Below are 57671 nucleotides of genomic sequence, written 5' to 3' on the forward strand. Positions count from 1 at the left end.
ACGAGCTTCCAGCAGCTGACCCGGATCACGGTCCCGGCGATCCGACCGACCATCATCTTCACCGTCATCATCTCCACGATCGGCGGCATGCAGGTGCTCGCCGAACCGCTGCTGTTCGGCGGGGCGTCGGTGACCGGCGGATCGGACCGGCAGTTCCAGACGCTGTCGCTGTACCTGTACGAGGTCGGCTTCTCCCGCTTCGACTTCGGCTACGCCTCCACGGCGGCCTGGGTGATGTTCTTCATCATCGTCATCGTCGCCGCGGTGAACTACTTCCTGACCAGCCGTGTGCGGAGTTCGCGATGACCACCACCCTGAGCCGCCACTCGACCGAACCGACCGCGGTGCCGCCGCCGGAGGCGCCGCGCCGCCGCCGGGTGTCTTTCGCCGAGCGCCGCCCCGGCAAGCTCACCTACCTGTCGTTGCTGGCCCTGGCGTTCTTCTCGGCGTTCCCGATGTACTGGATGCTGGTGGTCGGTTCGCACGACAACGGCGTCCTGGGTCAGGTGCCACCGCCGCTCGGTCTCGGCGGCAACCTGATGGCCAACATCGAGCGCGCGTTCGGCACCGTGCCTTTCTTCAAGGCGCTGGCCAACTCGTTCATGGTCTCCGGCGCGATCACGCTCAGCGTGGTGCTGTTCTCGACCCTGGCCGGGTTCGCGTTCGCCAAGCTGACCTTCAAGGGCCGCAACGCCCTGCTGTTGATGATCATCGCCACCATGATGATCCCGAACCAGCTGGGCGTCATCCCGCTGTACATGCTGATGGCGAAGATCGAATGGACCGGCCAGATCTACGCGGTCATCGTGCCCGCGATGGTCAACGCGTTCGGCGTGTTCTTCATGACGCAGTACCTGTCCGAGGCGGTGCCGACCGAGCTGCTGGAGGCGGCGCGCGCCGACGGCTGCACCACGCTGCGCATCTTCTGGCACGTGGTGCTCCCGGCGGCCAAGCCCGCCGCGGCGGTGCTGGGCATGCTCACCTTCATGACGGCCTGGAACGACTTCTTCTGGCCCCTGGTCGTGCTCACCCCCGAGGACCCGACCGTGCAAACTGCCCTGTCGACCCTCGCCAGCGGGTACGTGGCGGACTTCTCGCTGACGCTGACGGGCGCGTTCATCGCGACGATCCCGCTGCTGGTGGTGTTCATCGCGCTGGGTCGCCAGATCATCGGCGGCATCATGCAGGGCGCCGTCAAGGGCTGAAACGCAGCTTGTATCGAGGGGTTGACACAAGTTCTAGGCTTTGTGTCAACCCCTCGATACAAGGAGTTCGTCATGCCGCTTCGCCTGGTGGGTATCGCCCTCGGCGCGGTCGTGGCCTGGCAGGTCGCCGACCGGCTGCCGCTCGGCCGCGGTTACGCCCTGGCCGGGCCCGCCTTCGCGGCGGTGCTGCTGCTGACCGCACTGGTCGCGGAACGCCTCGCACCCCGGCCCGCCCCGACCGGAGCCCGATCGGCGTCGCTGACCGTCCGCCGCATCCGCGACTACCTGCCGATCTACCCCAGCTGGGTGGCGGGCGTCGGCACCGTACTGCTGATCGCGCTGCTCTCGGTGACCGCAGCGGTCGGCGTCGCCGACGACCAGGGGCGAGCCGGGCGCGCCATCACCCGCCGCTGCGGCGACATGATCATGACCGGCACCCCCTGGCCAGGCAGCTACTACGCCACGCCGATCCTCGTGGCCACCGGCATCTGCCTGGCGCTGGCCCTGGTCGCGCTCCGAGCGGTCACCAGGCGGCCCCGCTTCGCCGGAGACGACACCGCCCGCCGCCGCGCCGCCGAAGTCGCCATCAGCGGGTACGGCATAGCCGTGCTCACGCCGCTGGCCGGATGTGCCATGGCCGCCGTGAGCGGCGTCTTCATCGTCCGATGCGGAGTGCACCGGATGAATCTGCCCGAGACTGTGGCAGCCGTCGCGGCGGTCACCGTGGTCGTCTTCTGGGTGTACCTCGTCTCGGTACTGCTGTTCGGCCGTAAGGTGCGGGGATGACCGAGCTGCCCGAGATCGCGGTCGACCCGGGGCTGCACGTGCCGCCGTACGAGCAGATCCGCCAGCAGCTCGCCGACCTGATCACCGGCGGTGTGCTGGCCACCGGGCATCGCCTGCCGCCCATCCGGCAACTCGCCGCCGACCTAGGCCTGGCGGCCGGTACCGTCGCGCGTGCCTACCAGGAGCTGGAGGCGGCCAGCCTGGTCCACACCCGTCGTGCGGCCGGCACCGTCGTCGCCGCGCTGAGCCCGCAGCCGACAGAGGAACGCTCGGACGTGCTGGCACGCCAGTACGTCCAGGCGGCCAGGCGACTGGGCCTCACCGTCGACGAAGCGCTCGCTGCCGTGTCACGCCACTGGACCGCGGCAGACCCGCACGCCTGACCTTCACCCCCCGCCCACTTCCACTCCACCGACCCCACCCCAAACCCCCCACCCGCGCCCGCCACCGTCCGCGCCGCGCCGCGCCCGCCCACTTCCGCCCGCGCTGGTCGCCGACGGCAGTGCAGTTTCGGGGAAACTGCAGGAATCTTGGCTGGCTTTCGTGCACTTTCCCCGAAACTGCACGCCCGGCGCCCGGCGCCCGGCGCCCGGCGCCCGGCGCTCGGAGCGCGGGGGCCGAGGGCCGAGGGCCGAATATGCGAGGTGCCCTGGTCCACGTCGCAGGACGTGGACCAGGGCACCGGCGTTCGAAATCTTCGGTCACGCCACTGCGGGTGGGGTCTTCCACATCGCGGCGAAACCGGCCGCCTCGCCGAACAGCCAGCGCGAGATCTCACCGACCCGACCCGGTTCGACCCGGTGGCTCACCCCGCGCCGCACGTCGACCAGGACCGGCTCGGCGTGCGGAAGGATCTGCCCCATGTTGGCTCGCATCAGGTGCAGCGTGGCCGTCACCAGCTCGGTCGTCGGTGGCTCCTCGTCGAAGTGCAGCCGCACCGCCTCGACCCGGCCGTCGTCATAGCGCAGTCCGAAGTGGGCGCTCACCCGCACCGGCAGATCCGCGATGATCGCCAGCGCGTCGTTGACCGGGGCCAGGTGGGCGGTGTGCGGTTCGCCCAGCGAACGCAGGTAGCGCGTCCCGCCCGCCGTGAGCGCGTCGTAGAGCTTGCTCCAGCGGGGGTTGACCGTCTTGCGTACCGCCGCGAGGTTGGTGCCGTCCGTGCCGAACTCGATGTCGTTCTTCAGAGCCTTGACCATCTGGCCGTGCGGGTTGAACCCCCCGCCGGTCTCGCGCTGGCGGCGCAGTTTGCCGACGAACGCGGCCTTGGCCGGGCCGGTCCGGTCGACGTAGCGGGTGAACGCGAGCAGGGTCGCGTAGGGCAGCGCGGTGCGGGTGTCGGTCGATGTGTCGGGGGTGGCGACACGGATGGTCATGGCGGCTCCATTCGCAGGTCAGCGGCCTTGATTCGAACACACATTCTAATACGCCGGGGCGACATTTCCCATCCCCCGCGAGCTCCCGCCGGGCCGCCACCGCCCCGCTTTCTATCGATGCCGGACTATCCAGAGGATGGATCGGGACAATCTGCCACCTAGATAGGCCAACGCCTGTGCAAGACAGCCTCGGGAACCACCCCACGCCCCTCGATGAGGCCCGATGTGGCTGCAGTTTCGGGGAAAGTGCGCGAAAGGCGGCCAAGATTCGTGCAGTTTCCCCGAAACTGCACGTCACCTCGCGGCCAGCGCATCGCGCGACGAGCGCGCCGGGCGAAGCGCGGTGGCGGTGGCGTGGGCGTGGTCGGGTGTTCGGGCGGGGGCGGGTCGGCGGGGTTGTGACGGGTGTCTGTCCGGATGGGCGGGTATGCGCGGCCGGGCGCGGTTGCCAGAATCAGCGACGTGTATCTGCTGCGACGGCTGACCAACTCGCCCCGGGCGCTGCTGTTCAGCTACCTGCTTCTGATCGTGGTCTCCGGCGGCCTGTACCGCCTGTTCGAGCACGACAAGACCCTCGGCGACGCCCTGTGGTGGGCGGTGGTCACCGCCTCGACCGTCGGGTACGGCGACACCTACCCCACAACCGTGCCGGGCCGGATCCTGGCCGGTCTGCTGATCTCGGTGATGGTCCTGTTCGTGATCCCGCTGATCACCGCGCACTTCGCCAGCAAGTTGATCGTCAACAACGACGCGTTCGTGCACGAGGAGCAGGAGGAGATCAAGGCCCAGCTCCGGGAGATCCGCGCGATGCTGCAGGCGCGTCACGAGCAGCCCTCGGCCGACGAACCGGAGCTCGCCACCCCGCTGCTGAGCATCGCCCGACAGACTGATCAGGATTCGAGAAGCGCAGGTCACGAGGCCGTGGTTAGGGTCGTTCCGTAGACATCATCACCACGTCAGGAGTGACCATGACCGGGTCGACCACCCAGGGAATCAAGACCGTGCTGCACCCCGTGACCGACCTCGCGGCGGCCAAGGCCGTGTTCACCGCGCTGCTCGGTGTCGAGCCGCAGCACGACGCGCCGTACTACGTCGGATACGAGGTCGAGGGGCAGCACATCGGGCTGGTGCCGGGCGGCGCCGCGCAGGGCATGACCGGGCCGGTGGCGTACTGGCACGTGTCGGACATCGAGGCGAAGCTGGCCGAGCTGACCGCCGCCGGAGCGAGCGTCAAGGACGCCGTGAAGGAGGTCGGCCCGGGTCGCCGGGTGGCCACCGTCACCGACGCCGACGGCAACGTGCTGGGGCTGCTCCAGGACCAGTGAGCGCCGCCCGCTCCGGGCCGCCTGGGTGAAGAAGGGCACCTTCCTATACGCGAAGCGATAAGAAGGTGCCCTTCCTTACCCCGGAGGGTGGGGTGAGGCGCGTCGTTAGCTGAGAGCGGGGGAGCGGGCTACCGTAGCCCGGTTCACGACAGATGGGGAGACGATGAGCAAGGCCACGAGGGCGGGCACGCAGGCGCCCGTGCCGCACGATGCCGACAGCCACGACATGATCCGCGTGCACGGGGCGCGCGAGAACAACCTCAAGGACGTCAACGTCGAGATCCCGAAGCGCCGTCTGACGGTGTTCACGGGCGTCTCCGGTTCGGGCAAGAGCTCGCTGGTGTTCGACACCATCGCCGCGGAGTCACAGCGGTTGATCAACGAGACGTACAGCGCATTCGTGCAGGGGTTCATGCCGACGCTGGCGCGGCCGGAGGTCGACGTCCTCGACGGCCTGACCACCGCGATCATCGTGGACCAGGAGCGGATGGGCGCCAACCCGCGCTCCACGGTCGGCACCGCCACCGACGCCAACGCGATGCTGCGCATCCTGTTCAGCCGCCTCGGGCAGCCGCACATCGGCTCGCCGCAGGCGTTCTCGTTCAACGTCGCCTCCATCAGCGGCGCGGGCGCGGTGACCATCGAGAAGGGTGGCACCACCACCAAGGAGCGGCGCAGCTTCAGCATCACCGGCGGCATGTGTCCGCGCTGCGAGGGCATGGGCCGGGTCAACGACTTCGACCTGACCGCGCTGTACGACGCGAGCAAGTCCCTCAACGAGGGCGCGCTGACCATCCCGGGCTACACCATGGACGGCTGGTACGGCCGGATCTACCGCGGTTGCGGCTTCTTCGACCCGGACAAGCCGATCGCGAAGTACACGAAGAAGGAACTGCACGACCTGCTCTACAAGGAGCCGACGAAGATCAAGATCGAGGGGATCAACCTCACCTACGAGGGCGTGATCACCAAGATCCAGAAGTCGATGCTGGCCAAAGACGTCGACGCGATGCAGCCGCACGTCCGGGCGTTCGTGGAGCGGGCGATCACGTTCACCGTCTGCGCCGACTGCGGTGGCACCCGGCTGAGCGAGGCGGCCCGGTCCTCGAAGATCAAGGGCATCAACATCGCCGACGCCTGCTCGATGCAGATCAGCGACCTGGCCGAGTGGGTGCGCGGGCTCGACGAGCCGTCGGTCGGACCGCTGCTCACCGCGCTCGGCGACACCCTCGACTCGTTCGTGGAGATCGGCCTGGGCTACCTCAGCCTCGACCGGCCCTCGGGCACCCTGTCCGGCGGCGAGGCCCAGCGTACGAAGATGATCCGCCACCTGGGCTCGTCGCTGACCGACGTGACGTACGTCTTCGACGAGCCGACCATCGGTCTGCACCCGCACGACATCCAGCGGATGAACGAGCTGCTGCTGCAGCTGCGCGACAAGGGCAACACGGTGCTCGTGGTCGAGCACAAGCCGGAGGCGATCGTCATCGCCGACCACGTCGTCGACCTCGGGCCGGGCGCGGGCACCGCCGGTGGCCAGGTCGTCTTCGAGGGTACGGTCGACGGCCTGCGGGCCAGCGGCACCCTGACCGGGCGGCACCTGGACGACCGCGCGTCGCTGAAGAAGACGGTCCGCAAGCCGAAGGGCAAACTGGAGGTGCGCGGCGCCGCCACGCACAACCTGCGCGGCGTCGACGTCGACATCCCGCTGGGCGTGCTGGCAGTCGTGACCGGTGTGGCCGGGTCGGGCAAGAGCTCGCTGATCCACGGCTCGGTGTCGCCCCGCGACGGGGTGGTCACCGTGGACCAGGGCGCGATCAAGGGGTCGCGGCGCAGCAACCCGGCGACGTACACGGGGCTGCTGGAGCCGATCCGCAAGGCGTTCGCGAAGGCCAATGGGGTCAAGCCCGCGCTGTTCAGCGCCAACTCCGAGGGCGCCTGCCCGACCTGCAACGGCGCCGGGGTGATCTACACCGACCTGGCGATGATGGCGGGCGTGGCCACCACCTGCGAGCAGTGCGAGGGCAAGCGGTTCGACGCCTCGGTGCTGGATTACCACCTCGGCGGCAAGGACATCAGCGAGGTGCTCGCGATGCCGGTGACCGAGGCGGTGGAGTTCTTCGCCAAGGGCGAGGCCAAGACCCCGGCCGCGCACAAGATCCTGGAGCGCCTCTCCGACGTCGGCCTGGGCTACCTGACCCTGGGCCAGCCGCTGACCACCCTGTCCGGCGGCGAGCGGCAGCGCATCAAGCTGGCCACCAACATGGCCGACAGCGGCGGCGTGTACGTCCTCGACGAGCCGACCACCGGTCTGCACCTGGCCGACGTCGAGCACCTGCTCGGTCTGCTGGACCGCCTGGTCGACTCGGGCAAGTCGGTGATCGTGATCGAGCACCACCAGGCCGTCATGGCGCACGCCGACTGGATCATCGACCTGGGCCCCGGCGCTGGTCACGACGGCGGCACGATCGTATTCGAGGGCACCCCTGCCGACCTGGTCAAGGCCCGCTCCACCCTCACCGGCCAGCACCTGTCCGAGTACGTCGCCAGGTAGCTGTCCGAGTACGTCGCCAGGTAGAACGAGCACGTCGGCGGGTGGCCGGAGTCAAGAAGGGCCCCTGCCGCGACGCGAACAGTGTCGATGGGCATCCGTGCGTTCGTGCGGATGCCCATCGGCCGCCGGTCGGCGTTGGCGGTCATCGGCCGGTGGGTCCCTTCGGCCGGAGTTCCACCTCGTCCGGCCCTGACGGCTCGATGGGCGGGCGAGCTGCCCGCCGGTTGCCTGGCGGAAAGCGGCACGTCTCGCGCTGATACGCCCGTACACTCCAAAAGGCCCAGAATATGCCAAGGCGGACAGGACGCCTCTGGCGCTGTTGGGCAGCATCGAAGATGAGCGTCTCGGCCTTCTTCTACCTCGTTCTTGTCGGCTACCGCTGGAGTTGTTCGAAGCGGAACTCGCGGATGAAGCAGTCGCGGGGCTGGCCTACGGCGAACAGCACGCAGTCGATCACCGACTGGGCGGTCAGGTCATGTTCGGCGGTACGCGGGCCGTCCTGCACGAAGTCCGGCGGGAACAGCGAGATGACCCGGATGCCCTCGGGGCGCAGCCGGTGCGACAGGATCTCGGCCAGCCCGGCCTGGGCGTGCTTGGCGGCGTAGAACGCGGGATGGGCCAGCGAGCGATGGTTGCCGACCTCGCCGCAACCGGAGACGAGCGTGACGACGTCGGCCCGGTCCGAGGCGCGCAGCAGCGGCAGCAGGTGCTTGGTGAGCAGCACCGTGCCGGTGCCCGCCCCGGCGATGGTGGCCTCGATCGCGTCGTCGGTCGCGTCGAGCAGGTCGGGGCCGCTGAGGTAGGCCGCGCCGTTGTGGATCAGCACGTCGAGTCGGTCGGTGCGCTCGGCGAGCGCCGCGGCGAAGGCACGCACCGTATCGGGCCGGGCCAGGTCGCAGGCGAACGCTTCGACGCTGCCACGACGTGACTCGGTGCCATCGCCCTCGGCGGCGGCCAGGTCGGCGGCGGCGGTGGCGGTTGCGGCGGCCAGGTCACGGGCGGCGGCATAGACGTGGGCGCCGCGCTCGGCGAAGGCCAGGGCCAGGCGGCGTCCGGTGTCGCGTCCGGCGCCGGTGACGGCGACGCGCATTCCCTCGAAGGTGATCACAAGGTCAGATCAAACCATCAGGGTTAAGAAGGGCCCCTTGTACCTCGCAAAGCGATAAGAAGGTGCCCTTCCTTACCGCCGGGGCGGTGGGGGTGCTGGCGGTCATGCGGGGAGGTGGCGTACCCAGGTGGTCTTGTCGGCGGGGCCGCCGCGGTCGTTGACGGCGTTGGCGATGGTGCCCACCCCGCCCAGCGACACGATCACCAGGTTGCGCAGCTGGACGCCGGGCGCCTCCGGAACCTGGAACGACCGCTCGTTGACCACCGACGGGTCAGCCTGGAAAAAGCAGTAGCTGCCCAGCCCCCACGCCTCATGCTCGGTCACGTCGTCGGCCACCCGGTACGCCGGGAACCCGCGCACGTCACCGTCCAGCCACGACTCCTGGTTCGGCGGATCGTACGGCTTCTCGTTCTGGAAGAAGTAGGTGCGGCCGCGCTCACCGCGCCACAGCACCTCGGTGCGCTGGAAGTGCTCGACGAACAGGCCGTAGCAGGTCACGTCGGCGCCGTCGACGACCAGCCCGGTGGCGGCGGTGTTCACGTCCCAGCCGCAGCCCTCGCCGTGGTCGGCGCGCCAGATCCAGGTGTGGTCGCAGATCACGTCGCTGCTGTTGATCGCGAGGCAGGTCTCGGCGCGGCCGGGTCCGGTGCCGCCGACGCGGAAGAACACGTCGTGCAGCGAGATCGGGTCGGCGGCGTGGCCGCGGCCGGAGCCGGGCGGACCGACCTCCATGAGCAGCGGCGACTGCTCCGGGGCGGCGTCGAACATCAGCCCGGCGACGATGATCCCGTCGGCGTCGGCCAGCCGCAGCGCGACGATGCCGCCGACGGGCACGAGCGTGGGCAGACCGATCCCGAGCACCACCGTGCCGGGGCGGGTGACCTCGATGGTGGTGTCGACGTCGTACACGCCGGGGGTGAAGAGCAGGTCACGGCCCTGCGCCAGCGCCACGCCGATGGTGGCGGCGGTGGTGCCCGGGGTGATCACGAAGAACTGCGTCAGGGGCAGTGACCGGCCGGGGGTCGGGCCGTCGGTCCAGCTCGCGCCGGTGCTGTCGGTGCGTACGTCCGGCACGAACACGGCGAAGGCGCCGTCGGCATCGACGTGCAGGAACGGCTTCTCCCGGACCAGCGGGGTGCGTTCGACGACGGTGTGCGGCGGGTCGGGGAAGCTCGGCGCCGGGGCACCGGCCACGCCGACGAAGACCATGTTCCAGTTCGCGCCGGTCCACTGCCCGAACTCGCAGTTGCGCGACAGCCACTGCTGCTGTGTGCCGGACAGCACCGGCCCGTCCACGACGGTGTCGGCGAAGAAGCCGCCGCTGGCCCAGCCGTCCTTGCCGTCCCACAGCCGTACGCCGCCGCGCAGGTGCATCCGCCGGTACGGCGCGGCCTGCGACACCGCCCAGCGGTCCCAGCCGCCCGACGGGTCGACGGCCAGGTTCTCGGCGCCACGCCAGAAGTTGTGGGTGGCGTTGCCGTCGAACCAGTCCGCCTCGACCCGCACGTGCCCCTCGATGAGGGTGTCGTCGGGGGACAGGCCGAGTCCGGCGATCGAGGTGAAGAAGCCGATGTTGGCGTCGACGGCGTACCGGCCCGGCTTGAACAGCAACGCGGCCCGGCCGGGGCCGAACTGGGCGGTCTCCTGCCGGGCGAACACCTCGTCGAGCACCGCCTGGATCCGCTCGGCGGGCATCGTCGGGTCGAACACGTACGTGTTCGGGCCGAGGTCCGGGTGGACCGGGTCGGTGACGGCGAGCGGGCCTTGGTCCACGGTAACTCCAGACCGGGGGTGGGGTGCCGGTGCCCGGGGTGGGCGCCGTGGTGCGCAGTCGACGATCGTACGCGGGGTCGCGCCGGAGCCGGGCGGAACCGGCGCGACTTGACCGCGGCTCGGGAAGCGGGTGCACCGGCACCGCCCGCCCCGGAGGAGTAGGGCGGCGCCGGCGGTGGAGAGCGCTCTCCACGCCGAGGAGTGTTACGCGGTTGTTGCCAGCCGTCAATACCCGACGATAATGGTGTCCATATTGCTCGCCAAGATGACGGTTCGTGGACCCGTTGATTGACACCGGATGGGACCGAACGCAGACTCGGCGGGCGGATAACGCTCTCCCACGATCATGACGTGCTGCGCCCCGCCCAGGAGGTCGGCCATGTACCCACCCCGCGCCACCATCCTTTCCGGACCGGGTTCCGGCCCTGGTCAACCCAACCGCCCAAGGCGAACCGAGCCGTCGCCGACCACCCGCCCGTGGCATGCCGCGTTAGGAAGGGGCCCTTCTACCACGCAAAGCGATAAGAAGGGGCCCTTCCTTTTCGTGGGGCTGGTGGCGGTGCTGTCTGCGGTGCTGCTCGCCGGGGCGGCCTGCGGGCAGTCCGCGTCGCCGAGCGCGCCCGCGCGCCCGGTCGCCTCGCCGCTGCTGCTGCAGGGCGCCGACGTCGCCTGGCTGCAGCTCATGATCTCGATGGACGGGCAGATGATCGCGCTGCTGGAGCGGGGGGAGCGGCGCGGCGGCGACGCGGCCGTGCGCGAGCTGGCGGCGCGGCTGCGCGGTGAGCACGCGCCCGAGCTGGCACGGCTGGTCGAGCTGCGTACCAGGGCCGGGTTGCCGACCGACGACCCCCACAAGGGTCACGACATGCCGGGCATGGTGACCGACGCCGACCTGGCCGAAGTGGACGCTGCCGCCGCGTCCGGATTCGACGCGCTGTTCCTGACCCGGGTGCGTGAGCACCTGGACCAGTGCGTGTCACTGGCCAAGTCGGAGCAGCAGGCCGGCACGGATCCGGCGATCCGGGACGCGGCCGCGGCCGTCGAGCGGGAACGCGCAGCTCAACGTGCCGAGTTGGATCGGGTCGCGAAGCAACGTATTGACGTATCGGCAACCGGCGCGTAAAACTCTTGGAGAGCGCTCTCCATCGTACTGCGGTGTGAAGCGGCCATGCCCGCCAGCGGTTCGCGGTACGGCCCGTCCCAGTTCGGCCGCCCCCGCCTGCCCAGGGCGTGGACGTGCCCCCACCTCCCGGGAGATCGCATGACAACCTTCGGCCAACGCCGGCCGAGTCGCGCCAACGTACGGCGGGGACTGCTCGCAGCCGCCGCCCTGGCCGCCTCGCTGCTGGTGGCTCCGTCACCGGCCGCGCAGGCCGCCACCACGCTGCTGTCGCAGGGCAAGCCCGCGACGGCGTCGTCCACCGAGAACGGCGGCACCGTCGCGACCGCCGCCGTCGACGGCAACCCCACGACCCGCTGGTCCAGTCAGTGGAGCGACCCGCAGTGGCTGCGGGTGGACCTCGGCACCTCCGCCACCATCAGCCAGGTGGTGCTGCAGTGGGAGTCGGCGTACGCGAAGTCGTTCCAGATCCAGGTGTCCGCTGACGGCAACGCCTGGACCTCGATCTACTCGACCACGACCGGCCCCGGCGGCACCCAGACGCTCAACGTCTCGGGCACCGGCCGCTACGTGCGCATGTACGGCACGCAGCGCGCCAACGGCTACGGCTACTCGCTGTTCGAGTTCCAGGTGTACGGCGACAACGGCAGCACGCCCCCCACCTCCGGGTACGTGCTGGCCAACCCGCAGGTCACGGGCGTGACCCCGTCGACCTACAACCCGCCGCACGCCTACTTCCACGAGTTCCAGGCCAACTGCGCGTTCAGCCACGACAAGCCGGACGACCCGATCGTCTTCCCGGGTCTGGCGGGCGCGTCGCACATGCACACGTTCATGGGCAACCGCACCACGAACGCCGCCAGCACCATCTCCTCGCTGCAGGCCGGCACCTCGACCTGCACCGCGCCGGATGACAAGTCGGGCTACTGGATGCCGACGATGTACAACGGCAACACGGTGGTGACCCCGGTCGGTCCGCAGGTCATCTACTACAAGACCGGTGTCAACGACTACACCAGCGTCCGGCCGTTCCCGGTCGGCCTGCGATTCGTCGTGGGCAGCCCGACGGCCACCGCCGACCAGTTCATGTACGGCTCGGTCGAGGGCTGGGAGTGCGGCGAGAGCTACCACAACGCCGACTTCCCGTCGTACTGCCCGACCAACTCCCAGGTCAACGTCCGCTACCAGGCCCCGAGCTGCTGGAACGGTCTGTACCTGGACACGCCTGACCACAAGAGCCACATGGCGTACCCGGTGAACCTGGTCTGCCCGGCCAGCCACCCGATCGCCCTGCCGATGCTCGAGTTCAAGATGGCGTTCCCGGTCAACGGGGACATGTCGCAGGTGCGGCTGTCGAGTGGACGGGGCTACTCGTTCCACTACGACTTCTTCAACGCCTGGGACCCGGCCACGCAGGCCGCGCTGGTCAACCATTGCATCGTGGGTGGCCTGCAGTGCAACGCGCGGGGTTACGACGAGACCCAGCCCGGTCGGGGTGCGGCGCTCGGCACGAACTACCGCCTGCCCGCGTAGTGCGAACACGGCGGTCGGCCCCGGCATGGCGGGGCCGACCGCCTCTTCGTGCGCGGGACGGCACGCGGCAGGGCTTGACTAATCACCGTGCTTCGATGAAAGTACGTCATTGGAGAGCGCTCTCTGACATGATTCTCCATCGCCGTGGCACGTCCCGCTCCCCACGAGACGCGCCCGGCCTGTCCTGTCAGGAGCAGCCATGTTCCGCAGAACCGCCACCGCCAGGCTGCGTCGCAGCCGGGCGGTGCTGATGACGGCAGCCGCCGCCATCGCAGTCCTCGTCGCGCAGTCACTGGTCTCCTCCGGCCCCGCCCAGGCCGCCGGACCACTGATCTCGCAGGGCAAGCCCGTGCTCGCCTCCTCGGCCGAGAACGCGGCGTTCCCGGCCACGGCCGCGGTCGACGGCGACCTCGGCACCCGCTGGTCCTCGGCGTTCAGCGACCCCCAGTGGATCCGCGTCGACCTCGGCGCCACCGCCGCGATCGACCAGGTGATCGTGCGCTGGGAGGCGGCGTACGCCACCGCGTACCAGATCCAGACCTCGCCCGACGGCAACACCTGGACCACGATCTACTCCACCACCGCGAGCACCGGCGGCACGCAGACCCTGCCCATCACCGGCAGCGGCCGCTACGTGCGCCTGTACGGCACCGCCCGCGCCACCGGCTACGGCTACTCCCTGTGGGAGTTCCAGGTCTACGGCACCATCGGCGGCGGCGGGGGTGGCGGAGGTGGCGGCGGTGCCACCATCTCCGACTTCAAGAAGGTCGACGCCTCCTCGTACGAGGGCGGCAACGCCCCCGGCGCCGCCGTCGACGGCCGCACCACCACCCGTTGGTCGTCGGCGTTCAGCGACCCGCAGTGGATGAGCATCGACCTCGGTGGCGCCGCCACCATCGCCAAGGTGGTGCTGAACTGGGAGGCCGCGTTCGCGCGCGGCTACCGGATCGAGACGTCCAACGACAAGGTCAACTGGACCAGCATCTACTCCACCACCACCGGCGCCGGGGGCATCGAGACGCTGAACATCAGCGGCTCCGGCCGCTACCTCCGGCTTTACGGCACCGCCCGCGCCACCGGCTACGGCTACTCGCTGTGGGAGTTCCAGGTGTTCGGCAGCGTCGACACCGCCTCGACCACCGCGCCGCTGCTGTCCGGCCCGACCAAGCCCCCGGCGGTCACCGGCCAGTTCGCGCTGACCGCCCCCGCCGACGCGGCCATGGTCACCACCACCCGCCGCCCCACCCTGACCTGGAACGCCGTCTCGGGTGCGGTCCGCTACCAGGTGTGGCTCAACGTCAGCCGCACCGACTACGACTTCACCCAGCCCGGCAACCTGATCGACCTCTACACCAAGGTCGCCGAGCCCACCGGCACCAGCTACACGCCCACCTGGGACCTGCCCGACCGGTGGACCTACAAGTGGTACATCACCTCGGTCAACGGCTCCGGGGCGACCACCACGTCCAACATCCGCAAGTTCAGCGTCTACGTCCCCGTCCTCGAAACCGTCGCCGACGGCGTCAACATCGTCAACGGCAGCCGAGACCTGAACAAGAACGGCACCATCGAGCCGTACGAGGACTGGCGTCAGCCCGTCGACACCCGCGTGAACGACCTCCTGAGCCGCATGACGACCCAGGAGAAGGCGTACCAGATGTTCTACAACGCCCAGACGTTCAACCAGTCGGGCTGGCACTTCGGCCCCGCCGAGGGCCCGGACCTGCACACCTACCTGCTGTCGTCGGCGGCGACCCGGCTGGGCATCCCGTTCGTCTCGGCGGGCGACACCATCCACGGGTACAAGACCACCTATCCCACCCAGAGCGCGCTGGCCGCGGCGCGCGACTACCCCCTCGACTACAAGCTCGGCGACATGCAGCGTCGCGAGCAGCTGGAAGTCGGCACCCGGGGCGTGCTCGGCCCGCTGGCCGAGGTCGGCACCAAGGTGCTCTACCCGCGCATCCAGGAGGGCAACGGCGAGAACGCCGACGTCGCCGCCGCCCAGGTCCGGGCGCTGGTGGCGGGCCTGCAGGGCGGCCCGGAGCTCAACCCGCAATCCGTCCTGGCCACGGTGAAGCACTGGCCGGGCGAGGGCGCGGGCGGCGAGGCCCTGATCGTGTACGACGCCGTCACGATCAAGTACCACATGATCCCGTTCCGGGCCGCGATGGAGGCCGGCGCGGTCAACATCATGCCCGGGTACGCGGGCAGCTCCCTGCTCGACCCCGGTGGCCCCGGCGCCGGTGACAGCGCCAAGATCCTCGCCTACCTGCGCAACAACATGGGCTACACCGGTCTCATCACCACCGACTGGCTGCCCTCGGGCTCCTGGGTCGGCGCCGCCAACGCGGGCTCCGACGTGATGGGCGGAGCGGACCCGGGCGCCCCCGGCTACTCCATCGCCACCTTCACCGCCGGAGTGCCCGTCGCCCGCATCGACGACGCCGTCCGCCGCATCCTGAGGCTCAAGTTCCAGCTCGGCGTCTTCGAGAACCCGTACGGCGACCCGGTCAACGGCCCGTACCGGTTCCACCAGCCCGCGTACACGGCCCTGGCCAACCAGGCCTCCCGCGAGGCGATGACCCTGCTCAAGAACAACGGCATCCTGCCGCTGCGCCTGGCCGCCGGGGACAACATCGTCGTCGCCGGTCCCCGCGCCGCGGACTCGCTGGCCTGCTGCATCTGGACCAGCTACTTCCACCAGGAGTACGGCTCGAAGAACATCATCGACGCCGTCCGCGCCCGCGCCGCCACCGCCGGAGTCAACGTCTACCAGGACACCGGTCCGACCCCGAAGCTCGCCATCGTCGCGGTCGGCGAAGGCTCGTACACCCACGCCACCAGCTGGGTGAAGGAGCAGCCCTACCTGCCCGCCGACCAGCTCGCCGTCATCCAGAACTTCCGCAACCAGAACATCCCGGTCGTGGTCGTGCTGGTGCTGCCCCGGCCCTACGTCATCACCGAGTGGGATGCCCTGCCCGCCGCCACCGTGGTCACCTACCGCGGCGGCGAGGAGATGGGTCCCGCCCTGGCGAGCCTGCTCTTCGGCGACTACACCCCCAGCGGCCGCCTGCCCTGGCAACTGCCACGCAACCTGACCGACGTCCTGCGCGCCGGTGGCACCGACATCCCCGCCGACGCCACCGAATCCTGGGACCTCCCGTACGACCTCGGCGCCACCGCCGCCCAGCGCACCGACATCCGCGCCAAGATCGACGCAGGCCAACCCGTCCCCGCCACCTACGGCAACCCCCTCTACCAATACGGCGCCGGCCGCACCGGCTGGTGAGAGGTAAGGAAGGGCCCCTTCTTATCGCTTTACGTAGCGGAAGGGCCCCTTCTTGACCCGCATCCCTGACCGCGCCCGGGTGCGGTCGGCGCGCACCTGCGTCGACCGCACCCGGGCGCGGAACGTGGGAAGGCCGACGGCCAAGATCGCTCATCTTGCCTGGCAACTGGGCGTATCTTGGGGCACCTTTCGCCCGTTTGCCAGGCAACATAAGTGATCTTGGTGGGCCGCCGGCGCGGGCGGGTGATCTTGGAAGTTGGGTCGGGGGCGGGACGTGGCCGCGACCTGGGAGACTGGTCGCCATGCGGGTGGGGATCCTGGGGCCGCTGGAGGTGAGCTCCGGCGGGCGACACATCGAGATCACGGGGGCGCGGCTGCGCGCCCTGCTGATCCGGCTGGCACTGGACGCGGGCCGGACCGTCAGCGTGCCCGCGCTCGCCGACGCCCTCTGGGGCGAGGCCGTGCCCGCCGACCCCGCCAACGCGGTCCAGTCGCTGGTGTCGCGGCTGCGCCGCGCCCTGCCCGACGACACGGTCAGCTACGGCCCTGGCGGCTACCGACTGGACCTGACCACCGAGGACGTCGACGCGCTGCGGTTCGAGCAACTGGCCCGGCAGGGGCAGCGGGAGCTGCGCGCCGGTGACCCGGCCGCCGCCGCGCGATCGCTGGCCGCCGCGCTGCGGCTGTGGCGCGGCGAGCCACTGGCCGAGGTCGCCGACGCGCCGTACGCAGTCGCGCCCGCCGCCCGCTGGGCCGAACTGCGCCTGTCCGCGACCGAGGACCGGATCGAGGCCGAGCTGGCCGGTGGGGGCGGCGAACACCTGGTCGCCGAGCTGGAGGAGCTGACCCGCGCCAACCCGCTGCGCGAGCGCCCGCACGCGCTGCTGGTGCAGGCGCTCTACCAGGCCGGACGGCAGGCCGAGGCGCTCGCCGCGTACGACGCGCTGCGCGACCGCCTCGCCGACGAGCTGGGCCTCGACCTGTCCCCGCAGTTGCAGGAGTTGCGCGTGGCCGTGCTGCGCGCCGACCCGGCCCTGGCCGGGCGCAAACCCGCCCGGCGCGGCAACCTGCGCGCCGCGCTGACCAGCTTCGTCGGCCGCGAGCCCGAACGCGCCCGCATCGAGCAGCAGCTGGCCGCCGGACGCCTGGTCACCCTCGTCGGCCCCGGCGGCGCGGGCAAGACCCGGCTGGCCACCACCGTGGCCGCCGAGCACGCCGGGCGCGGCGACGGCGCGGTATGGCTGGTCGAGCTGGCCGCCGTCGTCGACCCGATCGACCTGACCCAGACCGTGCTGGCCGCCCTGGAGCTGCGCGAGCTGCCGCACCTGGAGAACGCGGGCGCATCGACCGCCCCGCGCGACGCGACCAGTCGCCTGGTCGAGGCGCTGTCGGCCCCGGGGACGCTGGTGGTGCTCGACAACTGCGAGCACCTGGTCGCCGCGGTCGCGCAGCTCGCCGACGACCTGCTCAGCCGCTGCCCCCGGCTGCGGATCGTGGCGACCAGCCGTGAACCGCTGGCCATCCTCGGCGAGGCACTGTGCCCGGTCACGCCGCTGAGCCTGCCCGAACCCGACGCCGACGTGGCGCGGGCGCTGACGTTCCCGGTGGTGGAGCTGCTGCGCGACCGGGCGGTGGCGGTGTGCCCCGACTTCGTCGTCGACGAGGGCAACGTCGCCGCCGTGGTCGAGATCTGCCGCCGCCTGGACGGACTGCCACTGGCGATCGAACTGGCCGCCGCCCGGCTGCGTACGCTGTCGCCGCAGCATGTGGCGGCCCGGCTCGACGACCGGTTCCGGCTGCTCACCGGCGGCAGTCGGACCGCGCTGGCCCGGCACCGGACGCTGCGCGCCGTCGTCGACTGGAGCTGGGACCTGCTCGGCGAGCAGGAGCGGCTGCTGGCCGCCCGGCTGGCCGTGTTCCCGGCCGGGATCGCCCACGACAGCGCCGCGGGGGTGTGCGCGGGCCCCGACCTGCCTGCCGCCGAGGTGCCCGACCTGCTCGACGCCCTGGTCGACCGGTCGCTGCTGCAGGTCGTCCCCGCCGACGAGCCGCGCTACCGCATGCTCGACACCATTCGGGAGTACGGATTGGAGCAGCTCGCCGCCGCGGGCACGCTGGCCGCCACCCGCGACGCGCACCTGGCCTGGTTCCTGGAGCTGGCCGAGACCGCCGAACCGAAGCTGCGCGGTCCCGAACAGATCGAGTGGATCGGCAGGCTCGTCACCGAACGGGACAACGTGCTCGCGGCGCTGCATCACGCCTGCGATACCGGCGACGCCGACGCGGCGGTGCGGATGGGCGCCTCACTGGGGCTGTTCTGGACGGTGCTCGGCGACAACGCCGAGGCGGCCACGTGGCTCGGGCAGGCGCTGGCGGTGCCGGGGCCGACGTCGGCGCAGACCCGTACCCTCGCCCGGGTCTTCCACCTGGTGAACAAGGCGGCGGTCGAGCCGTCGCAGGAGGGCGTCTCCGGCGTCATGGAGGCGTTCGTCAAGCTGGCGGCCGAGGTGGACCCGGAGTGGGATCATCCGCTGTTCGCGCTGGTGGAACCCGCGATGGCGATGGTCGCCGACAACACCGAGGCCGGGCTGGCCGCGATCGAGCGGCGGCTGGGCAACGCCGACCCGTGGGCGCAGGCGATGCTGCTGGCGGCGCGGGCGTTCATCCGCGACAACGACGGCGACGCCGAAGGCATGTACGCCGACATGCAGGACGCGGTGGCCCGGCTGCGCGCCATCGGGGACCGGGCCGGTCTGTCGGTCACGCTGACCGCGCTGGCGGAGGCCGAGCTGGTACGCGGGCGCGGCGAAGTCGCCGTCGGCCTGTTGCACGAGTCGATCTCGCTGGTACGGCAGCTAAGCTCCGACGAGGACAGCGGCTACGCCCGGATGCGGCTGGCCGCCATGCGCGTGCACCTGGGCGAGTACGACGCCGCGCGGGCCGACCTGCGCGAGCTGGCCCGGGGCGGCAACGGTCGGGACGTGTGCGGAGCCCTGCTGACCCTGGGCGACCTCGCCCGCTACCAGGACCGGCTGGACGAGGCATGGGAGCACTACGCGGCGGCCAAGGCACAGGTCGCGGAGACGTTCATGGTGTCGCCGCAGTTCCTGGCACTGATCGGGACGTCGGTGGCGCACCTGATGGTGGCGCGGCGGGAGCTGGCGACCGCGCGCGTGGAGCTGGTGTCGGCGCTGGCGGCCGGGCTGCAGGTCAAGGACATGCCGGTGGTGGCGAAGGCCGGGGTCGCGTTGGCGGACTACTGGCTGGCGGCGGGGGAGCCGGAGCGGGCCGGGTACGTGCTCGGGGCGGCCGAGCGCATCCGTGGCGTCGCCGACCGGGGAAGCCCTGATGCCATCCGGGTCGCCGACCTGGTCGCCGCTGACGCCGCTGCGACGGTGGAATTGGCGCGCGGGCGTGCGCTGGGGCGGGCGGAGGCGCTGGCGGCGCTGAAGGTGGACCCTGGCGGTTCCCCCGAAAACGCCTAGCTCGGCTGCCGTCAGCGAGCAGCATGGGAGAGCACCGGGCACGGCCAGTCTCGTGGAGGCCAATCCGGTACGCCGTCGACGCACGGCAATGAATTGCCCGATCGGTGGACGTCTACGCCAGCTTCGGGACGTGTCCTATGTGTCCCTGCTGGTGGATGATGCAGCGGTGACGTCTGAACGCCACCGACCCAGATTCTCCCCGCTGGTCCTGCTCGTCATGCTGGCGATTGTCGTGACCGGAGTATTCTTGCTTCGGGCCGGGACCCGCGGTGCGCAGATCGCCGGCGTCCTCTCGCTCCTGGTCGGGGTGTTGATCCCGTTGATCACTTCCCGAAGCGCACGTTCGGACATCGGGCCGGACGTTCTGCGGCAGGCTGCCAGCAAGTTGGCCCGCGCCACCGCGATGGAAGCCAACTCCGCGCTGCGCCGCGCACTGGCTGACGATGCGGATGCTCGACCGGCCGACATGACCTTTCGCGGCCCGCATCACGAGGCCGAGGCTGTGCTCGTGCAATGGCGAGCCGATGGCGGTGACACACGGGGTTCGCTGGCCGACATGGATGCCTACTTTGGCACGCTTGAACGCGGACGCCTGGTCATCTTGGGTGAGCCGGGCAGTGGCAAGACCGTTCTGGCCTACCATCTGGCTCGGGCTTTGGCGCTGGCCGCCGAACGTCATGACGGCGGGGAGCTTCGGGTGCCGGTCTGGGCGAGCCTTCCGTCGTGGGACCTTGACGAGAAAGCCGCCCAACTAGGCGATCCGGACCTGGTCGAGCGTTTCGACCAGTGGATCATCGGGCGCATCGTCAGTCATGGTGTCGATGAGCAGATCGCGAAGCAGCTGGTCGGCGCTGGAATGGTGCTGCCCGTCCTGGACGGGCTCGACGAGATGGACCAGGACGGGCCGACCGGGCTGAAACGAGCGCCACTGCTTGTTCGGGTGCTGAACGTGTATGGTCGGCGCTCTTTCGTGGTTACCTGTCGACGCGGCCACTACCAGGGGTTGGCGACGGTCCCGACCGGGTCCGGGCCGGTGCCGGTGCTTCAAGACACTCAGCTAGTGATCATCAAGCCGCTGGATCCCGAACAGGTGATCAGCTACTTGGAGCGGCGACTGCCGCCGAGCGCAATATCCGGGAGTTGGGCGGTGGTGATCGATCTGCTGCGCACCGAGCCGGACTCGTCATTGAGCCGTGCCCTCCGTACGCCGTGGCGCCTGTTCCTGGCGCTGACCGTCTATCGTGACGGACGCGGTGAGCCAGCCGACATGGTCGGTCTGTCGGAGCCGGAGCTGCTGGATTCGCTGACGGCACGGCTCATTTCCACCGTCGTCCGGCAGCGCCCACCGGTTGACGACACCTACTCCGCCGAGAACGTCACCCAGTGGATGACCCATATGGCACGTGGAGTTAGCGATCATCGTGGGACTTCGGGTCGGAGCACGGCAGATCTCAGGCCCGACCGCATCTGGCAGCTCGGCGGACCGGTGGCGGACTGGACGACCAGGATCCTGAATGGGCTGGTCGCTGCCGCCGGTTATGGAGCGGCGTACCTACTCCTCGGCTCGCCGCATCGGACCTGGCAGATCATCGTATTCGCGCTGTCGTCTGGAGTGGTCGTAGTAGGTGCCATCGGCACGTCGCATCGATGGAGTGACTTTGAGCGGTTCGACTTCGCTCTGCTTCGGCAGAGCAGGGTGCGGCGCCTCTTCGTCTGGGGCCTGGTTCTGGCACCGGTTGGCGGAATTCTGTTGTCGGCACTTGGCCTATTGGTGAGAGGTCTGTTTCCGGATCTCCTCGTTGCGGGCAGCACCTCAGCCATCATCGATGACGTGACACTGATGATCGTCATATATATTGGCGGAGGCATTGCATTCGGATTTCATGCGGCTTTCGAGACGATTGAGTCGCCGGCGGTGGCACTGGAACGTCCCAGTGATGTGATCAGGCAAGCGCGTGTGCACGATTTGCTACGGTCCATGTGCTGCGGGCTGGTGGTGTTTTCGCCATTCCTGCTAGCCGTGTCACTGTGGCCGTCCTATCTGATCGGCACGTGGTTGGCCGCCCGGAAGGGCCGACTGCCGCGTCGGCCCGCCCGTTTCCTGGACTGGGCCTACGAGGCAGGCCTGCTACGGCTTTCCGGTGGTTCGATCCAGTTCCGTCACCGAGAACTACAGGACTGGCTCGCGAAACGCTCCTGAGGGTCCCGCCGTTCTGCGCGATCGGCCAGCGCCGGCAGATCGGCCGTGCCGCCGAGGTCCGTCGCGCGTAGGCATTCCGGGTCTGCGGATCATTCGGCCTGACCTCCTTGCGCTCGGGCGGCGGGAAGCCATCGGCGAGCGCCTTTGCTCTGCACCCATGCCTTTGCTCTGCACCCGTGGACGCAGAAGGTGTTGCGCGGATGGGTGCAGAGCAAGCACATGGGTGCAGAGCAAGCACATGGGTGCAGAGCAAAGGCACTCGCCGGGTTAGGTGCGGCGGCGGTAGGCGCGGACCGCGAGCGGGGCGAACACCACCAGCATGCCCAGCGACCAGACGAGTGTGTGCAGGACGGGTCCGGCGGTCGGGCCGCCGAGCATCAGCGCCCGCGACGCCGACATCACGTCCGTCACCGGGTTGATCTTCACCCATGCCTGCAGCCAGCCGGGCAGCGTGCTGGTCTGCACCATCATGTTGGTGCCGAAGGTCAGCGGGAACATCACGATGAACGAGATGCCCTGCACGGCGCCGGGTTCGCGCACCAGCATGCCGATGAGCACCGACATCCAGCTCAGGCAGAAGCTGAACCCCAGTACCAGCAGGCAGGCCGACAGGCCGAGCAACGGCGAGGTCCCGAACCGGAACCCGAGCGCGAACCCGAGCCCGAGCAGCACCACGATCGACACCACGAACCGGATCACGTCCCCGACGACCGCCCCGATCAGCGGTGCCGAGCGGGCGATCGGCAGGCTGCGGAAGCGGTCGAAGACGCCCTTCTTGATGTCGGTGTTGAGGTTGACGCCGATGGCGGTGGAGGCGAACATCGCGGTCTGCACCATGATCGCCGGGAGCAGGAACTGCAGGTACTCGTGCTGGCTACCGGCGATGGCGCCGCCGAGCAGGTACACGAAGATGACCACGAAGATCACCGGCTGGAGCGTGACGTCGAGCAGCTGCTCGGGCGTACGCATGGTCTTGGTCAGGCTGCGTCCGGCCAGGGCGAGGCTGTGCCGCAGCAGCGCGAACGGCCGCCGGGCCGGGGCGGCGGCGCTGCCGCCGGGGCGCTGGGCGGGGGCGAGGGTGGTGGTGGTCATGCGCGTGCCTCCTCGGGCGACTTGTCGGTGCCGTGACCGGTGAGGGTGAAGAAGACCTCGTCAAGGCTGGGCAGGCGCAGCGACAGTTCGACGACGGAGACGCCCGCGGCGTCGAGGCGCCGGACGACCTCGGTGAAGGCCTTGTCGCCGGGGACCGGGACGGTGAGCACGCCACGGCTGGGCGACTCGACCTGGTGGCCGCTGACCTCGGTCAGGATCGCACCGGTCTGGGTGAGGTGGGCCGGGTCGGCGGGGCGGACCACGATGGTCTGGCCGCCGACGATCCGCTTGAGGTCGGCGGGGGTGCCGTGGGCGATGACCTTGCCGTGGTCGATGACGCTGATCTCGTCGGCGAGCGCGTCGGCCTCCTCCAGGTACTGCGTGGTCAGCAGCACGGTGGAGCCGTCGTCGACGAGGCCGCGGACCATGTTCCACACGTCGTCGCGCTTGGCCGGGTCCAGGCCGGTGGTCGGTTCGTCGAGGTAGATGACGTCAGGGCGGCCGACCAGGCTCGCGGCCAGGTCGAGGCGGCGACGCATGCCGCCGGAGTAGGTGCGGGCCGGGCGTCCGGCGGCCTCGGTCAGGTCGAAACGGGCCAGCAGCTCGGCGGCGCGGGCGCGGGCGTCGGGCGTACGCAGGTCCATCAGGCGCCCGATCAGCACCAGGTTCTCGGTGCCGGTCAGGTCCTCGTCGATGGAGGCGTATTGGCCGGTCAGGCCGATGCGGCGGCGTACGGCGTCGGCGTCGCGGACCACGTCGAGCCCGCCGACGGTGGCCCGTCCGGCGTCGGGGCGCAGCAGGGTGGCCAGGATGCGTACCGCGGTGGTCTTGCCGGCGCCGTTGGGGCCGAGCACGCCCAGCACGGTGCCGGGGCGGGCGGCCAGGTCCACCCCCGCCAGCGCGGTCGTGGCCCCGAACCGCTTGACCAGGCCCTCGGCCTGGAAAGCGAAGGTCATGATTCCTCGTTCCGTCAGTCAGTGTGCGACGGGACCCACTGTCCGGCGGGCCGCTGCCAGCACGCGCACACGCCGCTGTCACGCCCGTGTCAGCGGAGATCTAGCAGCTCAGGCCCTCTATCGGGTACGTTGCAAGGCCCCCCGCCTCTCGCGAGGTCCCCCCGATTTCGGCGAGGTCAGCATGCAGCACCGGTGCGGCAAGCACGTCGTCCTGTCCGCGCCCGCGTCCCCGGGCTCCCAGTGGGTGAGCTGCGCTGTTCACTACCTGGGCAGCGGCCACCTGCGCGAGCGCTTCACCCGCATCATCGCCCTGGAGTACGGCGGTGAGGAGATCCTGCGGCTCGGCTGGATCATCGACCACGCCATGCTCGATCCCGCCTGAGGTGTCTGCACCGAAACCGGCGATCTTCCTAAATATGAGGACGATCGCCTCTAATATCGGGATCTGTGACATATCGGATAATCAGACCAATTCAGGCCGCGTCGGCGGTGGCGGTCACCGTGCTCGCCGCGCTGCTCCCGGCCACCGGCGCCGCGGCGCGCCCGTCGGTGCTGCAGGTGCCGTCCCAGTACCCGACCATCCAGGCCGCGGTGAACGCCGCGTACGCCGGAGACACGGTCCGGGTGGCGCCGGGCCGCTACCACGAACAGGTGACCATCTCCAAGAACCTGCGACTGTTCGGCGCGGGTAGGAAGGCGACCACGGTCGTCGCGCCGGATCCGCTGAAGCCGAACGTGGGCGATGCCGCCGCGCTCATCGGGGTCACTGGCGGAGCCAAGGTGGAGATCGCGAACCTGGGCGTGTCCGGACCGGTCGCGCATCCGTGCGCCGAGCAGCCGCTGCACGCGGGGATCTTCGTTGCGGGCGGCGCGACGTTGAAGCTGTCGCGGGCGAGGGTCAGCGACATCGTCAACACCCCGGTCGAGAGCTGCGACCACGACGGCAACGGCATCCTGGTCGGCAGCTTCCTCACCGGCGACGTCGGCCACGCGGTGATCGACCATGTCGAGGTCACGCACTACACCGGCGTCGCCCTGACGGCGTTCAGCGCGGGCACGACGGTGACCCTGACCGACAGTCTCCTCGACGCGAAGATCGATCCGGCGACCAGTGTCTTCACCGGCGGCGTGGAGATCGGTGACGCGGCGTCGGCGCACGTCACCCGCAACGTCGTCATCGGCAACCGCTGCAACGACTTCGAGGATGCCTGCGGACCCGACCCGAGTGTCCAGTTCCAGGCCGCCGCGTTCGAGGACGGCCCAGGTGCGCTGCCCGCCGCCGACACGGAGATCGCCCACAACCGGTTCATCGGCAACGATGCCGGGCTCTACCTGTTCGCGTTCGCCGACTGCTGCCGGGTGCACGACAACGTCACCAGGGACAGCATCTTCTACGGCGCGATCGTCCAGGACGGCGACACCACCCTCGACCACGAGAAGATCGTCGGCGGTCCGGTCGGCGTGATCGCCGTGGCGGACCTCGCCGACACCACGGCGACGCTGAAGGGGGTCGTCATCAAGGGCGCGGCGACCCCGACGAAGACGCAGGACTGCTGCGGGTTCACGGCGTCGATCGTGCGGGTGCCCGGCTCGGCGCCGGTCTCGGCCGGCGCACACCGCGCGCGGCCGCCGGGTCAGGCAGGTGCCCACGCCGTCGCGGTGACGCGTCGCGCCGGCTGACGCGGAAGGCGGAGTCGGCGGCGCGTGCCGTCGGCTCCGCGGTTTGCTCGGCGTTTCCGATCAGAGAAACCACTCCGGCCCGACTCGTGCCTGAAACCGGCGATTGCCGGCCGCACCAAGGTCGCAGTGGGACGGTGAGCTGGCGCAAAATCAGGCGATAACGGGGTTGAACGGATATCGTTCGGCGCATGGGAGGCAATGCGTTTCGCGGGTTCGTGCCGTGGATCATCTTCTGGGTGGTCGCGGGGCCGAGCACCTGGGTCTACGCGGCGGGCGGTGCGTTCGTGGCCACGCTGATCCTGCTGCTCCCGCTACGGCACCACAAGCCGATCAAACTGGTCGAGATCATCTCGGCGGCCTTCTTCGGCGCGCTGACGATCGCGGGCCTGCTGCTCGACCCCGGCCAGCTGGAATGGCTGGAGCGCTACTCGCAGGCGATCTCCAGCGGCATCCTCGCCCTGGTGGTGCTCGGTTCGCTGGCCTTCACCCCGTTCACCGAGCAGTACGCTCGCGAGCAGACCCCGCCGGAGGTCCGGCAGCGCCCGATCTACAAGCAGGTCAACCGCAAGCTCACCCTCGTCTGGGGCCTGGTCTTCGCCGCCTGCGCGGTGCTGGGCGTGCTGTCCCAGCAGATGAGCAGCGGCAGGGCCTGGGTCAACTGGATCCTGCCCATCGCGCTGATCGCCGGGGCGTACAAGTTCACCATGTGGTATCCGCAGCAGGTCCGCGCCCGCGAGCACCCGGCCCCGGCGGCCTGAGCGTCAGCCGCCCAGCGTCGTGTCCTCGCGGGCGTCCATGTACATGTCGGACGCGATCTTCCAGCCGTCGGGCTCGCGGGTGAACACCTTGAGCGAGAAGTTGCGGCGTACCGGCATGGTCGCGCCGTCGGCGGTCTGCTGCCCGGCGCGTTCCAGGTAGGTCCTGGCCACGGCGACGTCGGCGGTGAGCAGGCGGATGTCGGCTTGCGGCGGTCCGAGCGGCTTGCCCGCGGCGAAGTGCCGGTCGGCGAACAGGTTCGCCAGGTACGCCTCGATCGCGGCGCCGCCCTTGCGCGAGGTGCCGAACGCGTTGGTCCAGTCGGCGTCGGCGGTATAGAGCCCGGCCACCCCGTCGGCGGACAGGGTCGCGAACGCCTTGCCGAGGGCCTGCATCACGTCGCCGATCGCCGCGAGATCATCGTCAGCCATGCCGTCAGGGTACGACCGATCCGTTCCGGTACGGCCGACCTGGACAAACATCCGCGACCGCGGCGCCGCGGTCATACGCTGGCGGTGTGACGACCACAGGCACCGCGTCGCTACGGCGGCGTGAGGACGACAATTGGGAGATCATCGAGAACACGCCCGACCAGACCGCTTCCCGGGTGCTCATGCTGCCGGGGCTGTTCTGCACGGCCGAGTTCTACACCGACGTCCTGTCGGATCCGGCGCTGGCGGAGGCGGGCGTGTTGGCGCGGGCCGCCGACCCGCCCGGCTTCGCGGGCCGCCCGGTGCCCAAGGGCTTCGACTACCGGGTCGAGACCTACGCCGACCTCGTCGAGCAGTACGCCGAACGCGAGTCGATCGACCTGATCGTCGGGCACTCGTACTTCGCCAACGTCGGCGTCGAGATCGCGGCCCGTGGGCGATACCGAGGAAAGCTGCTGCTGCTGTCGCCGTCGTTCTCGCGTGCGGATGAGGAGGCCGACCTGCTGTCGCTCGATGGGGCCAGTCGTATCCCGGTCGTCGGCACGCTGGTGTGGCTGGGCATCAATCCGTCGCTGAAGAAGGGCATGCGCGACCGGCTGCCCTCGGCACGCTTCAACGAGCTGTTCGCGCAGATGAAGCTCAACTCCCACGCCGCCAACCGGCATCTGGTCACCGGCTTCTTCGACCACATCAAGCGGTACGGCGACCTGACCGGTCGGCTGGCCGCCGCCACGACGCCGGTGTGGGTGGCCAGGGGTGACCGCGACGAGGTCGGCTTCACCGAGCAGGAGCAGGCGGGGATCGCGCGGGCGCCGCACGTGGAGCTGAAGACCATCCCCGGTGCGGCGCACTTCTCCATCACCGACACGCCACACGCCGTCGTACAGCTCGTACTCGACCTGCTCGCCCTCGACCCCGCGCAGGCATAGGCCAACGCCGCCGGCCGGCGGGGCGGGATGGGGTTGGTCAGGCCCAGGGGAGGGTGGCTCGGTGCTGCCAGTAGTCGGCGGGGGGTTCGCCCAGCTCGGCCGGCGGGGCGAGCTGGGCGGGGGTCAGGGCCAGGTGACGCGCGGCGAGGTTGCTGTGTAGTTGCGCGACGGTGGCCGCGCCGGAGAGGACCACGTCGACCCATGGCTGAGCCAGCACGGCGGCCAGCGCGATCACGTCGGGTGTGGTGTCCTGCTCGCGTGCCAGCGCGGCGACGGGTTCGGGCGCCGCGCCGCAGGCCAGGCGTCCATTGGCCATCGCCTCCTTGACGATCACGCGGCAGCCGCGGGCACGGGCGCGGGCCAGCGCCGGACCCGCCGAGGATTCGAGCACGTTCCAGGTGGACTGGACGCTGCCGAACAGCGACTGCCCGGCCACCTCGATGTCCAGGGCCGCGTCGATGGTGTCGGCCTGGTGCGGCCCGCTGGTGGAGAATCCGACGGTGACACCGCTGTCGCGCAGGTCCGCCAGGGCGCGGTGCAGGGCGGTGTCGGCGAGGGCCGGGCTGTCCGGGGTCAGCGAGTGGATCTGGTACAGGTCGAGCCGCCCGTCCAGCAGTTCCCGGGTCTCGGCCAGTTGCCGGATGAACGTGGCGAGGCTGTGCTCCTTGGTCTCGTGGACGGTCGCGTCGACGCGCCATCCGGCGGTGTAGGTGTAGCCCCATTTGCTGCCGACCACCACATCGGATGGTTCACGCGTGCGCAGCCAGTCGGCGAGGAACTGTTCGGCGCGGCCGTACGAGCGGGCGGTGTCGACATAGCGCACCCCGGCGGCGTACGCGGCGTCGAGCAGTTCGTGTGTGCGCTGCGCCAGCGCGGGCACCGACCGGTCTTCGGGTAGGTCACCGGCGCGGCCGAGGTTGATGTAGCCGGGGCGGCCGACGGCGGCCAGGCCGAGGCCGATCATCGGCGCGCCGTTCGGCAGTCGGTCCAGTGCCATGGTTGCGTCCAATCCGGGCGATGCGGGTAGGCATCGGTTCTCCTACATCATCTCCCGTCGCAGGTCACGCCGTCAGCCGAAGCTGTACGCGCTTTCTACCAGCGATTACACAGATCCGGTTTAGTTTTTGCATTGATCTGTGGACTTCTAGCCGCGCCTGGCTTAACGTTTTGCTACCACAGCCAGAAACACCGATGACAAGAGCCGGTAACACGGCTCTGTCGCGGAGCCTTTTCGACCGCCCGCGTTGCACAGGCGCGAAAGCGCAGGTCACGCATCCCGCTCCGGTCGAGGCGCCACCCGGCGGTTCCGGTGTGCACTGTCGCGTCCCGACGGTGTGCGCCGCCGCGCCGGTGGCGCGCCCATGGGAACGGAACATGCAGGGAGGAGTGCAATGCAAACCACGAAAAACCGCAGACTGCGGCTGCTCGTCGGCCTGGTGGCGACCAGCCTCATGGTCTTCGGCGCGCCGGCGCTGACAGCGCAGGCGGCAGGCGGTCCCAACCTTTCGCTCGGCAAGACGGCGAGCGCCAGCAGCACCAACAACGGCTTCGTCACCGGCAACCTCAACGACGGCAACCAGGGCAGCTACTGGGAGGGCACGAACAACACGTTCCCCCAGTGGGCGCAGATCGACCTGGGTGCGGCCACCAGCATCGACCAGGTGGTGCTGAAGCTGCCGGCGAGCTGGGAGCAGCGCACCCAGACGCTGTCGGTGCAGGGCTCGACCAACGGCTCGACCTGGTCGACGCTGGTCAACTCGGCCGGGTACACGTTCAGCCCCGGCAGCGCCAACACGGTGACGCTCAACTTCACCGCCTCCAGCCAGCGGTACGTGCGGGTCAACATCTCCGCCAACACCACCTGGCCGGCGGCGCAGCTGTCCGAGCTGGAGATCTACGGCGCCGGCACCGGCGGCGGCTCATCCAACCTGGCCCAGGGCAAGGCGACGGCCGAGAGCGGCCACGCCGACGTCTACGGCTCGGGCAACACCGTCGACGGCAACCAGGGCACCTACTGGGAGAGCACGAACAACGCCTTCCCGCAGTGGGTGCGGGTGGACCTCGGCTCGACCGTCAGCGTGAACAAGGTGGTGCTGAAGCTGCCGACCGGCTGGGGCGCGCGTACCCAGACCATCACGGTGCAGGGCTCCACGGACGGGTCGAACTTCACCAACTTGGTCGCCGCCACGGCGTACGCCTTCGCCCCGTCGGCCAACACGGTGACGATCAACTTCTCGGCGGCGAACACCCGCTACGTGCGGCTGTGGGTCACCGCGAACACGGGCTGGCCCGCCGCGCAGCTGTCCGAGTTCGAGGTCTACGGCCCGTCGACCGGTGACACCGTGGCTCCGTCCACCCCGGGCAGCCTGGCCTACACCGAGCCCGCCTCGGGTCAGATCAAGCTGACGTGGAACGCCTCCACCGACAACGTGGGCGTCACCGCGTACGACGTCTACGCCAACGGCGCGCTGCTGACCAGTGTCAGCGGCTCGACGCTGACCTACACCGACGGTCGTCCCGACAGCGAGACGGTCAGCTACTACGTGCGGGCCCGCGACGCCGCCGGCAACCAGTCGGGCAACAGCAACACGGTCACCCGCACCGGCCAGTCCGGTGACACCCAGGCGCCGACCGCGCCGGGCAGCCTCGCCTACACCCTGCCGGCGTCCGGCCAGATCAAGCTGACCTGGACCGCGTCGACCGACAACGTGGGCGTGACCGGCTACGACATCTACGCCAACAGCTCGCTGCGGGCCAGTGTCGCCGGAAACGTGCTGACGTACACCGACAGCCAGCCCGACACCGCCACGGTCAGCTACTTCGTGCGGGCCAAGGACGCGGCGGGCAACATCTCGCCGATGAGCAACACGGTGACCCGCAACGGCTCCGGCGGTGGCGGCACCAACCAGGCGCTGGGCAAGCCGGTCACCGACAACGGCCACACCTGGGTGTACGCCCCGGAGTTGGCCGTCGACGGCGACCTGACCACGTACTGGGAGGGCAGCACGTCGCCCAACCAGCTCACCGTGCAGCTGGGCTCGAACGTGTCGCTCAGCTCGATCGTGGTCAAGCTCAACCCGGACCCGGCGTGGGGCGCGCGGACCCAGACCATCCAGGTCCTGGGCCGTGACCAGAACTCCAGCTCGTTCGTCAACGTCGTGTCGGCGCAGACGTACAGCTTCAACCCGTCGTCGGGCAACACCGTCACGATCCCGGCCTCGGGCAACTACGCCGACGTGCGGCTGCAGTTCACCGGCAACTCCGGTGCCCCCGGCGGCCAGGTGGCCGAGTTCCAGGTCATCGGCACCCCGGCGCCGAACCCGGACCTCACCGTCACCGCGGCGACCTGGAGCCCGGCCTCGCCGATCGAGACCGACACCATCACCACCACCGCGACGGTGAAGAACAACGGCACCGCCACGGCGGGCGCGACCAACGTCAACTTCTACCTCGGCACCACCAAGGTGGGTACGGCGAACGTCGCGTCGCTGGCCGCGGGCGCGCAGTCCAACGTCTCGGTGAGCATCGGCACGCAGAACGCGGGCACGTACGCGCTGACCGCCAAGGTCGACGAGTCGAACGCGGTCATCGAGCAGAGCGAGACCAACAACAGCTACACCAACCCCACCAACCTGGTGGTGGCGCCGGTGCAGACCTCGGACCTGGTCGCCGCCGCGGTGGCGTTCAGCCCGAGCAACCCGTCGGCGGGCAACACCGTCACCTTCTCGGTGTCGATCAAGAACCAGGGCGTCATGGCCTCGGCCTCCGGCGCGCACGGCATCACCCTGGTGCTGAAGGACGCCGCGACCGGCGCCACCATCACCACCAAGACCGGGTCGTACACCGGTGTCATCAACGCCGGGGCGACCACGTCCCCGGTGAACCTCGGCACCTGGACCGCGGTCAACGGCAAGTACAACGTCACCACGACCATCGCGGTCGACGGTAACGAGCTGCCGGTCAAGCAGGGCAACAACACCAGCACGCAGGGCTTCTTCGTCGGCCGCGGCGCCAACCTGGGCTACGACATGTACGAGGCCGAGGACGGCACCACCGGCGGCGGCGCGGGCGTGGTAGGCCCCAACCGCACCATCGGCGACCTCGGCGGTGAGGCGTCCGGCCGCAAGGCCGTCACGCTGAACACCAACGGCTCGTACGTGCAGTGGACCACCAAGGCCGACGCCAACGCGCTGGTCACCCGGTTCTCCATCCCGGACAACGCGGGTGGCACCGGCACCACGTCGACGCTGAACATCTACGTCAACGGCACCTTCCACAAGGCGATCACGCTGACCTCCAAGCACTCGTGGCTGTACGGCGCGGAAGCGGGGCCAAGCAACTCGCCCGGCGCCGGCCCGGCCCGCCACCTGTACGACGAGGCCAACATCCTGCTGGACAGCACCGTCCCGGCCGGTAGCACGATCAAGCTGCAGAAGGACGCCGCCAACTCCGGCACGTTCGCGATCGACTTCATCAACCTGGAGAAGGTGTCGCCGCGGGCGAACCCGGACCCGGCTCACCTGAAGGTGCCGGCCGGTTTCAGCCACCAGAACGTGCAGGACGCCCTCGACGCGGTCCGCATGGACACCACCGGCACCTGGACGGGTGTGTACCTGCCGGCCGGCACGTACACCACCGCCCAGAAGCTCCAGATCTACGGCAAGCCGATCAAGGTGACCGGCGCGGGCATGTGGTACACCCGCTTCGAGACCCCGACCACGCAGGAGAACACCGACGCGGGCTTCCGGGTCGAGAGCAGCGCGAACGGCTCCACGTTCGAGCACCTCGCGTTCTTCGGCAACTACACCATCCGCCAGGACGGTCCGGGCAAGGTCTGGGGCGAGCTGAGCCAGGTCAACAACCTGACCTTCGACAGCGTCTGGGTCGAGCACACGGTCTGCGGTTTCTGGGGCGTCAAGGTCAGTGGCTGGACGGTCAAGAACAGCCGCATCCGCGACACCTTCGCCGACGGCATCAACCTGACCAACGACTCCACCAACAACCTCGTCACCAACGTCGAGGGTCGGGGCAACGGCGACGACGCGTTCGCGCTGTTCTCCGCCACCGACAGCGGTGGCTCGGTCGGTGACCACGGCAACGTCTTCGAGAACCTCTCGGCGACGCTGACCTGGCGCGCGGCCGGCCTGGCGGTGTACGGCGGTTACGACAACACGTTCCGCAACCTGTACATCGCGGACATGCTGACGTACTCGGGTATCACGATCTCGTCGCTGAACTTCGGCTACCCGTTCGTCGGGTTCGGCAACCCGCCGACGAAGTTCGAGAACATCTCGCTGGTCCGGGCAGGTGGCCACTTCTGGGGCAACCAGACCTTCGGCGCCATCTGGGTGTTCGCGGCCACCCACACCTTCCAGGGCATTCGACTGACCGATGTGGACATCATCGATCCGACGTACTCGGGCATCATGTTCCAGACCAAGTACCCGGAGCAGCAGCCGGTGACCGACACCATCTTCACCAACGTCCGCATCAGCGGCGCCCAGAAGAGCGGTGACGCGTACGACGCGAAGTCCGGTATCGGCATCTGGGTCAACGAGATGCCGGAAGCGGGTCAGGGGCCGGCCATCGGCTCGGCGACGTTCAACAACCTGACCTTCAGCAACAACTTCCAGAACATCAAGAACACCACCACCACGTTCACGCTCACCATCAACTAGTCCCACCGCACCACCGACGCCCCCGGCAGGCACCGCCTGCCGGGGGCGTCGCGATGGCGGGCACTTCTTTGAGTTCCCGGCGACGACCGACTAACGTCCAATCTCGACCGCTCGAGGAAGTCGAGGACCCGTGCCCGAAGCAGAGGAAGCGGCCGTCAAGCACCTGTCCGAGCCGCACCGCCGACTCCCGCTGGGCTTCGTGCGCACCGACATGCTCGGCAGCGGGCCGTGGATGCCGTCCAGCGCGGGTGAAATCGTCGGTCCCGGTGCGGAGGTCTCCGGTCGATGAGGGCGCGGAGCGAGGACTACTACGCTGCCGAGGACAGGATCATGCATGTCCGGCATCACGGTGGCACCGAGCTGGATCTGGGCGACCTCGGCCTGACCCGGCTGCCCGCCAGTCTCTTCGAGCTCAAGGCTCTCACAAAGCTGATCATCAGCGGAAACCAGTTGACGGAACTGCCCGACAGGCTGGGCGAACTCACCGCCCTCACCACGCTGTACCTGTACGACAACCAGCTGACGCAGCTGCCCGACAGTCTCGGCAAGCTCGCGTCGCTCACCGAGTTGTACCTCTACCGCAACCGGCTGACCACGCTGCCTGACTGTCTTGGGGAACTGGTCCGTCTCACTACGCTTCACCTGGGCGCCAACCGGCTGACCCGGCTGTCCGACAGCCTCGGCAGTCTGACAGCGCTCACTTCGCTGAACCTCAACGGCAACGAACTGGTCGCCGTACCCGACAGCCTGGGCAGCCTCAAGGCGCTCCGTACGCTCAACCTCGACGGCAACAGACTGGTCGAGCTACCCGACAGCCTGGGCGGTCTGTCCGCACTCACCAAGCTCCACCTTGGCCGCAACCGGCTGGTGCGGCTCCCGGACAGCCTCGGCAACCTCGCCGCCCTCAAGGTCCTGAACCTCAACGGCAATCAGCTGACGCAGCTTCCCTACACGCTGGGCACCCTTACCGCGCTCACGTCGCTGAATCTCGAAGACAACCGGTTGGAGCAGTTGCCGGACAGCGTCGGCAATCTCGTCGGCCTCAACTCGTTGAACCTCGGTGGCAACCCGCTGACGAGTCCACCGGCCGAGGTCGTGTCCCAGGGCGTGGAATCCGTGCTCGCCTACCTGCGGGCCAGCCACGCGTCCGTAGCGCAGTGGGCGTCGAAGCTGCTGATCGTGGGGGAGGGCAGGGTCGGCAAGACCTCGCTGGTCAAAGCGCTGTTCGGCGACGAGCACAACCCCGGCGAGCCCACCACCCACGGACTGCTGCTCAGTCGGTTGCCACTGACCCATCCCAGCGAGTCCGACGCCGAGATGCACCTGTCGGTATGGGACTTCGGCGGCCAGGACATCTATCACGCCACACACCAGTTCTTTCTCACCGGCCGCTCGCTGTTCCTGCTCGTGTGGAACGCCAGTGAGGGAACCGATCGCGGCCGACTGCACTACTGGCTGGACATCATCACCGCCCGAGCGCCACACGCCCCGGTCCTGATCGTCGCCACCCACACCGCCGACCGACCCGCCGACATCGACCTCACCGGGCTGCGCGGGCAGTACGCGGCGATCATCGGACACCTCAGCGTGGACTGCGCGGCCCGTACCGGCATCGACGATCTGCGTACCGCGATCACCGCCGCCGCCGCGCGCCTGCCGCTGATGGGCGCGGCATGGCCGCAGCGCTGGGTCGACGCGACCGCGGAGCTGACAGCTGACAGCATGCCCCCGCATCTGCCGACCGCGGCGGTGTGGCAGGCGATGAGGCAGGTAGGCGTCGTCGCGGGCAGCGAGCAGAAGACCCTGGCGGTGGCGCTGCACCATCGCGGCGAGATCCTTTACTTCCCCGACGACGAGGAGCTCGCCGACACGGTGGTCCTCGACCCCCAGTGGCTCAACGTCCGTATCGCGCGCATCCTCGACAACCCTGGGGTGGCCGCCCGAAACGGACTGCTCACCACCGCGGACATGGTCAGTGCGTGGCCGAACCTGCCACACGCCGAACGCGAGCACCTACTCAACCTGATGGACCGCTTCGACGTGTCCTACCGGATACGCGACAGCCGCGACGGCGCCAAAGGGATCGTGGTCAGCTGGCTGCCTCAGGCTCCGCCCGACATCAGCCACGTCTGGCCGTCCGACGGCAACGAGATCCGGCTCGCCTACCAGCTGCCCGTCCTGCCGCCGGGCATACCGGGCTGGTTCCTGGCCCGCTCGCACCGGTTCGCCACCGAGCACCGCTGGCGGACCGGTGCGGTGCTGCGCCACCCCGACGGTGAGCATGTCGGCCTGCTGCGCACCGACTCCCTGCGTCGGCGCATCGAACTGACGGTGCGTGGACCGATGCCCGCACCGTTCTTCGCGGTCCTCGACGACGGCCTCAATCTCACGATCGACCGCTACCCAGGTCTGAAGGTCACCCGGTGGGTGCCCTGCCGCGGTCATGGGCCATGCGAGAAGGAATTCAGCTACGCCAAGGTCGTAGATCGTGTCAGACGTGGGCACTGGGACATCTACTGCGACGAACTTGAGGACATGGTCGACATCGGCGGCTTGCTCACCGGTATCGCCCCGCCCGTGCGGGACCTCGCCACCGCCGACGACCTGCGGGAACTGGCCGCGACCATCGACCGGATGCGCGTCGACATGGCACAGCAGAGCGCGGTCGCCCAGCACAATCACCTGCGCGTCGGCACGCTGATTCAGCAGACGCAGAGCGCCCACTGTCCCAGCGTCTTCACCATCACCCCCGCCGCCAGGCAGAAGGCTGGAAGCGCGGTCCACCTGGTGCGGCTCTACTGCGAGGAACCCGGCACGTGGCACCCCCTGCCCGGCGACGCCGGGTGCTACGAGATCACCGAACTGTCCCGCTGGTTGCGTATCGCCGGTCCGTACCTGGTCAAGACGCTGCGCTTTCTGCGCGCCACCCTGCCGTACGTCGGGCCGATTCTCGGCATGACCGCCGAGGAACTGCAGGAACAGCTCGCCGACGAACTCGATCTTTTCAAGCTCGTCCTCGACAACGTGCCCGCGAGCCGGCTGGACGACACCTTCCCGGCCCCGTACCGGCCCGACGGCGCACCTGCCCGCTACGCCGAGACCGACGCCGACTACCGGGTACTGCGTGCCATGATGCTCAAGCTCGACCCGGACCAGGGGTGGGGTGGCCTCTCGCACCTGCTCACACCGGAGGGGCTGAGTCTCTACCTGTGCTCGGAGCACCTCAGCACCTACCGGCGCCTGCCCGAACGCTGACCCGGCACAACCTGGACCAAGCAGGCGGCTGCGGAGCCCCGCCCGCGCCCCCGCGAGGCGAGGGCGCGGTCAGGGGGTGGTGAGGGCGGTGACCACAGCCGCGAGGGCGGCGGGGGCGTCGTCGCCGGTGGCGCGGACGGTGACCGTCTGCCCGGCGGTGGCGCCGAGTCCGAGCAGGCCGAGGATGCCGCGGGCGGAGGCCGTACGCCCGTTGAAAACGATCTCCACGTCGCTGCCGAAACGGGCCGCCACCGTGACCACCTGACCGGCCGGTCGGGCGTGCAGGTGGGCGGGCAGCACCACCTCGGCCTCACAGCTTTCGGGCATGCCAGGCCTCCCGCGCCGCCGCGACCACGGTGTCCAGGTCGGCGCCGGTCCCGGCGATGACCGCGGCGGCCAGCGCGCCCTCCACGAAGGGCACGTCTAGCAGCACCACCTTGTCGCGCGGCTCGTCGTCCAGGACCGCCTTGGCGGTCAGCACCGAGCTGCCCAGGTCGGGGATGACCACCACGCCGAGCGCGTCGTCGGCGTCGTCGATGGCGGTGCGGACGAGGTCGTAGCCGGTGCCCAGACCGCCGTCCTCGGTGCCCGCGGCGGTGTTGATGCCGACGTGCTCCCCGGCGACCTGGCGCAGCAGTTCCCGTACGCCCGCCACCAGCAGTGCGCTGTGCGAGACGAGCACGATGCTCACAGTGCTGGTCATGATGCGCATGCTACGCCGCGCGGACCGGCCGGAACCGGGGCAAGATTGACATGGTGCCCCGTGGTGCGTACGGGCCGACCGGGAAGGGAGTTCCGTCGTGAAGAAGTTCATCAACCATCCCGACGCGGTCGTCCGGGAGGCCCTGGTCGGCCTGGCCGCCGCCCACCCCGACCTGCGTGTCGACCTCGACGCGCCGTACGTGACCCGCGCCGAGGCTCCGCGGGCGGGCAAGGTCGGGCTGGTCTCGGGAGGCGGTTCGGGGCACGAGCCGATGCACGCCGGTTTCGTCGGCCTGGGCATGCTGGACGCGGCCTGTCCGGGCGAGGTGTTCACGTCGCCGGTGCCCGACCAGATCCTGGCCGCGAGCAAGGCCGTCGACGGCGGCGCGGGCGTGGTCCACATCGTGAAGAACTACACCGGCGACGTGATGAACTTCCAGCTCGCCGCCGACCTGCTCGGCGACGACGGGATCGACGTGCAGACGGTGCTGGTCAACGACGACGTGGCGGTGGAGGACTCGACCTGGACCGCCGGGCGGCGCGGCACGGGCGCCACGATGCTGGTGGAGAAGATCGCCGGAGCGCTGGCAGAGACCGGGGCGGACGCGGCGGCGGTGGCGGCGATGGGCACGCGGGTGAACGAGGCAAGCGGTTCGTTCGCGGTGGCGCTGACGGCGTGTACGACCCCGGCGGCGGGGCGGCCGGGGTTCGAGCTGCCCGAGGACGAGATGGAGGTCGGGGTCGGCATCCACGGCGAGCCGGGGCGGCGGCGGGAGAAGCTGCTCCCGGCCCGGGACATCGCGGCCATGTCGCTGGAGGCGATCATGGCGGCCAAGCCGGTGGCCTCCGACGAGGACGTGATCGTGCTGATGAACGGCCTGGGCGGCACCCCGCTGATCGAGCTGTACCTGCTCTACGGCGAGGTCGCGGGGATGCTGGAGGCGGCCGGGGTGCGCATCGCGCGCAACCTGGTCGGCAACTACGTGACCAGCCTGGACATGGCGGGCATGTCGCTGACGGTGTGTCGGGCCGATGCCGAGATGCTGCGGCTGTGGGACGCGCCGGTGCGCACCCCGGCGCTGCGGTGGGGGGCCTGATGGACGCCTCCCAGGCCAGAGCCTGGATGTACGCGGTCGCCGACTCGATCGCCGCCCAAGCCGACCACCTGACCCAGCTAGACGCGGCGATCGGCGACTCCGACCACGGAGTGAACATGAACCGGGGCTTCACCGCGGTGCGGGCCGCGCTGGACGGGGCGCCCGCCGATGGGGTGCGCGGGGTGTTCACGCTGGCCGGATCGACGCTGGTGTCGCGGGTCGGCGGGGCGTCCGGGCCGCTGTTCGGCAGCGCGCTGCGAGCGCTGGGCAAGGCGCTGCCGGAGGAGGGCGACGCCGACACCGCCGCGCTCGCGGCGGGGCTGCGGGCCGGGCTCGAGGCGGTGTGCAAGCTGGGTGGGGCGGTGCTGGGCGACAAGACCATCGTGGACGCGTACACCCCGGCGGTGGACGCGTTCGAACAGGCCGCCCAGGCGCACTCCGGTGACCGCGACGGCGGCCTGGCGGCGGCCGCACGGGCCGCCGCCGACGCGGCCCACCAGGGCATGCGTGACACCACCCCGTTGCAGGCGCGCCGCGGCCGCGCCTCCTACCTCGGCGAGCGCAGCGTGGGGCACCAGGACCCGGGGGCCACCTCCACCTGGTTGATCTTCCAGGCGCTGGCCGAGACCGTCACCGCGCGACGTTCATGACCGGCCCCGACACCGTCTACCACGGCACGCCCGGCGCGGCGGGGGTGGCGATGGGTCGGCTGCACCTGCTCGCGCCGGAGTCTCCCGGCATCGGCGTGCTGGCCGCGGCCGGGCCGGAGCGCCTGCGGGCGGCGTTCGACGCGGTCGCGGCGGGACTGCGCGCCCGGTCGGCGGCCATCCGGGCGGATGCGGTCTCGGACGTGGACGCCGACCGGGTCGACCAGGCGGCGGAGATCCTGGAGGCGACGGCGCTGATCGCCGAGGACCCCGACCTGCGGGCGGCCGCGATGGCCGAGTGCGCGGCGGGGGAGCGGGCCGACCGGGCCGTGGTCGAGGCGGCGGCGCGCTACGCCGAGCTGCTGGCGGGGTTGGACGACCCGACGCTGGCGGCCCGCGCGGCCGACGTGCGGCTGGTCGGGCAGCGAGTGGTTGAGGAACTGCGCGGCGGGGTACGTCCCGTCCCGGTCGGCCCGGTGCTGCTGGCCGCCACCGAACTGGGCGCCGACGACCTGCTGGACCCGCAGGCGACCGTGCTGGGCGGGGTGTCGGCGCGTGGCGGACCGAACGCCCACGTCGCGATCGTGGCGCGGGCGCTGGGCGTGCCGTTGGTCTTCGGCGTCGACCTGCCCGCCGCCGAGGACGGCGCCGAGGCGGTGCTGGACGGCGCCGCCGGTGTCCTGACCGTACGCCCCGACGCGGCCACCCGCGCCGCCGCCGACACGGCCGTGGCCACGGCCCAGCAGCGCCGCCAGTGGCTGGCCGAGCACCGGGACCGGCCCGCCGTCACCACCGACGGGCAGCCGGTCACGCTGCTGGTCAACGTCTCCACTGCCGCCGACGTCGAGGCGGGGCTGGCGGCGGGCGCGGCCGGGGCGGGGCTGATCCGCACCGAGCTGCCGTTCCTGCAGGCGGCCCGCTGGCCGACCCGGGCCGAGCACGTGGCGACGCTGCGGCCGGTGCTGGCGGCGTTGGCGGGGCGGACCGCGACGGTGCGGGTGCTGGACTTCGCGCCGGACAAGCTGCCGCCGTTCCTGGCCGCCGCGGCCACGGCACACCGGGGGCTGCAGCTGCTGCTGGCCCACCCGACCGCGTTCGCCGACCAGTTGGCGGCGATCCTGGACACCGGTGCCGACACCCGACTGCGGATCATGGTGCCGATGGTGGCGTCGGCCGATGAGCTGAACCGGTGCCGCGAGCTGCTGCACGAGGTGTCGCGCGAGCACGGCACGGGCGTGCCGCCGCTGGGCGCGATGATCGAGCTGCCCGAGGCGGTGGCCGAGGTCGACGCGATCGCGGCGGCCGCGGACTTCCTGTCCATCGGCAGCAACGACCTGACCGCCGCGCTGCTGGGCCTGGACCGGCGCGACCCGGCGCTGACCCCGGCCCGCGCCGCCGACCCGCCGGTGCTGGCCGCGATCGCGCGGGTGGCGGCGGCCGGGGCGCGGCTGGGCCGGGACGTGTCGGTGTGCGGGGACGCGGCAGGCGACCCGGCGGTGATTCCGGCGCTGCTCGCGGCCGGGTGCCGGATCCTGTCGGTGGCACCGACGGCGCTGGACGAGGTGCGGGCGGTGGTTCGGGACACGACGCTGGTGCCGTCCGATCACGGCTGAGCGGATATTCGCCCCATTTGGGGCTGATCAGCTTGCCGCGCGCCATACCCGGCAGCGACCGAATCAGACCGATCTAGTGTTGATTCTGGTCACGCCGATCGCGTGAATCCGGAAGAGATCACCATGGACGCGGTGGTCAGCGGCGAAACCGACGCCGCGACGGCAGTATCTGCGCCGCCCGGCTCGTCGCCTCGCTCGCCAACACCCGCGAAGGGGGCGGGAACAGCCATGGCGGAAACGAAGACGAGTTGCATCTGGCGCGAGATGAGCGCGGAGTTCGCCGGGACCCTGGTCCTGATTCTGTTCGGCGTCGGGGTCGTGGCTCAGGTCGTCGTCGGCGGGCTCGGTGACCACGACAGCATCACCTGGGCGTGGGGACTGGGCGTGACGTTGGGCGTGTACACCGCCGCCCGCATCAGCGGCGCGCACCTCAACCCGGCGGTGACCCTGGCGCTGGCGACGTTCAAAGGGTTCCCCTGGCGCAAGGTCGTGCCGTACTGGGTCGCGCAGTTCCTGGGAGCCTTCGTCGCGGCGCTGATCGTACGGTGGAACTACAGCGAGGTGCTCAACAAGGCCGATCCTGATCACACCATCAAGACGCAGGGCGTCTTCTCCACCCTGCCCGGCAACGGCGCGCTGCCCATCGGCACCTGGGGCGCCTTCCGCGACCAGATCATCGGCACGGCGATCCTGCTGTTCCTGATCCTGGCGCTGACCGACGTGCTCAACCTGCCGCCGCTGTCGAACCTGGCTCCGCTGATCATCGGCCTGCTCGTGGTCGCGATCGGCATGGCCTGGGGCACCGCGGCCGGATACGCCATCAACCCGGCCCGTGACCTGGGCCCGAGGTTCGCCTCCTGGCTGACGGGTTACGACACCGCCTGGAAGGACCAGTATGGGAATCTTTATTTCTGGGTGCCGATCCTGGGTCCGTTCATCGGCGGACTGCTGGGTGCCTGGCTGTACAAGCTCCTGATCGGGCGGCATCTGACGCCCGAGACGGTGGCGGAGGCGACTCCTACTGGAACGATCGCGGTGGACGCCGAAGGCGACCCCGAGAAGTGAACGACCGGCCCGGACCGTTGTGGAGAGGACTCGCGAGATGGCTGACTTCGTCGGTGCGATCGACCAGGGCACGACCAGCACCCGATTCATGATCTTTGACCACGGGGGCAACGAGGTCGGCAAGCACCAGCTCGAACACAAGCAGTACCTGCCGCAGGCGGGCTGGGTCGAGCACAACCCGGTCGAGATCTGGGAGCGCACCAGCGCGGTGGTCAAGACGGCCATGGCGCAGCAGAAGCTGCAGGCCTCCGACCTGGCCGCGCTGGGCATCACCAACCAGCGGGAGACCACCGTGGTGTGGAACCGCAAGACCGGGCGGCCGTTCTACAACGCGATCGTCTGGCAGGACACCCGCACCGACCGCATCGCCGCCGCGCTGGACCGCGACGGCCGCGGCGACGTGATCAGACGCAAGGCCGGGCTGCCGCCGGCGACGTACTTCTCCGGCGGCAAGATCCAATGGATCCTCGAGAACGTCGGCGGCGTACGCGAAGCAGCCGAGAGCGGCGACGCCCTGTTCGGCAACACCGACACCTGGGTGCTCTGGAACCTCACCGGCGGCGTCGAGGGCGGCGTGCACATCACCGACGTCACCAACGCCAGCCGCACCATGCTGATGAACCTGGAGACCCTGGACTGGGACGACGAACTGCTCGGCTTCTTCGGCATACCCAGGCAGATGCTGCCGCAGATCCGCCCGTCGTCGGACCCCACGCTCTACGGCAAGACCAGGACCAACGGGCCCATCGGCGGCGAGGTGGCGCTGCCCGCCTCGCTCGGCGACCAGCAGGCCGCCACCGTCGGGCAGGTGTGCTTCAGCCCCGGCGAAGCCAAGAACACCTACGGTACGGGCAACTTCATGCTGCTCAACACCGGCACCGAGCTGGTCCGCTCCAAGAGCGGCCTGCTCACCACGGTCTGTTACCAGTTCGGCGACCAGCCCGCCGTGTACGCGCTGGAAGGGTCCATCGCCGTCACCGGCTCGGCCATCCAGTGGCTGCGCGACCAGCTCGGCATCATCAGCGGCGCCGCGCAGAGCGAGGCCCTGGCCCGACAGGTCGACGACAACGGCGGCATCTACTTCGTGCCCGCCTTCTCCGGCCTGTTCGCGCCCTACTGGCGCTCCGACGCCCGCGGCGCGATCGTGGGGCTGTCCCGGTTCAACACCAACGCCCACCTGGCCCGCGCCGCGCTGGAGGCGATCTGCTACCAGTCGCGCGACGTCGTCGAGGCGATGGAGAAGGACTCCGGGGTCAAGCTCGACTTCCTCAAGGTCGACGGCGGGATCACCGCGAACAAGCTGTGCATGCAGCTGCAGGCTGACATTCTGGGGGTGCCGGTCAGCAAGCCGGTGGTCGCCGAGACGACCGCGCTCGGCGCCGCGTACGCGGCCGGGCTCGCCGTCGGGTTCTGGGAGTCCACCGACCAGCTGCGCCAGCACTGGCACGAGGACCAGCGCTGGGACCCGACGTGGACCGAGCAGCAGCGCGCCGACGGCTACAAGGGCTGGAAGAAGGCGGTGGAGCGGACGCTGAACTGGGTCGAGGTCGAGTGACAGCCCGGTAGGGGACACACAGCACAGCGGGGAGGGCCTGCCGTGGAGGCTGTAGCCATGTCCGCCCAGGCGCGCCGCCAGGCGCTGGCCGACATGTCGGCCCGGGAACTGGACATCCTGGTCATCGGCGGGGGAGTTGTGGGCGCGGGGGCCGCGCTGGACGCGGTCACCCGGGGCCTGGCGACGGGGCTCGTCGAGGCGCGGGATTGGGCGTCGGGGACGTCGAGCCGGTCCAGCAAACTCATCCACGGCGGCCTGCGATATCTGGAGATGCTCGACTTCAGGCTGGTCGCGGAAGCGCTGAAGGAACGGGCGCTGCTGCTGACGCGGATCTGCCCGCACCTGGTGAAGCCGGTCAAGTTCCTGTATCCGCTGACGCACCGGGTGTGGGAGCGGCCGTATGTCGGGGCGGGCGTCACGCTGTACGACACCATGGGTTTGACCACCGGCAGCGGGCGCGGGGTGCCGCATCACAAGCACCTGTCGCATCGGCGGGCGCTGCGGGAGGCGCCCTGCCTGAAGAAGGCTTCGCTGGTCGGGGCGGTGCAGTACTGGGACGGGCAGGTCGACGACGCTCGGCACACGATGACCGTGGTGCGGACGGCCGCCTCCTACGGGGCGCACGTGGCCAATCGAGCGAAGGTGATCGAGTTCCTGCGGGAGGGGGAGCGGGTCGTGGGCGCGCGGGTGCGCGACCAGCTCACCGATGAGGTGTACGACATCCGGGCGCAGCAGATCATCAACGCGACCGGGGTGTGGACCGACGAGACGCAGCGGATGGCCGACACCCGGGGGCAGTTCCACGTGCGGGCGTCGAAGGGAATTCATCTGCTGGTGCCTCGGGACCGAATCCAGTCGCGGACCGGGCTGATCCTGCGGACGGAGAAGAGCGTTCTGTTCGTCATACCGTGGGGAAGGCACTGGATCATCGGGACGACGGACACGGACTGGCATCTCGACCTCGCCCACCCGGCGGCTACCGCCGGTGATATCCGGTACCTGCTCGCGCACGTCAACTCCGTGCTGGTCACCAAGCTGACGCAGGAGGACGTGGAAGGGGTGTACGCCGGGCTGCGGCCGCTGCTCGCGGGGGAGTCGGAGGAGACGAGCAAGCTGTCCCGGGAGCATCTGGTGGGGCACCCCGTGCCGGGTCTGGTCGTCGTGGCTGGTGGGAAGTACACGACGTATCGGATCATGGGGAAGGACGCCGTCGACGAGGCGGTGCGCGGGCTGGACCTGAAGGTGCCGGAGTCGATCACCCATGAGGTGCCGCTGGTGGGGGCGGACGGGTATCGCGGGTTGTGGAACCGGCGGCATCTGCTGGCGCAGGAGTCCGGGCTGCATGTGGTGCGGATCCAGCACCTGCTGAACCGGTACGGGTCGATGGTTCATGAGTTGCTGGCATTGATCGCGGAGAATCCGGAGCTGGCGGAGCCGTTGCCGGGGGCCGATGACTATCTGGCGGTTGAGGCGGTCTACGCGGCGTCGCATGAGGGCGCGTTGCATGTGGACGATGTGCTGGCTCGGCGTACGCGGGCGTCCATTGAGACGTGGTCGCGGGGAGTGCAGGCGTCGGAGGTGGTGGCGCGGCTGATGGGCGGCGTGCTCGGGTGGTCGCCGGACGAGATCGCCGAGGAGATCGAGGTGTACGAGCGGCGGGTCGAGGCAGAGCGGCAGTCGCAGCAGGAGCCGGACGACGAGTCGGCGGACAAGGTACGGCTCGCCGCCCCCGACCTGGGCTGAACCTGACGACAGTTTCAGCCTGGTCGTCGCCACACCTTGAACGCGTTGTCAGACCGCTCGAACTTCGGCGAGCCGCCTGACCGCGTACGCGTCGTCCCAGCAGACGGCGGCCTCCCACGCGGCCGACGCTTGCGCGGCGATGTCGTACGCGCCGTCGTCGAGGCCGGCGGCGTTGTCGGGCAGCACGAGGTCGAGGTCGGGGACGTCGACGTGCGCCTCGTCCCAGTCGATCAGCGCGACCTGATTCGCGGTCATGCGGACGTTGCCAGGGTTGTTGGGGTTGCCGTGGACGACGCATGTCAGACGGCCGGTGAGCCGCGTCCACGCTGCCCGGCATCTGGCAACGCTCTCCGGGGGCATCGCACCGAGGTCGATCTTCGTGCCGGTCTCGGCGTGCAGGAGGTCGGTCGACGATCGCCAGCCTGGACGCTGCGGCCAGCCCCGCGTCAACCGATGCAGCTCGCGCAGCGTGTCGGCCACGCGACGCCAGTCGGCCTGCGTCTCGGGTGGTCCGCCCTCCATGTAGGTCATTACCACCAGACCGTCGGCGAACAGCCGTCCGTCCGTGGTCGGGATCGGCACCGGCACGGTCATACCTTCACCGTCGAGATATCGGAGAAGCTCGGTCTCCCACGCGAGATCAGCATCGCTCCTGGTGCCGAGACGACCGACCGCGAGGTGCCCGTTGACCCGCACGCTCCACACGTCGTTGGCGACGCCGCCAGTGAGCCGTTCGATGCGAGCGGTGTCTTCACCCCACTGCGCAAGTGCCTCCCACCCCATTCGCCACATCCTACGCGGTTCCGAACACCACTGTTCTCGGCGGATGCGGACACCCGCCAGGCGAAACCAGGCAACCATCGACGGACCGGGATGCGTCCTGATGGGCATGTCGGTATCGCCCGCGCCCGCGCCATCCGCCGAGTTCGACGCGTTCGTGCGGGCCAGGACGGCCCCGTTGCTGCGAGCCGCCTACTTCCTCACCGGTGACCAGCACCTGGCCGAAGACCTGGTCCAGTCCGCCCTGGCCCGCACCCACCGCGCCTGGGAAAACCTGCACGCCGCGGCTGATGAGCGGGGTGCTCGGGTGGTCGGCGGACAGGGTACGGCTCGCAGCCCCAGGCCTTGAATACTGAAAATGCGCCGATGACCGCCGATTGAGGGTTGACGGTCATCAGCTCACTTTATGGATCTTGACTCTCGACGTGAACCATCGGCTGTCCGACCCGGGTTGATGCGTGACGTGACGGTCTCCGCGCCACGCCGGTCGGGACAGCTATCAGCCGGCGAGGCTGTGGAACTGGCCCGCGGCGATGGTGTCGATGTCGGTCAGACCGGGCACCACGGTGACCGCGATGGTGCGTCTGGTGGTAGTGCCGTCACCGATCGCGCCAAGGTCGTTGCGCCCCCAGGCTTTGAGGGTGCCGTCCTCCAGCAGGGCCAGGTTGTGCCAGCCACCTGCGACGATGCGCTCAACGTCGGAAAGGCCGACGACATTGACCGGGGTGCGCCGTTCGGTGAGGGTGCCGTCTCCGAGCTGGGCGAAGGTGTTGTATCCCCACGCCTTGACGGTGCCGTTCCGGAGCCGGGCGAGGCTGTGGAACTCACCTGCGGAAATGCCGGCCACGCCGGTCAGACCGGAGACCGCGACCGGTGTGTCGCGACTGGGGATGGCGGTGCCGTCACCGAGCTCCCCGAACCCGTTGCGTCCCCAGGCCTTGACGGTGCGGTCTGACATCAGGGCCAGGTTGTGGTCGCCGCCGACCGCAATCTTCCGCACGCCCGAGAGGCTGATGGTGCTGACGGGGGTGTGGCGCTCGATTCTGGTGCCGTCACCGAGCTGCCCGGAAGCGTTGTCTCCCCACGCCTTGACCGTGCCGTCGGACAACAGCGCGAGGCTGTGGTTCAGCCCCGCACCAACGGCGACGACCCCGGCCAGGCCGGTGATGGTCACCGGGAGCTGGCGATCGGTGGTGGTGCCGTCACCAAGCTGCCCGGAGTCGTTGTCTCCCCACGCCTTGACCGTGCCGTCGGACAGCAGGGCGAGGCTGTGGCTGTCTCCCGCGGCGATGGCGACCACCCCGGTCAGGCCGGCGACCGTACCCGGTGTCCGGTGGGGAAGGCCACTACCGTCGCCGAGCTGGCCATCGCTGTTCAATCCCCAGGCCTTGACGGAGCCGTCCGGCAGCAACGCGAGGCTGAACGAGGTGCCCCCCGCGAGTTGCTCGGCGTCGCTCAGGCTCAGGGCGCGAACTGCGGTGTGCCGCTGCTCTGTTGTCGCGTCGCCCAACTGCCCCTCGCTGTTGTCTCCCCACGTGGCGACCCAGTCGACGTCGTTCGCTGCCGCCGAGTCTGCCATCGCGCCCTGGCCGATGGATGCGGCGAGCATCATCCCGGCAGTGAGCATCATTCGCCTGCGCGCCCTGATTGATGATTGGACCACTGTTCCCCCGTTTGCGGATCTCTCTGGCCGGCAGCGCGAGAAATCGGATGATTTCGCAGCTCCGGCCCTTCGCTGTATATAGCCCACGGGCGAGGGCGGCCTCGCGATGACACGCAGGCCCGGCAACGTGTGCTCTGCCCGATCGGCGATGATCGCCCGCATGAGCTTTCTGTGGAGTCTTACCTAGGGCGACAAAGCAATGCCTGATGAGGATGGCCTGACGGCGCTTCTCGTGGCCTGGAGACGGCCTGGATCAGTCGGTGTCCGTCGACTCGCTACCGCCAGGTCGCCGCAACGGCGAACCCTGGAGCTCCCGATTGGCCGCAGGACGGTCGATCACGGTCGGGCACGAGGTCGGACGGGCTATCCGGTGCGCTGCCGGTCGGTTCCGTGCGGCGCCGTTGCTGTACTTCGCTGGTGTACATCGGCAGTACCCACAGCGGGTGTTGCGTACTTGCGTCGGCCGAGTAGCCTGCTCGATCATGGAAGCTCTGCTGCTATGGATCGGCGTTCCCGTCCTGGTTGTCATCGTCTTGGGTGTCATCGCGGCTCGCCGTGGGGCTCGGCATGGGTACCGCAATCCGCCGGGCGACTACTACGACGGCAACCCCTGGATCCAATCCGCGCGCGCGTCCGGAATGGCGGACCGCTTCAACAATGTCACTGGTTGACCGATTCCAGAACGCGGCAGCGCGACATGTGCGCCCTCCTGGCTGTCCGGGCCGATGGAGGGCGAGGACTCCCCCCCGGAGCCCGAGGTCTGAGGGGTTGGATTTTGACCTTGGAGAGCCCTGGTGTTCGGGCGTGACGGCGTTGCGGGAGGAACGGTCCGGACCTCGACGGGCATCCGAGAAATGACCCTAAGGTCTTCGGTTTTGATCTTCCATCACGCGGACGGTCACCCCTTGATCAACCGGGCTGGCCTGATCAACCCTCCGAGCACGTCCGCGCTGGTCAGCGCCGCGCGGCGATCGCAGCCGATCTCCGAAGCGTTTCGATCATGGCCTTCACCTGCGGTGATTGACTGCTCGACTAGTGTCGATTGCATTCCTGCCGGTGAGGCGTGTGCTGCTGGCCGCCGGGGCGGGCGCCGGGCGCCGCACTGCCGGAGGCGTGGCGCGGGCGCCCGAGCGTCCCGGCCCCGGCGCGGGCTGCTTGCGGCCCGCCTTGACCTCGTAAGGAAGCCTCGGCAAGGGTCAATGGCTGCAGGTACCGGGTGATGTGCGACAGAGCGATACCAGTAGACACGCGACAGGCGTCGGTGTCGGCCGTTGATCCAGGCGCTAATGGCCAACGCAGGTCAAAGCTGCCAACCGTCGCAAGATCAGCCGTAGAGCCTTTGCGCCCAGTAGATCTGGTCGTCGGCGCTGGCATCGCCGTGATCGCCCCCCGTAGCCAAGGACATGCTGACTGTGCATCCCGCGTTCAACCGCAGCCTGGAGCTGCTGCGCGGCGCTGGCGTGCGCTTCACCGCGGTTGACGCCTTGCGTCCTGCCAGCCCAGACAACCCCTACCGATGGACCACTGTTCTCGATCTTCTCCGTGGCGGGCTCGGCGAGGCTGAGTGGTGCTCCAGCTCCAGCGCCAAGCTGTGTCACGGCCCTCTCCATAGTGGCTGAGGGTTTGCCCATGACTGTCCCTTTCGCGCCGTCGTCCTGACATTTCCGCAGGTGAAGACTGCCCCCCGAGAATCGCGGACCGCTGGAACACTGTCCGAGGCTGTTCGGCCAGATCCTCAGCCCCCTCTCGAACGGGACGTTCATGCGAAATCCGCATCATCATTTCCGCCACGTACGAGCCATGAGCCTGCTCGCCGCAGTCGCGCTCGGCGTCGCCATGCTCCCCATCCCCACCAAGCCCGCCGCCGCCGCGGCGGCCCCGACCAAGCCCGCCGCCGCCTCTCACCCGATCACCGGTGAGGAGGCGTCGCGCCAGGCCAAAGCCACCGGCAAGCGGGTGGAGGTGCCGGGGGCGACCACGGCCACCGACACCGTTACCGCCAACCCCGACGGCAGCTTCACTCTGAAGCGCACCGTCGAACCTGTGCGTAGGCAGGTCGACGGCGTCTGGCGTGACCTGGACCCCACGCTGCGGGTCAATGCCGACGGCGCCATCGTGCCGACGAACGTGACGGGTGACATCGTGCTGTCGGGCGGAGGCGGCAGCCCGCTGGCCACCATGGGCGACCGAGGACGTTCGGTGGCGTTCACGCTGCCGATGGGCCTGCCGAAGCCCACGCTCCAAGGCGACACCGCCACCTACACGAACGTGCTCCCAGACGTCGACCTTGAGGTGAAGGTCGACGAGCAGGGCGGCTTCTCCGAGGTGCTGGTCGTCCACACGCCCGCCGCGGCCGCCCGGCCCGAGGTGCAGCAGCTGCAACTCCAGCTGCGTACGGACGGCGTCACCGTCGCCACCGACGCCCACGGCAACCTCACGGGCAAGGACCGTAACGGTGAGGTCGTGCTCAGCGCCCCGGCGCCGCAGATGTGGGACTCGGCGGCGACCGGCGGCCGGTCCGGCACGCGTGACGCCCGCGGCGTCCTGCGTGACACGGTCACCGGAGCCGCCCTGGCCTCCGGCGTACACGGGCCGGGGCTGGGGGCGCACCGCGCCAAGCTGGGTGCGAAGGTCAGCGGCGGAAAGCTCACGCTGACGGCCGACCGCGCGTTGCTGACCGGCAAGGACACGGTCTACCCGGTCTACATCGACCCCGACGTCACCAACGCGTGGCACAAGAGCGGCTGGGCGACGGTGTCGCGCGGCTACAACGGAAACGACTACTCCAACAGCAACTACTGGAAGAACTCGCCGGACCCCGACGACAACCTCCAGGTGGGCAACTCCAACTGGACCAACCTCGGCATCTGGTCGCGTACGCTGCTGAACTTCAACATCGACCCGGCGCTGTGGAACGCGACGATCTCCAACGCGACGCTGCACACCAGCCTCATCCATTCCGCTTCGTGCACCGCCAAGTGGGTCAACGTCTACGCCCCGGCCGACACGCTGGCCCAGGCCAACGCCACCTGGAACTGGTGGAACGGGCGAAGCTGGGGCAGCTACGTGGACCACCAGCTGAAGGCGGCGGGCTACACCGGCTGCACCAGCGCCCAGGGCGTCGAGTTCAACGTCACCACCGCGGTCCGCAGCGCCGCCTCGGCGCACAAGCCCATCCAGACCTTCCTGCTGGCTGCCGCCGACGAGAACGACTACCTGGCGTACAAGGAGTTCAACGAGGTCGACACCAGCCCGCTGTCGCTGGAGGTCACCTACAACAACCCGCCGACCACCCCGGCGGCGAACGCGCTGACCACCAGCCCGCTCACGACGTGCCAGGCCAGCCCGTCGAGCGTGATCGGCGACGCCGACGTCTCGCTCTACGCCCAGATCACCGACCCGGACCGCCAGGTCGTCAGCGCGCAGTTCCAGCTGTGGCAGACCAGCGTGCCCGGCACGATCCTCGACGACGCGACCACGTCTCAGGTGTCGTCCGGCAGCACCGCGGTACGCGTCATCAACCGGACCCTGTTCCAGGGCAAGGCGGCGGGTGCCACGGCGAACTTCTCCTGGCATGTACGCGCCTGGGACGGATCGGCGTACAGCGGGTGGTCCCCGACCTGTACGTTCACGTTCGATCAGACCCGGCTGGGTGCACCCGGGGTGCCCCAGTTCGCCGACGGCTCGACCACCATCGGGCAGCCGTTCACCTTCACGGTGACCAGGCCGTCGGCCACGGCCACGCCGAGCTCGTACCTGGTGCAGCTCAACGGCGGCACGCCGAGCAGCGTCACCGCCGACGCGGCGAACAACTACCAGGCCAGCGTCACCATCACGCCGACCCGGCACACCAACGTGCTCAGCGTCATCAGCGTCTCGGCGGGCGGCAACATCGGCGACTCGGCCCAGCGCGTCTTCGTGTCCAACCCCGGACCGGGCATGCCTGACGCCGACCTGACCGGTGACGGCATCGCCGACCTGCTCAGCGTCGGCGGGGTCAACAACCTCACCTCCGGGCTGTGGCTGGCCTCGGGCAAGAGCAACGGCACCGTGGCACCGGCGATGACCAACATCGGGGTACGCGGCATCGGCATCGGTCTGCACGACGACTCGACCGACTTCGACGACGCCATCGCCGTCACCGGCCGCTTCTACGGCGCTGGCCCGCAGGACGTCCTCGTCTACTACCCGACCGGCTACCGCACCGGCGTGAACGGCTACAGCGCGGGCGAGAACGCCGGCGGTGGCTTCATCCTGGAGGGGCGCGGTGACGGCTCGCCGCTCAGCCCGATCGGCGAGGCGAACATCTCGGCCGGTACCTTCAACAACGGATACGGCCAGCCGGTGCAGCTGGTCAACGCCGGTGACACGCGCCACCGCGGCAGCGTGTACCCGGACCTGATCGGCATCACCAGTGACGGGACGACGTCCTTCCTGGACTACTTCCCCAACAACGACATGGTCGGCGGCTTCCCGATGAGCGAAAAGCTCGACGGGGTCCTCACGCCGACCGGCGACGCGAACTGGCAGGACTGGACCATCGCCGCCGCCGAGGCCGCCGGCGGCACCTCGCTGTTCCTGTGGAAGAAGAGCACCGGTGCGCTCTACCTGTGGACCGGTCTGAGCCACACCGCCGGCACGAACACGCTGACGAAGACCTCGTACCTGCTGAGCTCGTCGTGGTCCACGACCTCGCGCACCCTGCGCGCCGCCGACATCGACGGCGACGGGGACGCGGACCTGTGGAGCGTCGACCCGAACGGCATCGTGCAGGCCTACCTCGTCACGCTGACGCCGACCGTCAGCATCGTCGGGCAGGCGACGCAGCCGCTGAGCTCGGCCAAGCACATCTGGGCGCTGTCGGACGCGCTCTCGGGCGCGGTCACCACGGCACGCGACCCGGTGGGCGGTAAGGATCTGACGGGCAACGGCGGAGTCACCTTCACCACCGGTGACCTGTTCAGCCCCGACGTCACCTTCGACGGCACCTCCGGATACCTGTCCAGCAGCACCGCCGGAGTCGACACCAACAACGACTTCACGGTGTCGCTGTGGGCCAAGCCCACCGCGGCGGGCGGCGTGGTCTACTCGCAGCACGGCACGAATCAGCAGTCGCTGACGATCTCCATGAACGCGACCGTCAACTCGTGGAACGTCGACATGGGCCGCAACGACAGCCCGGGTCTTCAGCTCTACGACGGGGGCAGCGCCGGTGCCAACAGCGCGCAGCTCAACGTGTGGAGCCAGCTGACCGTCACGTTCAAGAAGTCCACCGGTGAGCTGAAGCTCTACGTCAACGGCGTCCTGTCGATGTCGATCACCCACACGTCGACCTGGACGGGCGTCAACCTGCGGATCGGCAGCCTGGGCGTCTCCACCCAGTCGCTGTTCTTCAAGGGGCAGCTGGCCATCGTGCAGAGCTGGGACAGCGTAGTCGACCCGGCCAGCCCGGCCGGGTACTTCAAGCCGACGGGATACCAGCGGCTGCTGGACACCCGCGACGGCACCGGCGGCATCACCGGTCCGATCCCCGTGAACTGGCCCCACTCGCTCAAGGTGACCGGGGTCGGCGGCATTCCGGCCACCGGCGTCACCGCGGTCGCGCTCACGGTCGCCACGCTCAGCCAGACCGCAGGCGGCGTCCTGACGATCTACCCCAGCGGTACACCGCGGCCGAGCACGTCCAGCCTCAACTGGGCGACCGGTGTGACGGTCTCCAACTCGGTGATCGTGCCGGTGGGAGCCAGTGGATACATCAACTTCTACATCACCAGCTCGTCCGGGGCGACCGCCCAGGTCATCATCGACTCGGTCGGATACTTCACCACCGATTCGGCGGCCACCGGCATCACCAGCTACACGCCGATGACGCCGATCCGGTTCATGGACACCCGCAACGGCACCGGCGGCAGTACCGGCAAGATCACCGGCGGTAATGCCAAGGTGCTCACGATCGGCGGGGTCAACGGGGTTCCGGCCGGGGTAAAGGCGGTGGCGATCAACCTCGCCGCGGTCGGGGCGAACGCCAACGGATTCCTCCAGACGTACCCCGATGGGACTGCCCGGCCCACGCTGGGTTCGGGCATCCAGTACAACGCGAGCATCGGAGCGTTCTCACAGCTGGCGCTCGTGCCGGTGGGTACCAACGGGAAGATCGACATCTACGTGTCGAGCGGCTCGGTGGACCTTATCGGTGACGTCGTGGGCTACTTCATGAGCGGTACAACCGGTCAGAAGTACCACCCGATGGCCGCCACCCGGCTGCTGGACACGCGCAACGACGGCGGTCCGGTGACCGGCGGCAGCGTCCGGCAGGTGTCGCAGAGCAACGCGGTGGTGGCACACAATCCCGTCGAGGTGCTCAACGTGACCGTCACCGGTCCGACCGGTGGTGCGTACATCGCCATCTACCCCGATGGCACGAGCCGACCCAGCCCGTATTCGAGTATCAACTTCGATACCGGCCTGACGATTCCCAACATGGCCCTGGCTTCCACGATCAACGGAACCGTGGACATCTGGGTCTCCGGTGCCTCGACGCACCTGGTCGTCGACTGCACCGGCTACTTCGCCGCCTACTGACGGCTCGTCCCGGGGCGCCCACCACGGCGCCCCGGGACCCTATACGGGGTCCGGTACGCGCAGCGTCAGTGACTGGAACCGGTTGCCGCGCCCAGCGTCGACGGAGTGGAAGTCCACGACCTCGAAGCACGCGGTGGCGAAGCCGAGCAGCTGCTCGTCGGTGCGCCACGAGAAGAAGCGCGGCGGCACGTACTTGTCATCCTCCATGGGGCCTTCGCGGCTCTCGTCGGCGCCGTACACCCCGAGGAAGAAGAGCCCGCCGGGGCGCAGCACCGCCCAGATGGCCGCCAAGGCCGCGGGCAGGTCGCGGTTGGGCACGTGCAGCAGGCAGTTCATCGAGAACACCGCGTCGAACGAGGCGGGCGGGAAGCCCAGCCGCAGGAAGTCCATGACGTGGGCCTCGATGCCCTTGGCCCGGCAGTGTTCCACCATCACCGGCGAGAGGTCGGCCGCGACCACGGAGAAGCCCTCCTCCTGGAAGTAGGCGCTGTCGTGCCCGGCGCCCGCGCCGACCTCCAGGACCCGGGCGTACGGCGCCAGCCGGTCGCGGAAGGCCTGCCGCTCCGCGAGCTTCCACGGGTCCTTGGCGAGCCTGTCCCGCTCGCCGGCCCGCGCGTCGTACGCCTCCCGCAGCGGGTCGAGCACTTCGTCGTATCGCACCGTCATGCCGCTCATTATCGGCGTCCCTCGGGTTGTCGGCCGTCCCGTCGACATCGGCGACGGCCGTTCGTGCAGTTTCGGGAAAATGCACGATAATGGCCCAAGATTCCAGCACTTTCCCCGAAACTGCACCGTGCCGAGCCGAGGTGCACCGCGCCGGGCCGAGGTGGGACGGGGGTCGGAGGTCCGCCGAGCGGGGTCGGCATTGACACATGTTAATCAGGACGGTTATCTATGGGACAGCAAAATAACGTTATAGAGCGGTGCCGCCTTCTCCCGCGTGCGGCACCGCGCCGACCGCGCTGACGCGCTCCGTCCCAAGGAGAACCCATGCAGCGAGCACGCCCCCCGGCACGCCTGCGACGCGCCGTACTGTCCGCCCTCACCGGCCTGGCCGTGATCGCGGCCGGGCTGACCACCACCGCGACACCGGCCGCCGCCGCGCCCGCGCAGCCGTCCCCGCTCACCACCCCCTGGACCGCCCAGGCCCTCAACGGCACGCCGCTGCCGGAGTATCCCCGGCCGCAGATGACCCGGCCGGACTGGATGAACCTCAACGGCGAGTGGCAGCTGCGCCAGTCGACCACCAACGACGCCCCGGTGTTCGGCCAGACGCTGCCCGAGCGAGTGAACGTGCCGTTCCCGGTCGAGTCGGCGCTGTCGGGCATCAAGCGCGCCGCCAACGACAACCGCTACTGGCTGTTCTACCGACGTACCTTCACCGTCCCGGCGGCCTGGTCCGGCAGGCGGGTGCAGCTGCACTTCGGCGCGGTCGACTGGCAGACCACGGTATGGGTCAACGGCGTACAGGTCGGCGGCCACACCGGCGGCTACGACCGGTTCGAGTTCGACATCACCCCGCAGCTCAACGGCGGCACCAACGAGCTGATCGTGAAGGTGTTCGACCCGACCGACTCCGGGGTCAACGGCACCAACCCGGCCCGGGGCAAGCAGGTCCGCAACCCGGGCGGCATCATGTACATCCCGTCGTCGGGCATCTGGCAGACGGTGTGGCTGGAGCCGACGCCCACGTCGTCGGTCTACAGCGTCGACTTCTATCCCAACCTCAGCAACAACACGCTGCGGGTGCGGGTCTTCACCCGCGGGGACGTGACCGGGCACTCGGTGTTCGCCGAGGCCCTCAACGGCAGCACCGTCGTCGGCAGCGCCACCGGCGCGTTCACCGACTTCAGCGTTCCGGTGCCCAACGCCCGCCGCTGGTCACCCGACGACCCGTTCCTCTACAACCTGCGCATCTCGCTGCGCAACGCGGCCGGGACCACCGTCGACCAGACCATGCACTACTTCGGTATGCGTGAGGTCGGCAAGGCCGTCATCAACGGGCGGCTCATGCCGACCCTCAACGGCCAGTTCGTGCTGCAGAACGGCACCCTCGACCAGGGGTTCTGGCCCGACGGCCTGTACACCGCCCCGACCGACGCCGCGCTGGCCGCCGACGTGCAGAAGATCAAGGACCTCGGCCTGAACATGGTGCGCAAGCACATCAAGGTCGAGCCGCAGCGCTGGTTCTATCACGCCGACCGCATCGGCCTGCTCGTCTGGCAGGACATGCCGAGCATGCACGGCGTGCCCGGCACCGCCGAGCAGCACGCCCAGTTCGAGACCGAGCTCGGCCAGATCGTCGACGAGCACCGCTCGGCACCGTCGGTGATCGCCTACGTCCCGTTCAACGAGGGCTGGGGCGAGTGGAACCTCGCCGACACGACCCGCATCGTGCAGAACGTCAAGAACCAGGACCCGACCCGGTTCGTCAACGCGCACAGCGGCTTCAACTGCTGCGCCTCCAAGGGCGACCCCGCCAACGGCGACTTCATCGACTGGCACATGTACGTCGGGCCCGACGCCCCGATCCCGTCGGGCACCCGCGTCTCGGTGCTGGGGGAGTACGGCGGCCTCGGCGTGCGCACCCCCGGCCACGAGTACAGCCCCAACGGCCAGTTCGGCGCGTACGAGATGCACCCCAACGCCACGTCGATCACCGACCGGTACGTCGGCCTGATCAACTCCGCCACCACCCTGATGTACAGCCGTGGCGTCAGCGCCCTGGTCTACACCCAGCCGTTCGACGTCGAGGGCGAGGTCAACGGCTTCTGGACCTACGACCGGCAGGTGATGAAGTTCGACGCCGCCCGCGTCCGCGCCGCCAACCTCGGCATCATCGCGGCGTCCAAGCAGCTCAACACGAGCCCGCCGCCCGGCGGACAGAACCTCTACGGCCCCGGCGGCAAATGCGTCGACGTGGCCGCCGACGACACCGGCGGCAACGGCGCGGCCGTGCAGCTATGGGACTGCCAGGGCTACGCCGCCGACCAGCGCTGGGCCTGGAACGGCAGCACCCTGCGCACCCTCGGCCGGTGCCTGGACGTCACCAACAACGGCACTGGCAACGGCGCGCTGCTGCAACTGTGGGACTGCAACGGCGGCGGCGCCCAGAACTGGGTCCCGCAGGCCAACGGCACGCTGCTCAACCCGCAGTCCGGGCGCTGCATCGACTCCCCGAGCGGAGCCACCGCCAACGGGACCCGGCTGCAGATCTACGACTGCAACGGCTCCGGGGCGCAACTGGTCCGCGTCGGCGGCGGCTCCGGCAGCGCCACCAACATCCTCGGTCCCGGCGGCAAGTGCGTCGACGTGGCCGCCGACGACACCGGCGGCAATGGTGCGGCTGTACAGCTGTGGGACTGCCAGTACACCTCGCAGGACCAGCGCTGGGCCTGGAACGGCCTGACGCTGCGCTCGCTGGGCCGGTGCCTGGACGTCACCGGCAACGGCACCGCCAACGGGGTGCAGCTGCAACTGTGGGACTGCAACGGTGGCGGCGCCCAGGTCTGGGTGCCGCAGGCCAACGGCGGACTGCGCAACCCGCAGTCGGGGCGCTGCGTCGACTCCCCGAGCGGGTCGACTGCCAACGGCGCCAGGCTGCAGATCTACGACTGCAACGGCTCGACCGCGCAGGTCTTCAGCAAGCAGTGACCGCGTGCGCCGGGCGGGCGGGTCACCCGCCCGCCC

Annotated in this window: 40 protein-coding genes and 1 pseudogene; 29 read left to right on the plus strand and 12 right to left on the minus strand. The window is 69.6% G+C overall.

Going from position 1 to position 57671, the window contains the following annotated elements; all coding sequences use genetic code 11:
• The 4 genes from KUA19_RS33395 to KUA19_RS33410 form a co-directional block, all read left to right on the plus strand.
• Nucleotides 1–306, plus strand: a 306-nt coding sequence (locus KUA19_RS33395; protein WP_372451930.1) for a carbohydrate ABC transporter permease, incomplete at its 5' end; no start/stop codon positions are given.
• Nucleotides 307–455: 149 nt separating this feature from the next.
• The gene (locus KUA19_RS33400; RefSeq protein WP_254550519.1) at nt 456–1205 is read left to right on the plus strand and encodes a carbohydrate ABC transporter permease; all 750 of its coding nucleotides are present in this window, start codon (nt 456–458) and stop codon (nt 1203–1205) included.
• 72 nt (nt 1206–1277) lie between these two features.
• Nucleotides 1278–1991 (plus strand): hypothetical protein, encoded by a 714-nt coding sequence (locus KUA19_RS33405; protein ID WP_217402602.1) that lies wholly within the window; start codon nt 1278–1280, stop codon nt 1989–1991.
• Nucleotides 1988–2374: a GntR family transcriptional regulator gene (locus tag KUA19_RS33410; protein WP_217402603.1), complete on the plus strand. Its 387-nt coding sequence runs from the start codon at nt 1988–1990 to the stop codon at nt 2372–2374. The genes KUA19_RS33405 and KUA19_RS33410 overlap by 4 nt, the downstream gene beginning before the upstream one ends.
• Nucleotides 2375–2692: 318 nt before the next feature.
• On the opposite strand, the gene KUA19_RS33415 is transcribed toward KUA19_RS33410, so the two are convergent.
• Nucleotides 2693–3367 (minus strand): hypothetical protein, encoded by a 675-nt coding sequence (locus KUA19_RS33415; RefSeq protein ID WP_217402604.1) that lies wholly within the window; start codon nt 3365–3367, stop codon nt 2693–2695.
• A gap of 462 nt (nt 3368–3829) precedes the next feature.
• On the opposite strand from KUA19_RS33415, the gene KUA19_RS33420 reads away from it, so the two are divergent.
• The 3 genes from KUA19_RS33420 to KUA19_RS33430 all read left to right on the plus strand — a co-directional run bounded on the left by KUA19_RS33420 (nt 3830) and on the right by KUA19_RS33430 (nt 7246).
• Entirely contained in the window at nt 3830–4309 is a 480-nt protein-coding gene (locus KUA19_RS33420; RefSeq protein WP_308167801.1) for a potassium channel family protein, read from the plus strand.
• Nucleotides 4310–4335: 26 nt separating this feature from the next.
• Nucleotides 4336–4692 (plus strand): VOC family protein, encoded by a 357-nt coding sequence (locus tag KUA19_RS33425; protein ID WP_217402605.1) that lies wholly within the window; start codon nt 4336–4338, stop codon nt 4690–4692.
• Between the two features lie 163 nt (nt 4693–4855).
• A complete protein-coding gene (locus KUA19_RS33430; RefSeq protein WP_217402607.1) occupies nt 4856–7246 on the plus strand; it encodes an ATP-binding cassette domain-containing protein in 2391 nt (796 codons plus the stop codon).
• 373 nt (nt 7247–7619) lie between these two features.
• Here KUA19_RS33430 and KUA19_RS33435 read toward each other — a convergent pair whose 3' ends face one another.
• Both KUA19_RS33435 and KUA19_RS33440 read right to left on the minus strand, forming a co-directional pair.
• Nucleotides 7620–8336: an SDR family oxidoreductase gene (locus KUA19_RS33435; protein ID WP_254550514.1), complete on the minus strand. Its 717-nt coding sequence runs from the start codon at nt 8334–8336 to the stop codon at nt 7620–7622.
• Between the two features lie 120 nt (nt 8337–8456).
• Entirely contained in the window at nt 8457–10127 is a 1671-nt protein-coding gene (locus KUA19_RS33440; RefSeq protein WP_217402609.1) for a pectate lyase-like domain-containing protein, read from the minus strand.
• 553 nt (nt 10128–10680) lie between these two features.
• Here KUA19_RS33440 and KUA19_RS33445 point away from each other — a divergent pair.
• The 5 genes from KUA19_RS33445 to KUA19_RS33465 all read left to right on the plus strand — a co-directional run bounded on the left by KUA19_RS33445 (nt 10681) and on the right by KUA19_RS33465 (nt 21757).
• Complete coding sequence (locus tag KUA19_RS33445; RefSeq protein ID WP_217402611.1) at nt 10681–11250, plus strand: DUF305 domain-containing protein; 570 nt, start codon at nt 10681–10683, stop codon at nt 11248–11250.
• A gap of 138 nt (nt 11251–11388) precedes the next feature.
• Nucleotides 11389–12780 (plus strand): DUF1996 domain-containing protein, encoded by a 1392-nt coding sequence (locus KUA19_RS33450; RefSeq protein ID WP_217402613.1) that lies wholly within the window; start codon nt 11389–11391, stop codon nt 12778–12780.
• Nucleotides 12781–12979: 199 nt separating this feature from the next.
• Complete coding sequence (locus tag KUA19_RS33455) at nt 12980–16072, plus strand: discoidin domain-containing protein (protein ID WP_372451932.1); 3093 nt, start codon at nt 12980–12982, stop codon at nt 16070–16072.
• 302 nt (nt 16073–16374) lie between these two features.
• Nucleotides 16375–19557, plus strand: a complete 3183-nt coding sequence (locus tag KUA19_RS33460) for an AfsR/SARP family transcriptional regulator (protein ID WP_217402614.1) — start codon at nt 16375–16377, stop codon at nt 19555–19557.
• A 139-nt stretch (nt 19558–19696) separates the two neighbouring features.
• Nucleotides 19697–21757, plus strand: a complete 2061-nt coding sequence (locus KUA19_RS33465; protein WP_217402617.1) for an NACHT domain-containing protein — start codon at nt 19697–19699, stop codon at nt 21755–21757.
• A gap of 267 nt (nt 21758–22024) precedes the next feature.
• Here the strand turns inward: KUA19_RS33465 and KUA19_RS33470 are convergent, their stop codons facing one another.
• Nucleotides 22025–22849, minus strand: coding sequence for an ABC transporter permease (locus KUA19_RS33470; protein ID WP_217402619.1), 825 nt, complete (start codon nt 22847–22849; stop codon nt 22025–22027).
• On the minus strand, nt 22846–23805 hold the full coding sequence (locus KUA19_RS33475; RefSeq protein ID WP_217402622.1) for an ATP-binding cassette domain-containing protein: 960 nt from the start codon (nt 23803–23805) through the stop codon (nt 22846–22848). Before KUA19_RS33475 ends, KUA19_RS33470 begins: the two co-directional genes overlap by 4 nt.
• Nucleotides 23806–23986: 181 nt before the next feature.
• On the opposite strand from KUA19_RS33475, the gene KUA19_RS33480 reads away from it, so the two are divergent.
• From KUA19_RS33480 to KUA19_RS33490, 3 genes are all read left to right on the plus strand, one after another.
• Entirely contained in the window at nt 23987–24187 is a 201-nt protein-coding gene (locus KUA19_RS33480; protein ID WP_217402625.1) for a hypothetical protein, read from the plus strand.
• A gap of 65 nt (nt 24188–24252) precedes the next feature.
• Nucleotides 24253–25485: a right-handed parallel beta-helix repeat-containing protein gene (locus KUA19_RS33485; protein ID WP_217402628.1), complete on the plus strand. Its 1233-nt coding sequence runs from the start codon at nt 24253–24255 to the stop codon at nt 25483–25485.
• 188 nt (nt 25486–25673) lie between these two features.
• The gene (locus tag KUA19_RS33490) at nt 25674–26243 is read left to right on the plus strand and encodes a DUF3159 domain-containing protein (RefSeq protein WP_217402631.1); all 570 of its coding nucleotides are present in this window, start codon (nt 25674–25676) and stop codon (nt 26241–26243) included.
• A gap of 3 nt (nt 26244–26246) precedes the next feature.
• Here the strand turns inward: KUA19_RS33490 and KUA19_RS33495 are convergent, their stop codons facing one another.
• A complete protein-coding gene (locus KUA19_RS33495) occupies nt 26247–26672 on the minus strand; it encodes a YybH family protein (protein WP_217402634.1) in 426 nt (141 codons plus the stop codon).
• Between the two features lie 86 nt (nt 26673–26758).
• Between KUA19_RS33495 and KUA19_RS33500 the strand changes: the two genes are divergently transcribed.
• The gene (locus tag KUA19_RS33500; RefSeq protein ID WP_217402636.1) at nt 26759–27601 is read left to right on the plus strand and encodes an alpha/beta fold hydrolase; all 843 of its coding nucleotides are present in this window, start codon (nt 26759–26761) and stop codon (nt 27599–27601) included.
• Between the two features lie 37 nt (nt 27602–27638).
• On the opposite strand, the gene KUA19_RS33505 is transcribed toward KUA19_RS33500, so the two are convergent.
• Nucleotides 27639–28598 (minus strand): aldo/keto reductase, encoded by a 960-nt coding sequence (locus KUA19_RS33505; RefSeq protein WP_217402638.1) that lies wholly within the window; start codon nt 28596–28598, stop codon nt 27639–27641.
• A gap of 394 nt (nt 28599–28992) precedes the next feature.
• Between KUA19_RS33505 and KUA19_RS33510 the strand changes: the two genes are divergently transcribed.
• The 3 genes from KUA19_RS33510 (at nt 28993) to KUA19_RS33520 (ending at nt 36534) form a co-directional block, all read left to right on the plus strand.
• Nucleotides 28993–33279: a galactose-binding domain-containing protein gene (locus KUA19_RS33510; protein ID WP_217402640.1), complete on the plus strand. Its 4287-nt coding sequence runs from the start codon at nt 28993–28995 to the stop codon at nt 33277–33279.
• 130 nt (nt 33280–33409) lie between these two features.
• Nucleotides 33410–33568, plus strand: a complete 159-nt coding sequence (locus KUA19_RS33515) for a hypothetical protein (protein ID WP_217402642.1) — start codon at nt 33410–33412, stop codon at nt 33566–33568.
• Entirely contained in the window at nt 33565–36534 is a 2970-nt protein-coding gene (locus tag KUA19_RS33520; RefSeq protein WP_217402644.1) for a leucine-rich repeat domain-containing protein, read from the plus strand. The genes KUA19_RS33515 and KUA19_RS33520 overlap by 4 nt, the downstream gene beginning before the upstream one ends.
• 69 nt (nt 36535–36603) lie before the next feature.
• Here KUA19_RS33520 and KUA19_RS33525 read toward each other — a convergent pair whose 3' ends face one another.
• Entirely contained in the window at nt 36604–36861 is a 258-nt protein-coding gene (locus KUA19_RS33525; RefSeq protein WP_217402645.1) for an HPr family phosphocarrier protein, read from the minus strand.
• Nucleotides 36845–37237 carry a dihydroxyacetone kinase phosphoryl donor subunit DhaM gene (gene dhaM, locus KUA19_RS33530; RefSeq protein ID WP_217402648.1) on the minus strand — a complete coding sequence of 131 codons (393 nt, stop codon included), beginning with the start codon at nt 37235–37237 and terminating at the stop codon, nt 36845–36847. Before dhaM ends, KUA19_RS33525 begins: the two co-directional genes overlap by 17 nt.
• Nucleotides 37238–37334: 97 nt before the next feature.
• On the opposite strand from dhaM, the gene dhaK reads away from it, so the two are divergent.
• The 6 genes from dhaK (at nt 37335) to KUA19_RS33560 (ending at nt 44956) form a co-directional block, all read left to right on the plus strand.
• A complete protein-coding gene (dhaK, locus tag KUA19_RS33535) occupies nt 37335–38333 on the plus strand; it encodes a dihydroxyacetone kinase subunit DhaK (RefSeq protein WP_217402650.1) in 999 nt (332 codons plus the stop codon).
• Nucleotides 38333–38983, plus strand: coding sequence for a dihydroxyacetone kinase subunit DhaL (gene dhaL, locus KUA19_RS33540; RefSeq protein ID WP_217402652.1), 651 nt, complete (start codon nt 38333–38335; stop codon nt 38981–38983). Before dhaK ends, dhaL begins: the two co-directional genes overlap by 1 nt.
• A complete protein-coding gene (locus KUA19_RS33545; RefSeq protein ID WP_217402654.1) occupies nt 38980–40593 on the plus strand; it encodes a putative PEP-binding protein in 1614 nt (537 codons plus the stop codon). Before dhaL ends, KUA19_RS33545 begins: the two co-directional genes overlap by 4 nt.
• A gap of 228 nt (nt 40594–40821) precedes the next feature.
• Nucleotides 40822–41658 carry an MIP/aquaporin family protein gene (locus KUA19_RS33550; protein ID WP_217402657.1) on the plus strand — a complete coding sequence of 279 codons (837 nt, stop codon included), beginning with the start codon at nt 40822–40824 and terminating at the stop codon, nt 41656–41658.
• 37 nt (nt 41659–41695) lie between these two features.
• A complete protein-coding gene (gene glpK, locus KUA19_RS33555) occupies nt 41696–43213 on the plus strand; it encodes a glycerol kinase GlpK (protein WP_217402659.1) in 1518 nt (505 codons plus the stop codon).
• A gap of 42 nt (nt 43214–43255) precedes the next feature.
• A complete protein-coding gene (locus KUA19_RS33560) occupies nt 43256–44956 on the plus strand; it encodes a glycerol-3-phosphate dehydrogenase/oxidase (RefSeq protein WP_217402662.1) in 1701 nt (566 codons plus the stop codon).
• A gap of 48 nt (nt 44957–45004) precedes the next feature.
• On the opposite strand, the gene KUA19_RS33565 is transcribed toward KUA19_RS33560, so the two are convergent.
• Nucleotides 45005–45739, minus strand: coding sequence for a phosphotransferase enzyme family protein (locus tag KUA19_RS33565; RefSeq protein ID WP_217402665.1), 735 nt, complete (start codon nt 45737–45739; stop codon nt 45005–45007).
• Nucleotides 45740–45845: 106 nt separating this feature from the next.
• Here KUA19_RS33565 and KUA19_RS33570 point away from each other — a divergent pair.
• Nucleotides 45846–46016, plus strand: a pseudogene (locus tag KUA19_RS33570) (sigma factor); the annotation flags it as partial.
• Between the two features lie 219 nt (nt 46017–46235).
• Here the strand turns inward: KUA19_RS33570 and KUA19_RS33575 are convergent.
• Entirely contained in the window at nt 46236–47366 is a 1131-nt protein-coding gene (locus KUA19_RS33575) for an RCC1 domain-containing protein (RefSeq protein ID WP_217402667.1), read from the minus strand.
• Nucleotides 47367–47881: 515 nt separating this feature from the next.
• Between KUA19_RS33575 and KUA19_RS33580 the strand changes: the two genes are divergently transcribed.
• Both KUA19_RS33580 and KUA19_RS33585 read left to right on the plus strand, forming a co-directional pair.
• Nucleotides 47882–48070: a hypothetical protein gene (locus KUA19_RS33580; protein WP_217402669.1), complete on the plus strand. Its 189-nt coding sequence runs from the start codon at nt 47882–47884 to the stop codon at nt 48068–48070.
• A gap of 1129 nt (nt 48071–49199) precedes the next feature.
• Entirely contained in the window at nt 49200–53981 is a 4782-nt protein-coding gene (locus KUA19_RS33585) for a hypothetical protein (RefSeq protein WP_217402671.1), read from the plus strand.
• Between the two features lie 39 nt (nt 53982–54020).
• Here KUA19_RS33585 and KUA19_RS33590 read toward each other — a convergent pair whose 3' ends face one another.
• Nucleotides 54021–54656 (minus strand): class I SAM-dependent methyltransferase, encoded by a 636-nt coding sequence (locus tag KUA19_RS33590; RefSeq protein WP_217402673.1) that lies wholly within the window; start codon nt 54654–54656, stop codon nt 54021–54023.
• Between the two features lie 315 nt (nt 54657–54971).
• Here KUA19_RS33590 and KUA19_RS33595 point away from each other — a divergent pair, with 315 nt between their 5' ends.
• Nucleotides 54972–57635, plus strand: a complete 2664-nt coding sequence (locus KUA19_RS33595) for a ricin-type beta-trefoil lectin domain protein (RefSeq protein ID WP_217402675.1) — start codon at nt 54972–54974, stop codon at nt 57633–57635.
• Nucleotides 57636–57671: the final 36 nt, after the last annotated feature.

Origin of the sequence: Catellatospora tritici, assembly GCF_019083965.1 — a bacterium.
Classification (GTDB): Bacteria; Actinomycetota; Actinomycetes; order Mycobacteriales; family Micromonosporaceae; genus Catellatospora; species Catellatospora tritici.

Excerpts from the sequence above, each read along its gene's own strand:
- KUA19_RS33400 (WP_254550519.1), top strand. The coding sequence starts at position 456 with ATGTACTGGATGCTGGTGGTCGGTTCGCACGACAACGGCGTCCTGGGT.
- KUA19_RS33405 (WP_217402602.1), top strand. The coding sequence starts at position 1,278 with ATGCCGCTTCGCCTGGTGGGTATCGCCCTCGGCGCGGTCGTGGCCTGG.
- KUA19_RS33410 (WP_217402603.1), top strand. The coding sequence starts at position 1,988 with ATGACCGAGCTGCCCGAGATCGCGGTCGACCCGGGGCTGCACGTGCCG.
- KUA19_RS33415 (WP_217402604.1), bottom strand. The coding sequence starts at position 3,367 with ATGACCATCCGTGTCGCCACCCCCGACACATCGACCGACACCCGCACC.
- KUA19_RS33425 (WP_217402605.1), top strand. The coding sequence starts at position 4,336 with ATGACCGGGTCGACCACCCAGGGAATCAAGACCGTGCTGCACCCCGTG.
- KUA19_RS33430 (WP_217402607.1), top strand. The coding sequence starts at position 4,856 with ATGAGCAAGGCCACGAGGGCGGGCACGCAGGCGCCCGTGCCGCACGAT.
- KUA19_RS33435 (WP_254550514.1), bottom strand. The coding sequence starts at position 8,336 with ATGCGCGTCGCCGTCACCGGCGCCGGACGCGACACCGGACGCCGCCTG.
- KUA19_RS33450 (WP_217402613.1), top strand. The coding sequence starts at position 11,389 with ATGACAACCTTCGGCCAACGCCGGCCGAGTCGCGCCAACGTACGGCGG.
- KUA19_RS33455 (WP_372451932.1), top strand. The coding sequence starts at position 12,980 with ATGTTCCGCAGAACCGCCACCGCCAGGCTGCGTCGCAGCCGGGCGGTG.
- KUA19_RS33460 (WP_217402614.1), top strand. The coding sequence starts at position 16,375 with ATGCGGGTGGGGATCCTGGGGCCGCTGGAGGTGAGCTCCGGCGGGCGA.
- KUA19_RS33470 (WP_217402619.1), bottom strand. The coding sequence starts at position 22,849 with ATGACCACCACCACCCTCGCCCCCGCCCAGCGCCCCGGCGGCAGCGCC.
- KUA19_RS33475 (WP_217402622.1), bottom strand. The coding sequence starts at position 23,805 with ATGACCTTCGCTTTCCAGGCCGAGGGCCTGGTCAAGCGGTTCGGGGCC.
- KUA19_RS33480 (WP_217402625.1), top strand. The coding sequence starts at position 23,987 with ATGCAGCACCGGTGCGGCAAGCACGTCGTCCTGTCCGCGCCCGCGTCC.
- KUA19_RS33490 (WP_217402631.1), top strand. The coding sequence starts at position 25,674 with ATGGGAGGCAATGCGTTTCGCGGGTTCGTGCCGTGGATCATCTTCTGG.
- KUA19_RS33495 (WP_217402634.1), bottom strand. The coding sequence starts at position 26,672 with ATGGCTGACGATGATCTCGCGGCGATCGGCGACGTGATGCAGGCCCTC.
- KUA19_RS33505 (WP_217402638.1), bottom strand. The coding sequence starts at position 28,598 with ATGGCACTGGACCGACTGCCGAACGGCGCGCCGATGATCGGCCTCGGC.
- KUA19_RS33510 (WP_217402640.1), top strand. The coding sequence starts at position 28,993 with ATGCAAACCACGAAAAACCGCAGACTGCGGCTGCTCGTCGGCCTGGTG.
- KUA19_RS33520 (WP_217402644.1), top strand. The coding sequence starts at position 33,565 with ATGAGGGCGCGGAGCGAGGACTACTACGCTGCCGAGGACAGGATCATG.
- KUA19_RS33525 (WP_217402645.1), bottom strand. The coding sequence starts at position 36,861 with ATGCCCGAAAGCTGTGAGGCCGAGGTGGTGCTGCCCGCCCACCTGCAC.
- dhaM (WP_217402648.1), bottom strand. The coding sequence starts at position 37,237 with ATGACCAGCACTGTGAGCATCGTGCTCGTCTCGCACAGCGCACTGCTG.
- dhaL (WP_217402652.1), top strand. The coding sequence starts at position 38,333 with ATGGACGCCTCCCAGGCCAGAGCCTGGATGTACGCGGTCGCCGACTCG.
- KUA19_RS33545 (WP_217402654.1), top strand. The coding sequence starts at position 38,980 with ATGACCGGCCCCGACACCGTCTACCACGGCACGCCCGGCGCGGCGGGG.
- KUA19_RS33550 (WP_217402657.1), top strand. The coding sequence starts at position 40,822 with ATGGCGGAAACGAAGACGAGTTGCATCTGGCGCGAGATGAGCGCGGAG.
- glpK (WP_217402659.1), top strand. The coding sequence starts at position 41,696 with ATGGCTGACTTCGTCGGTGCGATCGACCAGGGCACGACCAGCACCCGA.
- KUA19_RS33565 (WP_217402665.1), bottom strand. The coding sequence starts at position 45,739 with ATGGGGTGGGAGGCACTTGCGCAGTGGGGTGAAGACACCGCTCGCATC.
- KUA19_RS33575 (WP_217402667.1), bottom strand. The coding sequence starts at position 47,366 with ATGATGCTCACTGCCGGGATGATGCTCGCCGCATCCATCGGCCAGGGC.
- KUA19_RS33580 (WP_217402669.1), top strand. The coding sequence starts at position 47,882 with ATGGAAGCTCTGCTGCTATGGATCGGCGTTCCCGTCCTGGTTGTCATC.
- KUA19_RS33585 (WP_217402671.1), top strand. The coding sequence starts at position 49,200 with ATGAGCCTGCTCGCCGCAGTCGCGCTCGGCGTCGCCATGCTCCCCATC.
- KUA19_RS33590 (WP_217402673.1), bottom strand. The coding sequence starts at position 54,656 with ATGAGCGGCATGACGGTGCGATACGACGAAGTGCTCGACCCGCTGCGG.
- KUA19_RS33595 (WP_217402675.1), top strand. The coding sequence starts at position 54,972 with ATGCAGCGAGCACGCCCCCCGGCACGCCTGCGACGCGCCGTACTGTCC.